Raw genomic sequence first — 56,630 nt, forward strand, 5'->3', positions numbered from 1 at the left:
CCTGGACCCTGACTCCGGCCACACCATGAAGCACGGAGGGCGGCCCCGCCACCAGCGGAACCACCCTCACAGCAAGATTTTCAGTGATCTTCTAGACGGTCGTCCTGATCACCCACCGGCTGGCGTCGGTGCGCCACGCCGATCTCGTGCACGTACTGGAACAAGGGCGGCTCGTGGAGTCCGGCACGCCGGACGAACTCCTCGCCGCGGGTGGCGTCTACGCCGACCTGTACGCCCTGCAGGCGTCGCAGTTCACGGCGAAGGTCACCAGCCGGGAAGCCGGCTGAGACCCGAGGACCGGCTACTCGGTGGCGTCGGCTCCGGCCACGATCACCAGGAACGCATCCGTCGCGAGGTCCATGACCACCTCCGCGGGCAGCCCCTCCAGGCGGCGCGCCTGCGCGAACTCCTCCGCGGGCCACGATCCGCGCGGCCCGCCGGCGGGAAACCGCTCCAGCACCGTTCGCCCGTTCACCCTGCACCTCCTTGCCACGCCGTCTTCCGGCGAGCCGACCCCGGTCGGCTCACAAAGTTAAACGCCCCTTCCCACATGAACGGATCGTGAAGTGACGGTACTGAGACGTATTCGACACTCGCTCAGCACGGAATGGCCGTGGATGAACGCATAGTTTCGCTTTGCTGGAACGCGATGACCCATCAGGACGGCTCAGCCGTCGTACTCCTGGATGCGCCGGCCATGGCCGCGGTCCACGAGGGCGGGCAGCCGCTCCTCCAGCTCGCGCAGGGTCGACGGCAGGTCGATGGTGAGCAGTTCGCGGTCACGCATGAGGACGCGCCCGTCCACGATCGTGGTGCGGACGTCCGACGCCCGGGCGCTGTGCACAAGGGTGGCCGCGAGGTCGTGGACGGGCTGGGTGTGCGGTCCGCCGATGTCCACCAGCACGATGTCGGCGCGGCGTCCCTGGGCGATGCTGCCGATACGGTCGCCGAGTCCGACGGCCCGGGCGCTCTGGAGCGTGGCGTGGTGCAGCGCCTGCCGGGACGTCAGCCAGCCGGGGTCGCCCTCGGCCGACTTCTGTGCCAGGGAGGTGAGAGCCATGGACTCCCATACGTCCAGGGAGTTGTTGGAGGCGGCGCCGTCCGTGGCGAGTCCGACCGGGATCCCGAGCGCGCGCAGTGCCCGTACCGGTGTGGTGGTGGGCCAGGCGAACTTGAGGTAGCCGCGAGGTGCGGTCGCCACGGCCACGCTTCCGGTCGCCCGCTCCAGCACGGGCAGGTCGCGCTCCACGATGCCGGTGCCGTGCGCGATGAGCAGGTCGCTGCCGAGGAGTCCGGCCGCTTCCAGGACCTCGATGGGGGTACGTCCGTGCCGCGCCAGGCTGGTGTCGGTCTGCTCGCGGTTCTCGGCGGCGTGGATGTGGACGGGAAGGCCGTAGTCGCGGGCGAGTCCGGCGGTGGCCACGAGGTCCGCGTCGCTCACGGTGTACGGGGCGTGCGGGGCGAGGGCGGTGGTGATGCGCCCGTCGGCGAAACCCCGGTGCCGCAGCGCGAAGTCCAGTGATCGCTCGCGTCCTGCGGCGCCCTGCGAAGAGAAGAACGCCTCCCCCAGATGGGCTCGGAGTCCGCAGTCGGCCACGACGGAGGCGACGGCGTCCATCGAGAAGTAGTGGTCGGCGAAGCAGGTGACACCGCCGCGGATCATCTCCGCGCAGGCGAGCCGCGCCGCCGACGCCGCATCCTCCTCGGTGAGGTTGGACTCGATGGGCCAGATGAATTCGTTGAACCACTCCTGCACGGGCAGGTCCTCGGCGATGCCCCGCAGGGCGACCATCGGGGAGTGCGTCTGGCAGTTGATCAGGCCGGGCACAGCCACCTGGCCGCGCGCGTCGATGCGCTCGACGGCAGGCAGGTCCCTGACGTCCGCCGCGGGCGTCACCGACTCCACGATCCCGTCCCGTACGACGACCGCGGCGTCCTCCGCGAAGCCGATCCGCTCCTGGTCGTCGTGCACGAGGACCGTGCAGCCGGTGATGACGAGGTCGGCGGGAGCCGTCTGCCGGCCGGCCTGAGTGGACGTCATCCCGTCACCGTACGACGTGGTCGTACTCCTGGGCGACATGCACCGCGCATCCCGTCGCCGCCCTGTTCCACCGGCGGTTGCGCGCGCAGGCTGGGCGTCACCACAGCCCGCCACTCGGCTTCTGGAAGGAGCCCGGCATGCTCGTCGGCACCTGGAACCTGGAGAACCTGTACCGGCCCGGGGGCCCGTTCGGCCCCAAGGACAAGGCCGGGTACGAGACGAAGCTCGCCGCCCTGGCCGCCGTGATCACGAAGCTCGATCCGGCGCTGCTCGGCGTCCAGGAGGTCGGAGAACCCGAGGCACTGGAGGACCTGGCCGGAATGCTGGACGGCCAGTGGCACGTCACGGTCTCCCAGAACCCGGACGAACGCGGCATACGAGTGGGCTTCCTCAGCCGAGCCCAGCCGCGCGTGCTCGCCGACACCAGTGGTTTCCCCCAACTGCTGCGGCCAGTGCAGGGGGACGACGACGGGACGCCCGTGTCGCACGCGGGCCGGGGTTTCCTCGCGGTGGAGGTCACCGTCGGCGAGCTGACACTGAAGGTCGCGGTGGCCCATCTGAAGTCGAAGCTGCTGTCGTACCCGGGCGGTCGCTTCCAGCCGCGCGACGAGGGCGAACGGGCCCGCTTCGGCGCATACGCCCTCTACCGGCGGGCCGCCGAGGCGACGGCCCTGCGGGCGCTCGCCGACGACCTGCTGGCCGGCGAGGGGCGCACCCGCGATGTGGCGGTGCTGGGCGACATGAACGACGAGGTGCAGGCCGCGACGACCCAGATCCTGCTGGGCCCGCCCGGATCCGAGATCGGCACACCCGGGTACGAGCACCCGGACCGGGGCGACGCGGTGCGTCTGTGGGACGTGGCGCCGCTCATCCCGGAGCAGAAGCGGTACTCGCGCGTCACCTCCGGGCGCCACGAACTCATCGACCACATATTGGTCAGCCATTCCCTGGTCCACCACCTCACGGCGGCGGGCACGGGCCTGCCCGACGACGGACCGGTCCTGCCGTCGGTCGGCGCCGATCCGGAAGAGCGACGCGGGGCACCCGGGTCGGACCACGCCCCCGTGTGGGTCCGCGTCGGGTCCTGATGGCAGGGCAGAAGGCCGTAACCGTGCCGGGACGGGAGCGGGCCCGGGGGCGTAGCCGGCCCCCGGGCCCTGGAATGCCGCCCATGTGGGCACGCCGGCACGCTTGAGGACCCAGGTCAGTCGTGATGTCGCCGCGTCCTGCCTTTGGACCACCGCGTATCGAGCTACGCGGACTGGACTTGAACCAGTATTTCGGCGTCCGGGGCCCGGGCCCGGTCGATCCGGCGATCGGCGGCGAATGCTGAGTCTGGAGCGATAGTCTGAGATTGATCGCGGTCTGCCTCTGCCGAATTGGGCTACCGCGGCCGGAGATTGTGCCGCGGGGAGGACTCGAACCTCCACTGGGACCGCGTCGTCACGACAAGCTTCAGCTTCAGCTTGCGCTCCTCGCGCGCCCCGGCCGTCGTTCGTGGTGGCCGGGGAGTTCTTGAGGCTACCCGAACAGGTAGCCGAAGACGGCGTCACCGACGCGCTGCTCGACGACATCCGTTCCGTTCGCCTCCTCCCGGGCGAACTTGACGGCCTGCTGGAGCTTCTCGACCCGGTCGAGCAGCTCGTTCACACGCCTGGCGGGCAGTGCGCCGGAGAACTTCACGGTCGTCCAGTATCCGACCGGCACGTCCTCGTAGTACACCTCGACCTGCGCCGGGTGCTTCTCGGTGGCCTCCGCCTTCACATGGTTGCGGGGCACCTTCTTCGTGCGCAGGGTGCGTACCGGCTCCGTCTTCCATGCGTCGGTGGACGGGTCCTGGATCCAGGACTCGGCGGCGTCGAGGACCGGCAGCTTGCGGACGAAGGTGTTGAGATCGACGAGCTGCTTCTCTAGGAAGAGCAGATACGCCACGGGGACATCGGCGATGAGCACCCGCCCGTCCACCTTCACGTCCGCCCTGGCGGCGCAGTTGGCCCAGTCCTTCGTGGCGGTCACGTCGAACAGCCGCGTGAGCGTCGCCGCGGTCTGCCGCAGCACGTCCTCCGCCTTCACCTGGACCCGCGTCGACTCGGGCGGCAATTGCTCGCCCTCTTCGTCCTTCGGCTGGTACGTACGCGAGATGCCGGCCAGCAACGCGGGCTTCAGGAGCCCGTGGTGAGCTGCCGTCAGGTCCTGATGGGACTTGGACTTGATGCCCTTCTCGACTGCGATGATCTGATTGAGTTTCGCCACGCCGGAGACGGTAGCAGCGAGGTACTCGACGTTTCGAAGGATTATCGGGCCGCGAATTCCCTTGCGGCGACAAGGGCTTCACCGAAGACTTCCTCGGCCGACCCGATGGCCTCCGCGAGCCGGTCCGGGGCGGCTCTCAGCCCCAATACGATCTCGTCGACCCCCCGCAGCCCCGCCCGCTCCAGCAACCGCTTCTCGTTGGTCACCCACTCCCCCCGTGCGGCCAGCACGGCGTGTGCGGACTGGGCGGCGGCCGTGGCCAGGGCGCCGGCGACCTCGGTGAGGCAGGACTTCGGTGCGTGGTTGGCCTTCGCGTACGAGAGGGTGGCGCGGGCCGTGCCGTACCAGCGCTCGGCTGCGGAGGCGCGCAGCGGCTCCGGGTATGCCTGCGGGCGCGCAACGGTGCCTCGCAGCACGCGGTTCACGGCCAGTTCGGCGACGACCAGATAGCTGGGGATGCCGGCGAGGTGGAACAGCAGCGGCTCGACATGGAAGCGGCCCCCCTCGGCCTCGGCCAACTCGTGCTCCACGACGTCGAGATCGCGATAGTGCACGTCGACGCGGCGGCCGTCGACGGTCAGCCAGGCGCCGCCGTTGAAGACTCCCCCGCCCCAGCCGCCGATATCCGACACCTCGCCGGGCCAGCCGATGGCCCGCAGGTGTGCGGGGTCGAAGTCCGGGCCCCGGTAGTACACGGCCAGGTCCCAGTCGCTGTCCGGGCCGTGGGTGCCTTGCGCGCGGGAGCCGCCGAGGGCCACGGCCCCGACCGCGGGCAGGGCCGCGAGCCGGTCCGCCACGTGGTCGAGGAACGCCTTGTCGTCCACGGTCACCCCCGGCCGTCCCCGTTACCGCGAGTCTCGTCGCCGGCCGTGCGCGCCTCGATCCCTCCGGCCGCCGTCGGCTCCGTCAACTGGTCCACCGGGCCCCTTCGTCGCAGATACGGCCACCTACCGTAGCGGTCGCCGGACCGTCCGTCCGCTGGGTTTGCGGGGGATATCGCGAGGGTGCGGGTCCGGGTCGAGGCGATTGTCAGTGCCGCGCATTATCAATGATGGAGTCGTCACAGAGCGTGACGATCCGCGGGTTATCGGGTACGGGGAGGCAATCATGGCCGGTTGCGAGGCCTCGGACAGCCGACGGCACGTCGCGCGGGCGGAACCGGAGGGGGCGGCGACGTCGCAAAGGCAGGCGGTGCTGGAGCGGATCAGGGCCGAGGCGATCGAGATCCCTCGCCTGGAGCCGGGGACGCTCGCGCTGCGAGCCGTGGAGCACCGCGCACGTACGGAGAGGGAGCGACGGCTGTCCGGTGGTGTCGCTGGGGGCACCCACGACACCTCTCCTGCTCCGCCCGACATCTCACCCATGCCTGCACGCGGTGGCTCACCGCCTGTCCCGGCCGACCGTTCCGCGCTCGACCCCTGGAAGGTCGGCTATCTCCTCCACCGGCTCAGCCATGACGACCGGCTCCTGAACGGCCTCTCCGGTGCCGGGCGAGCGGAGGCCATGGCAGTCCGGCGGCAGCGGATCTGCGCGGCCATCGCCGAGGCGTATCCCGCCCTTGCGGAGGAGTGCGTGCGGCAAGCGAGTGGCCCAGCGATGGTCGACCGTCCTGACGGGGACGGCCGACCGCCTTGATGAGGCCGGGAACCGGCTCGCTGGGCGAGGGCGGTCTCGGCGTGTGCGTCGCGGCCCGGACGTGCCCCGGATCGGGCAGGCGAAGCGGCCGCGCGCGGTGGGGCTTCGCCGGTGGACGCACCCCAAGGCAGGGCCGGTTCGGTGGGCCGTGCAATGCGCTCGGCTCCGCCGCGAACCGGGACGAATTCGGATGCGGTCGATGGGCGGCACCGCGCATGATCGGCGGGTTGCGGTGCGTCGGCGCGGCCGGTCGCACCGGTAGTCGCTCCCCGGGAGGCACCATGCTCAAGCGCGTCACCGTTCCCACGCTCTTCCCACCGCCCCGCTACGCGCACGCGTCCGTCGTGGAGGCGGGGACCCGGCTCGCGTTCCTGGCCGGGTCCGTGCCGCTCGACGCGGACGGGAAGCTCGTCGGCGAAGGCGATCCGGTACGGCAGGCCCAGCAGGTGCTCGCCAACCTCGATGAGCAACTGCGCGCAGTCGGAAGCGACATGACGCACGTGGTGTCGACGGACGTATATGTAGTGAGCGGCAAACCCGCGCTGCTCTCCGCGGTCTGGGACGTGGTCGAGGCCTCGGGGCTCAGCACCGGGCCGCATTCGTCGACGCTCATCGGCGTGGCCTGCCTCGGGTACACCGGACAGTTGGTCGAGATCACCGCGACCGCCGTGATCCCGACCTCGTCGGCCGTCGCTCCCACCGCGGCAGACGTGGTTCCCACTGCGACGGCCATTGTTCCCAACGCGAGAACCGTTGCTCCCGCCGCCCCGCGGGAGGCGTAGCAGCCCATTCCCCGGGAGTTGCGGCCCGTCATCGCCTGCACGACGCCATCTCCCAGCGGCCCATCGCGGCGGCTCGCGTCATCCGAGCGCCCCGACACCGTCCGAGTCGCGGCCCAGGCGCGGCGCGGCTCGGCCTCGGGCGCCCGTGTCCGTCACCGCGACCAGCGCCTCCGCCACGCCCGTGCGCAAGGCCGCCCCGTCATGGCCAACCGGCCCGGGAGCCGGGCTCGTCGGAGTCACGGGCGTCGTGACCGCTCGGCCCCGGTCTACCGCTCGGCGGGCAGACCCGCCGCCTCGGCCGCCGTGCGCAGCACGTCCCGCAGCATCTCGGGGGTGAGACGGCCCGTGAAGGTGTTGCGCTGGCTGACGTGGAAGCAGCCGAAGAGCTCGAGGCCCTCCAGCGTCACCCGGGCTCCGTGCCCGAATGCGGGTCGTGGTCGCGGCACCGCCCAGCCCGCCTCGGCGAGTGCGGCCAGCGCGGCCTGCCAGCCGAAGGCGCCGAGCGCCACCACGGAGCGCAGGGACGGCCGCAGCAGCCGCAGTTCCTGGACGAGCCACGGCCGGCAGGTGTCCCGTTCCCCGGGCGTCGGCTTGTTGGCCGGCGGGGCGCAGTGCACCGGGGCTGTGACACGCACCCCGTACAGTTCCAGGCCGTCGTCGGCGGCCACCGACGTGGGCTGCGACGCCAGGCCCACAGCGTGCAGCGCCGCGTACAGGACGTCGCCGGACCGGTCGCCGGTGAACATCCGCCCGGTGCGGTTCCCACCGTGGGCCGCGGGGGCGAGTCCGATCACCAGCATCCTGGCGTCCGGCGGTCCGAAGCCGGGCACCGGCCGTCCCCAGTAGTCCCAGTCGGCGAACGCGGCGCGCTTGGTACGGGCCACTTCCTCCCGCCACTCGACCAGACGCGGGCAGGCGCGGCATCCCGTGATCCGCTCGTCCAGCGCGGCGAGGCTGCTGCTGTCCATGCCTCCACGGTAGAGCCGGACGGAACCGGCCCCGGACGAGGGCCGGGAGGGGCCCCGAGAAAATGACGTCCGGTTGACCCAGCTCAGGGGACTAAGGTCGAGGACATGGCTGCTGCAGATGCGGACGACGACAGGACGGGCGAGGCGGGCGCGGCCCAGGCAGGCGGCATGGGCCGGGATGCCGAGCCGGGTCCGGCCCCCGAGGCGGATCGGCGCGACGCCGACGGCCCTGAAGAGGACCGCGCGGCCGATGCCTCGGCCTCGGTGGAACCCACGGCCGCCGACCCGAAGAAGGCTGCCGCTGCGGCCGCCGCCGACGCCGCCGGGCCGTCGAACGGCGAGAGCGTGCGCATCGACAGCTGGATCTGGTCGGTGCGGCTCGTCAAGACCCGCTCGGTCGGTGCGACCGCCTGCCGGGGCGGCCATGTCCGGGTGAACGGCGAGCGTGTGAAGCCCGCGTACGCCGTGCGCGTCGGTGACGAGGTGCGTCTGCGGCACGAGGGCCGGGAGCGGGTCGTCGTCGTGACGCGTCTGATCCGCAAGCGGGTCGGGGCCCCGGTGGCCGTCCAGTGCTACATCGACAACAGTCCGCCCCCGCCGCCCCGCGAGGCCGTGGCCCCGGCCGGCGTCCGCGATCGCGGCACCGGCCGCCCCACCAAGCGCGACCGCCGCGAGATGGAACGCCTCCGCGGCCTGGCAGCGGCCCCCGGCGGCGGCTTCGCGGACGCCTATGCGGCGGGGCGCCATCCGGGCGGTCAGCGACGGGCCAAGGGCGGGAGTCGGCCGGACGGCCGGGGCGGCTCCGGAGCGGGCTGAGGACGGGACGGAGCAGGGGCGGTCCCCCGCCCCGCCCTGTTCCGCGCCGCACGCCCTCGCTCTCATGGGCGGAGCCGGTCATGCCCGCAGCGCCGGTCATGCGCGGCGCAGTACCAGGCGCGCCAGGTCCGCCACACGGTGGCGCCGGGCCCAGGCGATCAGCGCCAGCGGGACCAGCAGGATCAGCGGGGTGGCCGCGTTCTGACCGTCGAAGACGGTGAGCTGGACGATGAACGCGCCCACCATCAGCCCGGACAGCGCCATCGCCGCGACCGGCGCGAGGAACGGGATCACCAGGGCGACAGCCCCGGCCAGTTCGAGTGCGCCGATGGTGTACATCCCCGGGTGCCCCCAGCCGATCCTGTCGAAGGAATCGGCCGCCGACGGGTGCGCGATCAGCTTGGGCAGCGCGCTCGCGAGCCCGTAGAACAGCGCGAGCGTGATCTGCAGAGCGCGCAAGGAGATCTCGGCACGTCGGCTCCGGCTGCGCCCACGGCCCGGCTCGCGGGCGGCGGAGACGGCCTGGGCGGCTGAGGCGGTGGTCTCGGACATGAGGTTCTCCTCGGGGTAGCGGGTCAGCGGTGCTGTCACAGAGGTAGACCCGTCCACGTCCCGCGACTCATCGCTGCCCGGCCGCCTTTCCCCACCCGGTTCTCATGCCCGTCCGACGGGCGGTCTTCCGCTCCTCGTTCCCGATCCCGCATCACCCGATGCGGTGACACGTTCGAGGATGGAGCCCGTGGAGCCCCCGCACGGGGGCGCGGTCAGAGCGCGAACCAGCCGTGCCCGCCGTACCAGTGCCCGCCGGACCGCAGATGGTCCACCACCGCCCGCTCCACACTGCTCCGCCGAGGCAGCCGCTCCACCGGAAGGTCGGGATCGCCGAAGACGAAGCCGACCGGCATGCCGTCGTCCGGCGTCGTCTCCTGGTGCGCGAGCTCGAAGCGGTCCTGGAAGCGGATGATGTTGGAGTCGGCCGGGAGGTAGTTCTTGAGCTGCGGATCGAGCAGCCAGGAGTCGCACACGGCGATCTCGTAGCGCTCCTCCGGATAGTGCTCGGCGAAGAAGGCCCGGGCCAGTGCCAGGGACCGCTCGCACGCGGACGCCGACAGGGGGCCGCTGAAGTCCGGTATGTGCAGGCTGAGACAGGGGTCGCCGGGTCCGAGCCCACGGCCCGCCGCGGCGACGGCCCGTCCGGTGCGCTGCCCGAGCCGTGCGCGCTGGTACTGCAGCCGCCCCAGCTGGAACAGCTCCCCGTGGAAGTGCAGCGCCGTCCACCACGGGAACAGCAGCCCGCCCGTGCCACACCGCCGGCGGTGCACGGCCATCTGCCGCCCGAGGTCCGCGAGGGTGCGGCGTGACACCTCCTCGGGGATGCCGTGCTCCCGGTGGTGGGCGCGCACATAGGGAAGGGCGGCGACGAAGACGTACACGTGGAAGAACCGTCCGAGCGCCCCCGCCGACTCCGGGAAGGACGGCGGTTCCCAGGCCCTGCCGATCTCCCCCATGTCCCGCACGAACCGGGTGACGCACCGCCCCAGCAGCGTCATGGCCTCCGCGTCCCGCGCCAGCCGGGCGCGCAGGGCGACGAGGTCGTTGATGTCCTCGTGGGGTACGGACAGGTCGAGCAGGATGCCGGGGAGTTCGTCCGCGTCGGGCAGGACGAGCCCCGTGGGGGCACCACCCTCGCTCTCCAGGTCCCGCATCCATTCGGCGAGCCGCGTGTCCTCCCGCAGCGCCTCCAGCACCGTCGCCTCCCCTCGAGGACCCGCCCCGCGCTCGCCGCGACCCGTCGGATCCGGTCACCGTTTCATGGTGAACGTGCATCACGAAGGGTACTTGTCCCGGTAGGAACGGTGATGTGATGCGTACCGGCAGCGAACCGACGACGGCGCGCAGTGCCCTGCGGGCGCGGTTCTGGCTGAGCGTCTGGGGTCTCGTCTGGGCGACCTTCGGAACGGTCGTGTTCGCCCTCCTGGGGCGGCCCGGCTGGGCAGCCGCCTGCGGCGTGCTGTGGCTGATCGTCACCGTGGACTTGGCCGTGATCCTGCGCCACATCCATCAGGGCCCGCACTGGCAGCCGGGCCGCGATGTCCCGCCGTATCCGCCGCCCGAACACCGTCGGTAGGGAACCTCGGTGACGGAACTCCGCCGGTCCCCTCGGAGCGGTAGTGCGCCCCTACTGGGAGTCGAAGCGCGCCGCTCTCAGGTACTCCGGGTTCGGGTCCAGCGCGGCGGCGAGCCGGAAGTGCCGCTTGGCCTCCTCCGGACGTGACTGGCGCTCGTAGGTGCGGGCCAGCGCGAAGTGCGCGAACGCGTTGTCGGGTTCACGCTCCAGCACGATGCTGAACTCCAACTCCGCGGGCCGCAATTGCGCTGCGGCGAAGAAGGCACGCGCGCGCAGCAGCCGCGCAGCGGTGTTCTCGGGGTGCGCGGCGATCACGCCGTCCAGTAGTTTCACCGCGCCCCGGGGGTCCCGCGCGGCGAGCAACTGCTCGGCGGCGCGGAAGTCGATCACATGGGTCTCCGGAGTACGTCCGGTCGGATCGCTGGTGTCGGGCACGGCAGAGTCCTTCCCTAACTTCCGGGGTTCAACGCCCCCGGGGTCGACCGCTATTCCTGCGGGAGCCGCGCCCGGCGCACCAGATCAGCCCATATGACCCTTACGCTCCGTTCCAGCTGCTCCAGTGGCCCGTCGTTGTCGATGACGATGTCCGCCGTTTCCAGCCGCTTCTCCCGCGTGGCCTGGGCGGCCATGCGTGCGCGTGCGTCCTGCTCGGTCATGCCGCGCAGACGGACCAGCCGGTCGAGCTGGGTGGCGGGGTCGGCGTCGACGACGATCACGACGTCGTACAGCGGGGCCAGCCCGTTCTCGGCGAGGAGCGGGACGTCGTGCACGACCACGGCGTCCCGGGGCGCGGCGCTCTCCAGTTCGCGCGAACGGGCGCCCACCAAGGGGTGCACGATCGAGTTCAGCACGGCCAGCTTCTCCGGGTCGGCGAAGACGATCGAGCCGAGCTTGGGGCGGTCGAGGCCCCCGTCCGGCGCGAGGACGTCCTCGCCGAAGGCCTCGACGACTGCGGCCAGCCCGGCCGTTCCGGGCGCGACGACCTCGCGCGCGATGCGGTCCGCGTCGATCAGCACGGCCCCGCACTCCACGAGCAGCCGCGACACCTCGCTCTTGCCGGCCCCGATACCGCCGGTCAGGCCCACCTTCAGCATGACGCGAAGCCTACGGCCTGGCACCGGCGGCACCGGCGACGGGCCCCGCGTTCAGCCGTCGCCCTCGCGCTCCGCCAGGAAGCGCTCGAATTCCTGCCCGATCTCGTCCGCGGACGGGATCTCGAGGGGCTCGGCAAGCATGTTGCCGCGTGTCTCGGCACCTGCCGCGGCGTCGTACTGGTGCTCGAGGCCCTGGACAAGAGCGACCAGTTCCTCGTCGCCCTCCTGGATCTGCCGGTCGATCTCCGTCTGTGTGCGGTGCGCGTCCGAGCGCAGGGAGTGGGCGATCGTGGGGAGAACCAGCCCCGTCGCGGCCGTGATGGCCTCCAGAGCGGTCAGTGCCGCGTCCGGATAGGCCGAGCGGGCGATGTAGTGCGGGACGTGGGTCGCGACGCCCAGTACGTCGTGTCCGGCCTGCATGAGCCGGTACTCGACCAGGGCCTCGGCGCTGCCGGGGACCTGCGCCTCGTCGAAGGGGCTGCGGTGGCCCGGCACGAGGTCGGTGCGGTTGCCGTGAGGGGTGAGGCCCACCGGGCGGGTGTGCGGCACGCCCATCGGGATCCCGTGGAAGCTCACCGACAGGCGGACGCCGAGCCGCTCCACGATCTGTCGGACGGCCACGGCGAAGCGCTCCCACTCCACGTCCGGCTCCGGACCGGTCAGCAGTAGGAAGGGCGCCCCGGTGGTGTCCTGGACGAGGCGTACCTCGATCGTGGGCTCCTCGTAGTCCGTCCAGCGGTCACGCTCGAAGGTGAGCAGCGGGCGGCGGGCGCGGTAGTCGACCAGCCGGTCGTGATCGAACCTGGCCACCACCTGGTGGGGCAGCGAGTCCAGGAGCCGGTCGACGATCTGCTCGCCGGCCTCACCTGCGTCGATGTAGCCGTCGAAGTGGTAGAGCATGACCAGTCCTGCCGACTCCTGGGCGAGCGCCATGTCGACGACGGCCAGGCCCTTCGGCTCCCATGCGTACAAACCCTGCGGATCAAGCACTAGACCGCTCCTCCTCGTGTTCGTACTGCACAACGTGGGCTGGGACACGTCCATTCCCGATTTGTGCACCGACGCACAACACTCAGTCAGTCCCCGGGCCCCGGGCCCGGGAAGCCGCCGGGAGGGTCCGGGAGACCCGACGCGCGCGCAGGCGCAGCCCCTGGGCCGAGGTCACGACACGCCGGACAGCATGCCCGGACGCCGCCTCGGCGATGCGACGGACCGCCGGCCGGCGACGCTGCCGATCTCGCCTCCCTATGGGAGGGTGCGGCGCCCGGTAGGCACGGCTGAGGGCCCGCCCCCAGGGGGACGGGCCCTCAGTCATCGGCTAACGCCTAGCGGCGAGCGTTCAGCTCTGACCGCCGGCCAGCTTCTCGCGCAGCGCAGCCAGCGCCTCGTCCGAGGCCAGGGCGCCGGAGCTGTCGCCACCCTCGGAGGAGTACGAACCGCCGGTCGCGGCCGGAGCGGCGGGCTCGCCACCCTCGGCAGCGGCGGCAGCGTCGGCCTCGCGGGACTTGATGACCTGCTGCTGGTGCTGCTCGAAGCGCTGCTGCGCCTCGGCGTACTGGCGCTCCCACTCCTCGCGCTGCTTCTCGTAGCCCTCGAGCCAGTCGTTGGTCTCGGGGTCGAAGCCCTCGGGGTAGATGTAGTTGCCCTGGTCGTCGTAGGACGCGGCCATGCCGTACAGCGTCGGGTCGAACTCGACCGAGGCCGGGTCGGCGCCGAAGGACTCGTTGGCCTGCTTCAGCGAGAGGCTGATGCGACGGCGCTCGAGGTCGATGTCGATGACCTTGACGAAGATCTCGTCGTTGACCTGGACGACCTGCTCCGGGATCTCCACGTGGCGCTCGGCCAGCTCGGAGATGTGGACCAGACCCTCGATGCCCTCGTCCACGCGGACGAACGCACCGAACGGAACCAGCTTCGTGACCTTGCCGGGCACGACCTGGCCGATCTGGTGGGTGCGGGCGAACTGCTGCCACGGGTCTTCCTGGGTCGCCTTCAGCGACAGGGAGACGCGCTCGCGGTCCATGTCGACGTCGAGGACCTCGACGGTGACCTCCTGGCCGACCTCGACAACCTCGGACGGGTGGTCGATGTGCTTCCAGGACAGCTCGGAGACGTGGACCAGACCGTCGACGCCACCCAGGTCCACGAAGGCACCGAAGTTGACGATCGAGGAGACCACACCGGAACGGACCTGACCCTTCTGCAGGGTCGTGAGGAACGTCTGGCGGACCTCGGACTGGGTCTGCTCGAGCCAGGCGCGGCGGGACAGGACCACGTTGTTGCGGTTCTTGTCCAGCTCGATGATCTTCGCCTCGAGCTCCTTGCCGACGTACGGCTGGAGGTCGCGGACCCGGCGCATCTCGACCAGGGAGGCCGGGAGGAAGCCGCGGAGGCCGATGTCGAGGATGAGACCACCCTTGACGACCTCGATGACGGTACCAGTGACGATGCCGTCCTCTTCCTTGATCTTCTCGATCGTGCCCCAGGCACGCTCGTACTGGGCGCGCTTCTTCGAGAGGATCAGGCGGCCTTCCTTGTCCTCCTTCTGGAGGACAAGGGCCTCGATCTCGTCGCCGACGGCAACGACCTCGTTCGGGTCGACGTCGTGCTTGATCGAGAGCTCGCGGCTCGGGATGACACCTTCGGTCTTGTAACCGATGTCGAGCAGGACCTCGTCCCGGTCGACCTTCACGATGACGCCGTCGACGATGTCGCCGTCGTTGAAGTACTTGATCGTCTCGTCGATCGCTGCGAGGAAGGCTTCCTCGTTACCGATGTCGTTGACCGCTACCTGCGGAGTGGTGGCGGTGGTCTCGGTGCTGCTCGTCATGTGGGAAAGGGCTCCGGTACGGACATTGAGTCGTAGGTACTGCTTACGCCGGGAGCCCGTTTCGCTCTGTAGAAGCCGGACAGCCAAGGAAGCGCCACCCTGCAGGACACTGAGTGCCCAGTGGCGCCTCGAGAACCGAGGGGACATACAACAGATGCGAGCGCAGCCTGCTACGTCTGAGGTGCGCAGGCCCGCAGCGCAACTTGTAGCATACGGGGGCAGCCGGACAGGGTCAATGCGCGAAGCCGCCCACCCGGGGCGAATCGCCACATTTCCGGCACAAAGCCCACCCGGCTGACCGCATACCGGGTGACGTCACAGGCCACGCAGACCCAGGACACCTCTTTCCTGACACGCCGAAGCGGGTTGGTCGGAAGAGTACGACGAGGGAGCCGATCATCCAAGAGCCCGAACAGTTCGAGCCAGAAGCCACCCGGCGTGCCGCCGGTGTCACGGAGAGTTCCCGGGCCAACCGGGGCTGGTGGGACCGCAACGCGGACGAGTACCAGATCGAGCACGGCACCTTCCTCGGCGACGACCGCTTCGTCTGGTGCCCGGAGGGCCTCGACGAGGTCGAGGCCGAGCTGCTCGGCCCGGCGGAGGACCTCAAGGGCAAGGACGTCCTGGAGATCGGGGCCGGCGCGGCCCAGTGTTCGCGCTGGCTGGCCGGCCAGGGTGCGCGGCCAGTGGCTCTCGACCTCTCCCACCGTCAGCTCCAGCACGCCCTCCGCATCGGCGGGGACCTCTGCCTCGTCCAGGCCGACGCGGCCGCTCTGCCCTTCCGCGACGCCTCCTTCGACCTGGCGTGTTCCGCGTACGGAGCAATGCCGTTCGTCGCGGACCCGATGCTCGTCCTGCGCGAGGTGCACCGTGTGCTGCGCCCCGGCAGCCGTTTCGTGTTCTCGGTGACGCACCCGATCCGCTGGGCGTTCCCGGACGAGCCGGGGCCCGAGGGCCTGTCGGTGTCGGGTTCGTACTTCGACCGCACCCCGTACGTCGAGCAGGACGAGGAGGGCCGGGCGGTGTACGTCGAGCACCACCGGACGCTCGGCGACCGGGTGAGGGACATCGCGGCCGGCGGGTTCCGGCTCGTCGACCTGGTGGAACCGGAGTGGCCTGCCTGGAACACGTCGGAGTGGGGCGGGTGGTCGCCGTTGCGCGGCGCCGTGCTCCCGGGGACGGCGATATTCGTCTGCGAGCGCGGCTGACACGAAGGGTTCCGGCCAAACTCGGCGTGACGACGGGCGAGCGCGTATGCCCGGACTCCGGGCAGGGCACAAACGAATGACCGGCAAGTCGTCCCCCGGGCTGCGCGCGCAGTGCCGGGTGTTCGGGGGTGGGCGCATGCACATCTGCCCGGTCTGCGAGCGGAGCGACAGGACCACGAAGCTCAGCGCCCACTGGAGGACGCTGTCACCCGAGGGGCGGGCTTTGGCACCGCACCTCGCCCGTCCGGCGCTGCACGACGAGCGCTGGTCGGCGCCACTCGGGCTGCTGGCCTTGGGGTGTGCGCTGCTTCTGTCCGAAGCGTGGCTGGGGTTCGTCGGCGTGGCCGGCGGAGGTCTGTGGCTCGTATCGCTGCGCGACAAGGTGGCCCAGGCCGCGCGCCGGCGGGCCGACTGGCGCAGGAAGGCGTTCTGCCGCCGGTGCCACCAGGCCTTTCTGCCCTGACGGTGCCGCCTGGAACACTGGTGCGGTGATCCGCCACGACGCCCTCGACCGCCTCGCCGTCCGTTCCGCGGTGCCCGCTCTGCGCGGTGCGCTGGACGTGCACGGTGTCGCGGTGCTGTGCGCGCCGCCCGGGACCGGCAAGACGACGCTCGTGCCGCTGGTCCTGTCCGGACTGGTCGGCGATGGCCCGGCGCGTCGTGTGGTGGTCGCCGAGCCCCGGCGGATCGCGGCACGGGCCGCGGCCCGGCGGATGGCCTGGCTGCTCGGGGAGAAACCCGGGGCGAGTGTCGGCTACACCGTGCGCGGCGAGCGCGTGACGGGGCCGCACGCGCGCGTGGAGGTCGTCACGACCGGTGTGCTGCTCCAGCGGCTGCAGCGGGACCAGGAGCTGGCCGGTGTCGACGTGGTCGTGCTGGACGAGTGCCACGAGCGGCATCTGGACGCGGACACGGTCGCCGCCTTCCTGCTGGATGTACGGGGCGCCCTGCGGCCCGAGCTGCGGCTGGTGGCGGCGTCCGCGACGACGGACGCGCAGGGCTGGGCCCGGCTGCTGGGCGGGGCCCCGGTGGTCGAGGCGGAAGGCGCCTCGTACCCCGTGGAGGTCGTGTGGGCGCCGCCCGCGCGTCCCGTCCGGCCCCCGCACGGGTCGCGCGTGGACCCGGTTCTGCTGGCGCATGTGGCCTCCGTGGTGCGGCGCGCGCTCGCCGAGTGCGACGGGGACGTGCTGTGCTTCCTGCCCGGCGTCGGGGAGATCGCGCGGGTGGCGGGACAGCTGGGCGACCTGGGCGGTGTCGAGGTGCTGCAGGTGCACGGGCGTGCGCCCGCGGCCGTCCAGGACGCGGTGCTGTCCCCCGGCACCCGACGCCGGGTGGTTCTGGCGACGGCCGTCGCGGAGTCGTCGCTGAGCGTGCCGGGGGTCCGGGTGGTGGTCGACTCGGGACTCGCGCGGGAGCCCCGGGTGGACCATGCGCGGGGGCTGAGCGCGCTGACGACGGTACGGGCTTCGCAGGCGGCGGGCCGGCAGCGCGCGGGCCGTGCCGGACGCGAGGCGCCGGGCCGGGTGTACCGCTGCTGGCCGGAGGCCGAGGACGTGCGGCTGCCCCGCTTCCCCGCGCCCGAGATCAAGCTGGCCGACCTCACGGCGTTCGCGTTGCAGACGGCCTACTGGGGCGACCCGGACGCATCCGGGCTTGCGCTCCTGGACGCCCCCCCGGCCGGGGCCATGGCGGCGGCCCGGGCGGTGCTGACGGCGATCGGAGCCGTGGACGCGGCGGGGCGGCCCACCGAACGGGGTGTGCGGATGTCCCGGTTCGGTCTGCACCCGCGACTGGCCCGTGCGTTGCTGGACGCGGCGCCCGAGATCGGCGTGGACCGGGCCGCCGAGGTGGTCGCGCTGCTGAGCGAGGAGCCGCCGCGGGAGTACGGGGACGACCTGGCGGCGGCATGGCGGGCGGCCCGGCGCGGAGGCGACGCGTACGCGGCCCGCTGGCGGGACGAGGCCCGCCGGCTGCGGGGCGCCCTCGGCGATGAGCCGGGCGCCCCTTCCCGGGGCGGGCGCGCCGCCAGCCCCCGGGACTCTTCCTCCGGCACGGGCGGGGCGAGGCAGGCGCAGGACGATCACATGGTCGGTCTTGTCGCCGCTCTCGCCTCTCCCGAACGGCTCGCACGGGCCGACGGCGGTTCGCATCTCATGGTGAACGGCACCCGCGCCGAGCCGGCGGACGGGTCACGGCTGCGCGGCGCCCCGTGGCTCGCCGTCGCCGTCGCCGACCGGCCCGTGGGGTCGGGGCACGCGCGCGTACGGCTCGCCGCCGTGGTGGACGAGGGCGTGGCGCGGCACGCCGCCGCGGCGCTGCACTCGGAGGGCGACGAGGTCCACTGGGCGGACGGGGACGTCGTGGCCAGGGCTGTCGAGCGGCTGGGGGCGGTCGAGCTGACGACGCGGCCGTTGCGGGAGCCCGCTCCTTCCCTCGTCCGTGCGGCCCTGCTGGAAGGGCTGCGCGAGGAGGGATGGGGGCTGCTGCGCTGGACGGAACAGAGCCGTCTCCTGCGGCAGCGTCTCGCTTTTCTGCGCCTGCATCTGGGCGAGCCGTGGCCTGCCGTCGGCGACGGCGCGCTCCACGCACGCGTGGACGAATGGCTAGAGCCGGAGCTGAGCCGTGCCCGTCGGCGTGCCGACCTCGCGCGCATCGACGCCGGGCAGGCGCTCGGCCGGCTGCTGCCCTGGGCCGGCGGGGACGCCGCCCGGCTCGACGAGCTCGCCCCCGAGCGGGTCACCGTCCCCAGTGGGTCCAGGATCCGGGTCGACTATGCGGACCCCGAGCGGCCCGTGCTCGCCGTCAAGCTGCAGGAGATGTTCGGGCTGCAGGAGTCACCCGAGATCGCCGGTGTGCCCCTCCTCGTGCATCTGCTGTCCCCGGCCGGGCGGCCCGCCGCCGTCACCACCGACCTCGCGTCCTTCTGGCGGGACGGCTACCGGGCCGTGCGGGCGGAGCTGCGGGGCCGCTATCCCAAGCACCCCTGGCCCGAGGACCCGGCGACCGCGGAGCCGACCCGGCACACGAACGCGCGGCTCAGGCGGTGACCGGCTCCGGCTCCACGGTCCCGATGGGAGCCGCCTCGCCCTGGGGCCGGTCGCCTGCCTCCAGCCACAGGGACAGTGACAGCAGACAGACACCGAGGACGAGGAAGCCCCACGGCAGGTAGGACGTCAGCATGAGGACCAGTTGGCGGTTGTGCTTGACGAGGGCGACCGTCGAGCGGATGTAGTCCTCGCGCATCTTCACATGGCCGGCGAACACCGTGATCTTGTCCCGGCCGCCGAGCAGGGTGCCGCCGCGCAGCTCCTCTTTGTGGATCTCCTCGCCGTAGACGGGCGCGCCGGTGACGGGCTCGACCCAGAACTTGCGGACCGTGGTGTACCACCGGGTCGTACCGGTCTTGGCGACAGATGCCGCGGTGATGCCCTGGACGGGCATCACCTTGGGGAAGGGGACCTTGGTCCAGGGGATGGTCTGTTCGAAGTAGTAGACCTCGACGCCCCGGAAGGTCTGCGTGCCCTTGTAGTGGATGGGTGCCGTGAGGCGGGCCTGCGCGTCGAAGTACTCGTAGTCCCTCTTCTGCGTCAGGAAGGGCCACTTGAACTCGATGCCGTCGCGCCGGACGGGGTCGTTGTCGACCATCTCGCCGGTCGCATGGACCGGTTCCTGGCTGTGCGCGTCGAAGATGTAGCGCTCGGGGATGCGGGAGACCATCTTGCCGTCGGGGCCCTGCACATAGGACAGGCCGTCCCAGACCACCACGTCCCGGCCGGCCGTCTTCTCGATCTTCTTCGCGGCTTCCACGTCGCCCTTGAGGGTCTGCACGATGGTGACGTTCGAGACCCTGCGGGACTTCATGGTGCCGTAGTCGAGGAGGGTGGCACCCTTCGCCTCCAGGACCATGTCCTGGTACTGGTTCGCGGGGACCTTGGCGAGGCGCGGGAAGACGTACCAGCGCATCAGCGGGGACAGCGCCGTGAAGAACACGGCGAACGCGAGCAGGATCAGGCCGGCTCTACGGCGCATCTCGGCGTCCTCCCTGTGTGTGCGGTGCGCATGTCCGGGTGCCGTGCCGTCGCGGCGCCCGTACGTCACGGCTGGCTGGGGACGGTCGTCAGCAGAGGCTTCGGCGAGGTCTTGCCGGTGGGCGCCCCCATGGCCGTCATGGTGAACACCAGGGCGAGCGCCGCGCAGAGACCGATCGCGGCTGCGATGAGGGCGCGCATGGGGGGGCCTCCCGGCCTTTGCTGATGCCTCGTCAGATCCGGCACGGTAGCAACGTCCGCGTGAGATGAGAACACGTCGCACGCACAACGGCGGCGCCCCTCCGTGCTGGAGGGGCGCCGCCGTCATACACGCTGTGCGGCGCCTGTGCGCCAGGGCCGGTCAGGCGGTGGAACTGGCCGACGGGCTGGGGTCGCCCGACGGTGCCGCCGCCGCGACGTCCAGCTCGACCGTCAAGGTGGCCCCGCCCGCGGTGGTGATGCGGAGCAGGAACGTTCCGGTCGTGTCGTCGGCGTAGAGCTGCGGAAGCTGCAGCTGGCCGTCGGCGTCGGTCTTCAGGCCCGTGAGGGTGCGCACGGTGTTGCCGTTCGCGTCCTTGAAGTAGGGGCCCTTGTCGTTCTCGGTCGGGTCGTCGGCCGACTTGACGAGCGTCGCGGTGGCCGCGACGCCGTCGGCGACGGCGCCCTGGTAGGTGGCCTTCACCGTGACCTGGTCCGCGAACTGGCCGCCAGGGGTGCAGGTCAGCGGGGTGTCGCTGGCGCGGACGAGGGCGTCGGCCTGACGTTCGGTCACCGTGACCGGGTAGTCGAGGCCGGCGACGGTCCGGCCCACGACGAGGGCGCGGACCTGGAAGTTGCCGGTCTTCTGGCCGGCGACCAGCGCGGGTGCGGTGGCCCTGCCCCAGCTGTCGGTGACGACGGTCGCCACGGTCTCGCCGCCCGTGAAGGTGGTGTCGGTGTCGCCGCTGATGGTGAACCGCACACGGACCTTCGACACGACCTTGCCCACCTTGGTCACGGCCTTCACCACGACCTTCTGGTCGAACGTGTCGCCGGCCATGGCGGAGAGGCTTCCGGTGCCGCCGTCCACCAGGTGGTCCACCGTGTCGGTGGCGGTGGGCGGCGGCGTGGAGGGCGTCGGCCTCCCCGGCGTCGGCCCGCCCGGGCGGGGGCCGGTGGAGCCGGGCTTCGTCTTCCCCGGCTTCGGCGAGTGGCTGGCGCCGGGCTTCTCGTCGCTGCGGTGCCTGGGCAGCCTGCCCGCGCCGTCCGGGATCGAGTGGACGCCCTTGCGGTAGTACTCGTACCAGGACAGAACGGTCTTCAGGTAGTCCTGCGAGTTGTTGTAGCCGAGGATCGCCGCGTTCATCTCGGACTGGACCGACAGGTCACGGTCGAAGCGGCACAGGTAGTGGGCGGCGGCGAGGGCGGCGTCGTAGACGTTGTTGGGGTCCTTGACCCCGTCGCCGTTGCCGTCCTGCCCGGCCCACGCCCACGTCGAGGGTATGAACTGCATCGGGCCGACCGCGCGGTCGTAGACGATGTCGCCGTCGTAGACGCCGTTGTCGGTGTCAGTGATGCTCGCGAAGCCGTTGCCGTCGAGGACCGGGCCGAGGATCTTCGTGAACGTCGTGCCGTTGGCGTCGACCCGGCCGCCGCTCGCCTGGCCGGATTCCACCTTGCCGATCGCGGCGAGGAGTTGCCACGGCAGGTTGCAGCCCGGCTTGGCCCGCCGGAGTTCGGCCTCGGCCTTCTTGTAGGCGTCGAGGACGGTGGCGGGTATGCCGGACTCCGCGGCGCCGACCACCCCCGTGGTGGGGCCTACGGTCGGGGTGGGCGAGTCGGTGGGGCTGTTGAGCGGCGGGAGGTCGGTGTAGTAACCGCCGTTGCCGGTGGCCGTGTCCCCGCCGCCACTGCCGGTGCCGTCGCTGGCGGCATCGGGCGCGGACTGCGCTCCAGTGGTCTGTTTGGCCTGGTCGTCGCCGGTCGCTCCCGGAGCCTGGGACGCCGCCAGAGCCGCGACCGCCGCCGCAGCCACAGCGGTGGTTGCCGCCCCTTTGCGCAGCCGCCTGCCCATATGCGCCGCCATTGAGTGAACCCCTCCCGTCGACGACCCAATATCTGTTCGTTTTCGGTACTGCGCGTGTTCGATCACGCACCCGTGCGCCGACCAAGTGACCCTACGACAACTCCTGGCACCCCGACACCGGTTGGCGCCCGGTTTTCACCAGTTGGTCATGTGTGGTTGGGTGTGACGCAGGAGACGGACGGGCCGTCTTGTCCGCTTCTTCCCTCCCGCATACTGGACGTCTGTGATCGCCGGGACGTTCCACCCGGACGACGACTGCCGCGGGGGGCCCACTTGCCGTTCACTCTCAGCCACGCCGCGGCCGTGCTGCCCGCCGTGCGCGGGGACGGGTCCGGCCGCGGGCGACTGGTGCCATCGGTCCTCGTCGCGGGGTCGTTCGCGCCGGACCTGACCTATTACGCGGCGAGTGCGGTGTCAGGGGCGATGCGGTTCGGTGAGGTCACGCACTCGTTCGCCGGGGTGTTCACGGTCGACGTGCTCATCGCCTGGGCACTCGCGGGTGCCTGGCTGGCCCTGCGGGAGCCGCTGGTCGCGCTGCTGCCCCGAGCGCGGCAGGGACGAGTGGCGGCGCTGGTGCGCTGCGGCATCCCGCGGCAGGAAGTGTCGTTCCGTACGGTCTTGTGGTGGTACGTCTCGGCGGCGCTGGGTGCGCTGACGCATGTCGTGTGGGACGCGTTCACGCATCACGACCGGTGGGGAATGAGGTTGTTCCCGGTGCTGGGACGGCAGGTCGCGGGGGCGCCCCTGTACTGGTATTTGCAGTACGGGAGTTCGGCCGTCGCGGCGGTCGTGATCGCGGTGTTCGTGGTGGTCGCGCTGCGGCGGGCGCCGGACAGCGCGTCGGCGGTTGCCCGGCTACCGCTCTTGTCCTGGGCCGACCGGTGGCTGGCGGGTGCGGTGATCGGTGCGTGCGCGGCGGCGGGGGCGGTGCAGCGGGCCTCGCGGTGGTGGGCGTACTGGGGCGCCACGGCGAGGCCGTGGGAACTGATCCCGACGGTGTGCTTCGGAGCCGGGGCGGGTCTTGTCGTGGGGCTGGCCTTCTACGCGGCAGGGGTCAGGGTGTGGCGTCCGGCCGCCGGCGACGCGGCGGATGTTGCGGAACCGCGCCGGCCTGTATCCCGTTGACCGCCCTTGCGATGCGGGCAGGGAAACGGGCGCGGTGGGCGGCGACGAGTCCGCGCACCAGTTCCCGAGCGGTGGTGAGCGCGGTGCGCAGCCGTGCGGCGGCCGTGCCGTCGGCCGCGCTCTCCCGCCGCTGCCCGACGCGGAAGCAAGCCGGCTCGGAGCCGCGCGAGAGGGCCAGGGGAAGGGCTTTGAGCCGGGAGACGAACATGGGCCGGAGGTCTTGGATGTCCCGCCACACCTTGGTGCCGAGCGCGGTGGCGCGGGCGGCAAGGGTGGGGACGGGCCGGCGGAGGGCGCCGGCGTCGAGCGCGTAGGCCGGGACCGGACGCTGCAAGGCGGCCATGACGGTCCCCCGGATCGCCGGGCGGCGTGCAAGACGACGAAGCGGACGTATGCCCATGGGGCATCTCTACGCCGTCTTCGCCGCCGAGGCGCTTTCACGGGGGCCGCCCGAGTGATGGTCTCGGGCGGCCGTGCGACCGGGTGCGGGGTGGCCGGGGCTGCCCTGCGGCGCAGCGTCCCGGCGCGGAACCACCGGCCCGGGACGCACAGTGCTGCGTGTGTCCAGCCCGGCCGACGGCCCCTCCCCCGTCACTCGCCGCAGGCGGTCAGGGTCAGTGGGCCGCCGACTCCCAGTCCCCTCCGGCTCCCACCGAGACATCCAGTGGGGCCCTCAGCTGAACCGCGCCCGCCATCTCGCGGCGGACCAGTTCCTCCGTCTTCCCGCGCTCGCCGGGGGCGATCTCCAGGACGATTTCGTCGTGGACCTGGAGGAGGATGCGGGACTTCAGGCCCGCCTCGCGCAGGGCCCCGTCCACCTTCAGCATGGCGATCTTGACGATGTCCGCCGCCGTGCCCTGGATCGGGGCGTTCAGCGCCATGCGCTCCGCCGCCTCACGGCGCTGACGGTTGTCGCTGTTCAGGTCGGGCAGATAGCGGCGGCGGCCCAGCACGGTCTGTGTGTAGCCGGTGGCCCGGGCCTCGTCCACCACGCGCCGCAGATAGTCCCGCACGCCGCCGAACCGCTCGAAGTACGTGTCCATCAGGCCACGGGCCTCCGCCGCTTCGATGTTCAGCTGCTGGGACAGACCGAACGCCGACAGACCGTAGGCCAGGCCGTAGGACATCGCCTTGATCTTGCGGCGCATCTCGGCGTCCACCGCGTCGCGGCCGACCCCGAACACCTGGGAGGCGACCGTGGTGTGCAGGTCCTCCCCGGACGTGAAGGCCTGGAGCAGGCCCTCGTCCTCCGAGAGGTGAGCCATCACGCGCAGTTCGATCTGGCTGTAGTCCGCCGTCATCAGGGACTCGAAGCCGTCGCCCACGACGAACCCGCGGCGGATCGCCCGGCCCTCGTCGGTACGCACCGGGATGTTCTGCAGGTTCGGGTCGGTGGAGGACAGCCGACCGGTCGCCGCGACCGTCTGGTTGAAGGTGGTGTGGATACGGCCGTCCGCCGCGATCGTCTTGATCAGGCCCTCGACCGTCACGCGAAGCTTCGCCTGCTCACGGTGGCGCAGCATGACCACCGGGAGTTCGTTGTCGGTCTGGGCGGCGAGCCACGCCAGAGCGTCCGCGTCCGTCGTGTAACCCGTTTTCGTCTTCTTCGTCTTGGGCAGCCCCAGTTCGCCGAAGAGGACCTCCTGAAGCTGCTTGGGCGAACCCAGGTTGAACTCGTGCCCCGCCGCCGCGTACGCCTCCTTCACCGCCTGCTGGACGGCGCCCGCGAACAGCTGCTCCATGGCCTCCAGGTGGGTGCGGTCCGCGGCGATGCCGTGCCGTTCCATACGGGCCAGCAGCGCGGAGACGGGCAGCTCCATGTCGCGCAGGAGCTCCGCCGCGCCCACCTCCCCCAGCTTCTCCTCGAACGCCTGCCCAAGGTCGAGGATCGCGCGGGCCTGGATCATCAGCGCCTCGGCCTCGGCGCCCTCGTCCGTACCGAAGGCGAGCTGCCCGTCGGCCGTCGCCGCGGGCGCCAGCTCGCGGTTCAGGTACTCCAGCGACAGCGCGTCCAGCGCGAAGGAACGACGGCCCGGCTTGACCAGGTACGCGGCGAGCGCCGTGTCCATGGCCACTCCCTCCACGGACCAGCCGTGCTCGGGGAAGACCCGCATCGCGCCCTTGGCGTTGTGCAGCACCTTGGGCTTGGCCGGGTCGGCGAGCCATGCCGCGAACGCCCTCTCGTCCGCCTCGTCCAGCTGCGCCGGGTCGAACCACGCCGCCGCGCCGTCTGCCGCGGCCAGCGCGATCTCGGCCACCGCGCCCGTGCCCAGCGCCCAGGAGTCGACCGTGGCCACGCCGAGGAGCTCACCGCCGTGCTCGGCGAGCCAGGGCTGCAGCTCGCCCGCGCCCAGCACCGCGCCGTCCAGTTCGACGCCGTCCGCGGCGACGGGGGTGGTCTCGGCCTCCTCGGCCCCGGGGTCGACGGCGAAGAGCCGCTCACGCAGCGAGGGGTTCCTGATCTCCAGGGTGTCCAGGACCATCGCGACGGACTTGCGGTCGTACGCGGCCCGCTCCAGGTCGGCGACCGCCTTCGGCAGCTCCACCTGCCGCTCCAGCTCAGTGAGCCGGCGGTTGAGCTTCACCGACTCCAGGTGGTCGCGCAGGTTCTGCCCGGCCTTGCCCTTGACCTCCTCGACGCGCTCGACCAGCTCCGCGAACGAACCGAACTGGTTGATCCACTTCGCGGCCGTCTTCTCGCCGACGCCCGGGATGCCCGGCAGGTTGTCCGACGGGTCGCCGCGCAGCGCCGCGAAGTCGGGGTACTGCGCCGGCGTCAGCCCGTACTTCTCGAAGACCTTCTCCGGAGTGAACCGGGTCAGCTCCGAGACACCCTTCGTCGGGTACAGCACCGTCGTGTGCTCGGAGATCAGCTGGAAGGAGTCGCGGTCGCCGGTGACGATCAGCACCTCGAAGCCCGCGGCCTCGGCCTGGGTGGCGAGGGTGGCGATCACGTCGTCCGCCTCGTACCCCTCGACCGCGAAGCGCTCGGCGTGCATCGCGTCCAGGAGCTCGCCGATCAGCTCGACCTGGCCCTTGAACTCGTCCGGGGTCTTGGAGCGGTTCGCCTTGTACTCCGTGAACTCCTCGGAGCGCCATGTCTTGCGGGAGACGTCGAACGCCACCGCGAAGTGCGTGGGCGCCTCGTCGCGCAGCGTGTTCGCCAGCATCGACGCGAAGCCGTAGATCGCGTTCGTCGGCTGGCCCGTCGCGGTCGTGAAGTTCTCCGCGGGCAGCGCGAAGAACGCGCGGTAGGCCAGTGAGTGCCCGTCCATGAGCATCAGCCGGGGTCGGCCGCCGCCGGAGGTCTTCTCGGTCTTCTTCGATGCTGTCTCTGCCACGCCCCCGATCCTGCCACGACCCACTGACACTCGGCCTCGCCCGTGCTTCCGGCGGGCGGGCGGCGGAGCCGGGCGTGCGGCCCGAGCGGCCGCCCTGGAACGCCCTGTCGGGGCGGCCGCCGTCACGGTGGGAATCCCTTCGGTGGCGCAGAGTTTCCGGTCTGCGCTTCCGCACGCTGTCCGCACGGCAGCCGGTTGCCGGCCCGAGCGCCCCGCGCGGTCGCGGAACGTCACGAGGCCGTTTGCTCGCGACGTCACGAGGTCATGTGCTCACCGCGTCGCGAGCCCGTCCGGTCGCGACGGCGCCCGCAAGCGCACGGCGGCCGACGCACGACCGGGCACGAACGCCGTCACCGTCACATGCGAGGATCTGAGACACCGTTCACACGCGCCGGCGAAGGAGAGCGCAGCGATGGCAACGAAGCCGCCCAAGGGTGACCCGGTCCAGGACGCGCCGCAGGTCTCCGAGCCGCAGCACGCGGCGGCGGGACTCCCCGCCATCGGACACACCCTGCGCATCGCCCAGCAGCAGATGGGCGTGCGCCGCACCGCGCTCACCCTGCTGCGTGTCAACCAGAAGAACGGCTTCGACTGCCCGGGCTGCGCCTGGCCCGAGCCCGAGCACCGGCACACGGCGGAGTTCTGCGAGAACGGCGCGAAGGCGGTCGCCGAGGAAGCCACCCTGCGCCGCGTCACTCCGGAGTTCTTCGCCGCGCACCCCGTGGCCGACCTCGCGACCCGCAGCGGCTACTGGCTGGGCCAGCAGGGGCGCCTGACGCATCCCATGTACCTCCCCGAGGGGGCGGACCGCTACGAACCGGTCACCTGGGAGCGCGCCTTCGACATCATCGCCGAGGAGATCGCCGCGCTCGACTCCCCTGATGAGGCCGTCTTCTACACCTCGGGCCGCACGAGCAACGAGGCAGCGTTCCTCTACCAACTCTTCGCCCGCGAGCTGGGCACCAACAACCTGCCCGACTGCTCGAACATGTGTCACGAGTCGTCAGGTTCCGCGCTCTCGGAGACGATCGGCGTCGGCAAGGGCAGCGTCCTGCTCGAGGACCTCCACAAGGCGGACCTGATCATCGTCGCCGGACAGAACCCCGGCACCAACCACCCGCGCATGCTGTCGGCCCTGGAGAAGGCCAAGGCGGGCGGCGCGAGGATCATCAGCGTCAACCCGCTGCCCGAGGCGGGACTTGAGCGCTTCAAGAACCCCCAGACCGCCCAGGGCATGCTCAAGGGAGCCGCCCTGACCGATCTGTTCCTGCAGATCCGCATCGGCGGCGACCAGGCCCTCTTCCGCCTGCTCAACAAACTGATCCTGGAGGCCGACGGCGCGGTCGACGACGAGTTCGTCCGCGAACACACCCACGGCTTCGAGGAGTTCGCCTCTGCCGCGCGCGCCGCGGACTGGGCTCAGACGCTTGAGGCGACCGGTCTCGGCCGCGAGGAGATAGAGCAGGCCCTGGCCATGGTCCTCGCCTCCGAGCGGACCATCGTCTGCTGGGCCATGGGGCTCACCCAGCACAAGCACGCCGTCGCCACGATCCGCGAGGTCGTCAACTTCCTTCTGCTGCGCGGCAACATCGGGCGTGCCGGCGCGGGGGTGTGCCCGGTGCGCGGTCACTCGAACGTGCAGGGCGACCGCACGATGGGCATCTTCGAACGGCCCGCGCCCGCCTTCCTGGACGCGCTGGAGAGGGAGTTCGGGTTCGCGCCGCCGCGCGCACACGGCTACGACGTCGTACGGGCCATCCGCGCCCTGCGCGAGGGCGAGGCGAAGGTCTTCTTCGCGATGGGCGGCAACTTCGTGTCCGCCTCCCCCGACACCGATGTGACCGAGGCGGCCATGCGGCGCGCCCGGCTCACCGTGCACGTGTCGACCAAGCTGAACCGCTCGCACACCGTCACCGGCGCGCGCGCCCTCGTCCTGCCCACGCTCGGCCGCACCGAGCGCGATCTGCAGGGCAGCGGCGAGCAGTTCGTGACCGTGGAGGACTCCATGGGCATGGTGCACGCCTCCCGCGGCGGCCTGGACCCCGCGAGCCCCCATCTGCTGTCCGAACCGGCCATCGTGTGCCGGCTGGCCCGCCGGGTGCTCGGCGCGGACAGCACCGTCCCGTGGGAGGAGTTCGAGAAGGACTACGCGACCGTCCGCGACCGCATCGCGCGCGTGATCCCCGGTTTCGAGGACTTCAACGCGCGCGTGGCACACCTGGGCGGCTTCGCGCTCCCCCACGCGCCCCGCGACGAGCGTCGCTTCCCCACCGCCACGGGCAAGGCCAACTTCACCGCGGCGCTCGTGGAGTTCCCGGCGCTGCCCAAGGGCCGGCTGCTGCTGCAGACCCTGCGCTCGCACGACCAGTACAACACCACGATCTACGGGCTGGACGACCGCTACCGCGGCATCAGGAACGGCCGCCGCGTCGTCCTCGTCCACCCCGAGGACGCCCGGGCGCTCGGCGTGGCGGACGGCTCGTACGTCGACCTGGTCAGTGAGTGGCAGGACGGCGTCGAGCGGCGCGCGCCCGGCTTCCGGGTCGTGCACTACCCCACCGCCCGCGGCTGCGCGGCCGCCTACTATCCGGAGACGAACGTGCTGGTCCCGCTGGATGCCACCGCCGACACCAGCAACACCCCCGCCAGCAAGTCCGTCGTGGTCCGCCTGGAACAATCGGCGACCGACTGAGCGTTTGCTCAGCCATAGGCGAGTGACCGATCCCCGACGAATGGAGCCGTACCCCATGGGCGAGCAGCACACCGTGAAGTTCCCGCAAGAGATCGTCGACGAGTACGCCGCGCTCGGCGTCGACCTGCCCGCCCTCTTCTCCGCCGGACACCTCGGCACCCGTATGGGCGTCCAGATCGTCGAGGCCTCCGCGGAGCGGGTCGTCGGCACCATGCCCGTGGAGGGCAACACCCAGCCGTACGGGCTGCTGCACGGCGGCGCATCCGCCGTGCTCGCCGAGACCCTCGGCTCCGTGGGCGCCATGCTCCACGGCGGCAGTTCGAAGATCGCCGTCGGCGTCGACCTGAACTGCACCCACCACCGCGGGGTGCGCTCCGGCCTCGTCACCGGCGTCGCCACCCCGGTCCACCGGGGGCGCTCGACAGCGACGTACGAGATCGTGATCAGCGACGAGAGCGGCAAGCGCGTGTGCACCGCCCGGCTGACCTGTCTGCTGCGCGACGTACGGCCGGGCGACGGCGACCACCTCCCCACCGGAGGCTGATCACCGGGGGCCGGTGCCCACGCGTCCCCCTCGGCCCCCACCCGTGCACGGTTGCCCCGCCGTTCCGCGCGATCCCCGGCGCGCTCGGCGCGGCACCCTCAACTCCCTAGCCCGGCAGGCACGTCACCGCACCTTCCCGGCCGGGCCCGGGGCTCCTACCGTGGCCCCATGAGGCGCCGGCCATGAGCGGCACAGGACCCGTCGAGCCTGTGGAGCCGTCCGGCCCCGAGCCGGGGCGCGACGTCGTCGGCAGCGATGCGCCCCGCCTGTCCGACCGATGGACGCGGCTGCCGGCACACACTCGCAGAGTCACCCTGGGCGCCGTCGCCGCCCTCACCGTCACCGGCGCCCTGCTGCTCCTGCCCGCCCGGTCCGCCACCGCGCCCCCGGAACCGGCCCTTCCGCCCTGGCCCGTGAACGTAACGGAGTTCTCCTACGCGGGAGTTGCCCACCGGGCCACGACCGCCGCCCCGGTCGCCACCTTCCGGTTCGACGTCTCGGTCCGCGACGGGCCGCCTGTGACCGTCTTTGACATCACGGCCGGGTTCACCGGACTGCGGGCCCGGACCCTGCCCAACGCGTCCATTACCGTGCACGCCAGGACAACACGCCGCATCGCACTCGAGGTATCCGTATCCGACTGTTCCGGACTGCCACTCAATCCGGACCTTCCATTTCTTGATGTGACGCTGCGTAACATGCGCGCAATACAAGACCACAGCTTCATCTTCGACGGCGCCTTCTCCCGCGATCTTTCGCAGCTGATCGGCACTGTCTGCGGCACCCACCGCCCAGGGGCCCGGCCAAGACCAAGCGGAAGTGCGCATTCTCAAAATGCGGACTACACGGAAATTCCGCCAAACCGGCCAAGACTCGACTTTCTCGATACGCCCCAACCTGCACGGCATAACAAGAAAGTCACAAGCCAGTCCGCGACGATGCTCATCTCCTCAGACCAGGCTTAGAGTCACGGCCAGTCACCGCTCCATCGGGAGTTCGGTACCAGCGCGGCATGCGCGTCGTCCGTCCAGGGCGGCCAGGCCGCGGAAAGGACTGATTGTGCGACAGCGTTCTCTGGTGATCCTCACCTCCGTGCTCACCACCGGAGCACTGACTCTGACCGCGTGTGGCTCCCGCGACGACAACAGCAAGAGCGGCGACAGCGGCTCCTCCACGACCCTCACCATCGGCGTGGACGCCCCGCTCTCCGGCGAGAACTCGACCACGGGCCTCGGCATCCAGTACGGCGTCCAGATCGCCGTCGACGACGCCAACAAGAAGAACACCGTTCCCGGCGTGAAGTTCCAGGTCAAGGCCCTGGACGACAAGGCGCAGCCCGCCACCGGCCAGCAGAACGCCACGGCTCTCGTCGGCGACAAGAGCGTCGTCGGCGCCGTCGGCCCGCTCAACTCCGGTGTGGCCCAGTCCATGCAGCAGGTCTTCGCCTCCGCCAACATGGTCGAGATCTCCCCCTCGAACACCAACCCGACCCTGACCCAGGGCAAGGACTGGCAGACCTCGAAGACGCGTCCGTACAAGACGTACTTCCGCACCGCCACCACCGACGCCCTCCAGGGTGGCTTCGCCGCCGACTACGCCTACAACGGCCTCAAGAAGAAGAAGGCCTTCGTCGTCGACGACAAGCAGACCTACGGCGCCGGCCTCGCCAAGATCTTCAACGACTCGTTCAAGAAGCTGGGCGGCGCGGTCGTCGGTACCGACCACGTCAACACCGGTGACAAGGACTTCGGTTCGCTCGTCACCAAGATCAAGAACGCCAAGGCCGACATCCTCTACTACGGCGGCCAGTACGACGAGTCCGAGCTGATCACCAAGCAGCTCAAGGACGCCGGCGTCAACATCCCGCTGTTCGGCGGCGACGGCATGTACGCCACCACCTACATCGACACCGCCGGCAAGGACGCCGAGGGCGACCTCGCCACCGCGGTCGGCGTGCCGGTCGACACCCTGCCCGCCGCCAAGACGTTCGTCGAGACGTACAAGGCCAAGGGCTACAAGGGCGACTACGGCGCCTACGGTGCCTACGCCTACGACGCCGCCAACGCCATCATCAACGCGGTCAAGGCCGCCGCGGACGCCAACGGCGGCAAGGTGCCGACCGGTGACGACCTGCGCTCCAAGGTCGTCGACGGCGTCCAGAAGAGCGACTTCGAAGGCATCTCCGGCCACGTCTCCTTCGACGAGTTCGGCGACACGACGAACAAGCAGCTCACCGTTTACCAGGTCGAGAAGGGTGCCTGGAAGGCGGTCAAGACCGGTACGTACAACCCCAGCTGAACCCGTACGTAACAGGCCGACCCCTAGCACCGACGGGCCGCGCGGAAGGAGGACCCCGACCGCGCGGCCCGTTCTCACACCCCGCCCTGCACACCACCGTGCACAACACGACCACCAGCGACATGGAGGCCATGCGGTGAACACCCTGCCGCAGCAGCTGGCCAACGGGCTGCTCCTCGGCTCGATGTACGGGCTGATCGCCATCGGCTACACGATGGTGTACGGCATCGTCCAGCTCATCAACTTCGCACACGGCGAGATCTTCATGACCGGAGCCTTCGGCGCTCTCACGGTCTCGCTGATCCTCCCCTCCGGCACCCCGATGTGGGCCCTCGTGCCCCTCATGCTGATAGGCGGCGCCATCGTCGCCATCCTCATCGCCGTCGGGGCGGAACGGTTCGCCTACCGACCACTTCGCGGAGCACCGAGGCTGGCACCGCTCATCACCGCCATCGGCCTCTCCCTGGCGCTCCAGGAAGTCGTGCGCAACTTCTACCCCCAGGCCGACCGCGCCCGCCGGTTCCCCGGCCTCGACACCACCCATGACCTCGGCTCCGTCACCATCAAGGACGCCGACATCTTCCTCGTCCTCGCCGCCGCCGTGTGCATGGCCGCACTCGCCGTCTTCGTCCGCCGCAGCCGCACCGGACGCGCCATGCAGGCCACCGCGCAGGACCCCGACACCGCGCAGCTGATGGGCATCGACACGAACCGCATCATCGTGGTCGCCTTCGCCATCGGTGGCTTCTTCGCCGCGGTCGCAGCCGTCGCCTACGGCCTCAAGTACGGCAACATCGACTACCGCATGGGCTTCCTCATGGGCCTCAAGGCCTTCACCGCGGCCGTCCTCGGCGGCATCGGCAACATCTACGGGGCCATGCTCGGCGGCGTCGTCCTCGGTATCGCCGAGACCCTCGCCTCCGCCTACATCGACAACGTCCCGGGCATGCAGCAGCTCGGCGGGGCCAGCTGGGCCAACGTCTGGGCCTTCTGTCTCCTCATCCTCGTCCTGCTGTTCAGACCCCAAGGCCTCCTCGGCGAACGCGTCGCGGACAGGGCGTGATCACGATGACCGACACGACGACCACTCCCGAGGTCCCCGGGACGCCGACGTTCACCGAACACGGCCTCATCCCGCTGCCGGCCTCCGCCGCCCGCGCGCTCACCCTTCTCGGCGGCGTCGCCACCGCCGCGTCCGCCTTCCTCGCCTGGACCTGGACCGCCGACTTCCCCGGCGACCTCACCGTCTACGGCTACCCGGGCGGCCTGCAGTGGCTGACCTTCACCGGCGGCATCCTCGTCACCCTCTTCGCCCTCGCCGGATACGGCGTCAAGGGCCTCGGCTGGCTCACCCCCGCCCGCAACAACGCACCCGCGGTCCTCACCGCCCTCGGCGCCTTCGGCACCACCTGGTTCACCGTCATCGCGATCGCCGCCAAGCTCGGCGGCCTCGTCAACCTCGAAGCGGGCGGCTACATCGCGGCCGTCGCCTCCCTGCTCCCCGTCATCGGCGCCCTCGCCCTCCCCCATCCCGTGGCCGGCGAACCCACCGTCAAGGCAATCCTGCGCGCCTCCATCGCCAAGCCGGACCGCATCGCGCCGGCCGGCCACACGGCCCCCTGGGTCCAGCGCGCCGTCATCACCGCCGTCGCCGTCGTCGGCCTCTTCGCCTTCGCCTACGGCATCGACACCGAATACGGCGAACTCTTCATCGGCTACCTCATCGTCGTCGTCTTCGCCGTCTGGGCGGCGCACACCGCGGGCCTGGCCGACCGGTTCTCCCGCATCCTCGCGGCCAACCGCAGCTTCGCCCTCGCGATGGGCTTCGTCGCCGCCATCGCCTTCCCCCTCACCCAGACCGACGACCACTACGCCAACATCGGCGTCAACATCCTCATCTTCGGAACCGTCGCTCTCGGCCTGAACATCGTCGTCGGCCTCGCGGGCCTCCTCGACCTCGGATACGTCGCCTTCCTCGGCGTCGGCGCCTACACCGCCGCCCTCGTCTCCGGCTCCGAGTTCTCCCGCTTCTCCGGCGTCCAGTTCCCCTTCTGGGCCGCCGCCCTCAGCGGCGCCGCCGCCTCCCTCGTGTTCGGCGTCCTCATCGGCGCCCCCACCCTGCGGCTGCGCGGCGACTACCTCGCCATCGTCACCCTCGGCTTCGGAGAGATCTTCCGTATCGCCGTGAACAACATGGACGGCGACTCGGGACCGAACATCACCAACGGCCCCAACGGCATCCCGTCCATCCCCGACCTGAACTTCTTCGGATTCAACTTCGGGGAATCGCATGACCTCGGCGGCTTCACCATCGGCCGCTTCGCCAACTACTACCTGCTGATGGTCCTCATCATGGCCATCGTCGTCCTCGTCTACACCCGCGCCGCCGACTCCCGCATCGGCCGCTCCTGGATCGCCATCCGCGAGGACGAGACCGCCGCCACCGCCATGGGCATCAACGGCTTCCGCGTCAAGCTCATCGCCTTCGCCCTCGGCGCCTCCCTCGCCGGCCTCGCCGGAACCGTCAGCGCCCACGTGACCTACAGCGTGGTCCCCAACCCCTACCAGTTCGCGGGCTCCACGCCCCCCAACTCGGCCTTCCTTCTCGCCGCGGTCGTCCTCGGCGGCATGGGCACCGTCGCAGGCCCCCTGCTCGGCGCGGCACTGCTCTACCTGCTCCCGGAGAAACTCGTCTTCCTCCAGGACAAGTCGCTCCTCGCCTTCGGCATCGCCCTCATCCTGCTGATGCGCTTCCGGCCGGAAGGCATCATCGCCAACCGCCGCCGCCAGCTCGAATTCCACGAGACCGGCCAACTCGACGTACCCCAACAAGCGACGCTGACCGACGAACCGGCCGTCACCAAGGCAGGGGCGTAAGAACCATGACGACACCTGTACTCGAAGCCCGCGACGTGACGATGCGCTTCGGCGGCCTCACCGCCGTACGCTCCGTCGACTTCACCGTCAACAGCGGCGAGATCGTCGGCCTCATCGGCCCCAACGGCGCCGGAAAGACCACCTTCTTCAACTGCCTCACCGGCCTGTACATCCCCACGGAGGGCACGGTCTCCTACAAGGGCACCGTCCTGCCCCCCAAGCCCCACCTGGTCACCAAGGCCGGCATCGCCCGCACCTTCCAGAACATCCGGCTCTTCGCCAACATGACCGTTCTGGAAAATGTGCTCGTCGGCCGCCACACCCGGACCAAAGAAGGCCTGTGGTCCGCCCTCCTGCGCGGCCCCGGCTTCAAGAGAGCCGAAAGGGAATCCGAGGCGCGGGCCATGGAACTCCTCGAGTTCGTCGGCCTCGCCGCCAAGCGCGACCACCTCGCGCGCAACCTCCCCTACGGCGAACAGCGCAAGCTCGAAATCGCCCGCGCACTGGCGAGCGAGCCGGGGCTGCTGCTCCTCGACGAACCGACGGCCGGCATGAACCCGCAGGAAACGCGAGCCACCGAGGAACTGGTTTTCGCGATCCGCGACAAGGGCATCGCCGTCCTCGTCATCGAGCACGACATGCGTTTTATCTTCAACCTCTGCGATCGCGTCGCCGTCCTCGTCCAGGGCGAGAAACTCGTCGAAGGTACCTCCGAGGTCGTCCAGGCCGACGAGCGCGTCATCGCCGCCTACCTTGGAACCCCCTTCGAAGGCGAACCCGGAGAAGCAGAGGCCGCCGAGATCGCAGCCGCCGAAGCCGGGGGCGACGTGACCGCGGACAGCACCACCGGCAGCACCAAGGGAGAAGCCCAGTGACCGCACTGCTCGAGGTCGAGGACCTCAGGGTGGCCTACGGCAAGATCGAAGCCGTCAAGGGCATCTCCTTCAGCGTCGAAGCCGGCCAGGTCGTCACTCTCATCGGCACCAACGGCGCCGGCAAGACGACGACCCTGCGCACCCTCTCCGGCCTGCTCAAACCGACCAGCGGACGGATCACCTTCGACGGCAGACCGCTGGCCAACGTCCCCGCCCACAAGATCGTCTCGCTCGGACTCGCCCACTCCCCCGAGGGCCGGCACATCTTCCCGCGTCTGACGATCGCCGAGAACCTCCAGCTCGGCGCCTTCCTCCGCAAGGACAAAGAAGGCATCGAAAAGGACATCCTGCGGGCCTACGACCTCTTCCCGATCCTCGGAGAGCGCAGGAAGCAGGCCGCGGGCACCCTCTCCGGCGGCGAACAGCAGATGCTCGCCATGGGCCGCGCCCTCATGTCCCAGCCGAAACTGCTCATGCTCGACGAGCCCTCCATGGGCCTCTCACCGATCATGATGCAGAAGATCATGGCCACCATCGCCGAGCTGAAGACGCAGGGCACCACCATCCTGCTCGTCGAGCAGAACGCCCAGGCCGCCCTCTCCCTCGCCGACCAGGGCCATGTGATGGAGGTCGGCAACATCGTCCTCTCCGGCACCGGACAGGACCTGCTGCACGACGAATCCGTGCGGAAGGCCTACCTCGGCGAAGACTGAGCACGTCTTCACGGCAAACGGCGAGGCCCGCACCCCCGACTCCCGGGGGTGCGGGCCTCGCCGTAGACGTCGTGGCCGTCAGTCCTTGGCGGCCTTCTTCTCCTGCGAATCCTGGATGACCGCCTCCGCGACCTGCTGCATCGACATGCGCCGGTCCATGGAGGTCTTCTGGATCCACCGGAACGCGGCCGGCTCGCTCAGCCCGTACTCCGTCTGAAGAATCGACTTCGCCCGGTCCACCAGCTTGCGCGTCTCAAGACGCTGCGTGAGATCCGCGACCTCCTGCTCCAGCGTCTTCAGCTCGTTGAACCGGGACACGGCCATCTCGATCGCCGGCACGACATCGCTCTTGCTGAACGGCTTCACGAGATACGCCATGGCGCCCGCGTCCCGCGCCCGCTCGACCAGGTCCCGCTGCGAGAAGGCGGTGAGCATGAGGACCGGGGCGATGCGCTCCTCGGCGATCCGCTCGGCCGCCGAGATGCCGTCGAGCTTCGGCATCTTCACATCGAGGATCACCAGATCGGGCCGGTGCTCACGGGCCAGCTCGACGGCCCGCTCGCCGTCACCGGCCTCACCGACGACCTGGTAGCCCTCTTCCTCGAGCATCTCTTTGAGGTCGAGCCGGATGAGCGCCTCGTCCTCGGCGATGACGACACGGGTCGTCAGCGGAGGCACATGCGACTTGTCGTCGTCGGCAACGGGCTGGGGCGACTCGGCGGCGGTCACGGAGGCTCCTTGATCCAGGGCAGTCAGGTACTGCTCCCAAGAGCCTACCCAGCTGCGGTAAGGTGGTCAGGCAGCGGGTCGAGGGAAACCTTTGATTCGTTGGGCCCCGGTAGCCCAATTGGCAGCAGGCAATGGATTCAAAACCCATACAGTGTCGGTTCGAGTCCGACCCGGGGCACTTTTCCTTAGATTCCAAGGTCGGAATCGAAAAGCGGATGTTCGTATCTCGTGAACCTCCGCCTTTTTTGCTGCGTACGGTCCTGCGCTGTCGCCCAGAGTGGCCTGATGTACGACATGGGCACACGTAAGCGAGCCCTGTGCAAGCCCGTTCCGAATAGGCATGCGCGGACGACGACGACCGCACCCAACACGAAGAGCCCCCTCGCAAGGGGCCCTTCGCGAGCCCGTCTGTCCTACTTGGGGCTGTCGTCCTCGCCGATGTGATGCACCCGCACCATGTTCGTCGAGCCCGACACCCCGGGCGGCGAGCCCGCGGTGATCACCACGACGTCGCCCTTCTTGCAGCGGCCGTACTCCAGGAGCAGCTCGTCGACCTGGTCGACCATCGCGTCCGTGGAGTCGACGTGTGGGCCCAGGAAGGTCTCCACGCCCCAGGTGAGGTTGAGCTGGGAACGCGTGGCCGCCTCGGGGGTGAAGGCGAGGAGCGGGATCGGGGAGCGATAGCGGGAGAGGCGGCGGGCGGTGTCGCCGGACTGGGTGAAGGCGACCAGGAACTTGGCGCCGAGGAAGTCGCCGATCTCTGCTGCCGCGCGGGCGACCGCGCCGCCCTGGGTGCGAGGCTTGTTGCTCTCGGTCAGCGGCGGGAGGCCCTTGGCGAGGATGTCCTCCTCGGCCGCCGCGACGATGCGCGCCATGGTCCTGACCGTCTCGACCGGGTAGTTTCCGACGCTCGTCTCGCCGGAGAGCATGACGGCGTCGGTGCCGTCGATCACGGCGTTCGCGACGTCGGAGGCCTCGGCCCGGGTGGGGCGGGAGTTCTCGATCATCGAGTCGAGCATCTGGGTGGCGACGATGACCGGTTTGGCGTTGCGCTTGGCGAGTTTGATGGCGCGCTTTTGGACGATGGGGACCTGTTCCAGGGGCATTTCCACGCCGAGGTCACCGCGGGCGACCATGATGCCGTCGAAGGCGGCGACGATCTCGCCGATGTTTTCGACGGCCTGGGGCTTTTCGACTTTGGCGATGACGGGGAGGCGGCGGCCCTCTTCGTCCATGATGCGGTGGACGTCCTTGATGTCCCTGCCGCTGCGGACGAAGGAGAGGGCGATGACGTCGCATCCGGTGCGCAGGGCCCAGCGGAGGTCGTCCTCGTCCTTCTTGGAGAGTGCGGGGACGGAGACGGCGACGCCCGGGAGGTTGAGTCCCTTGTGGTCGGAGACCATGCCGCCTTCGACGACGGTGGTGTGGACCCGGGGGCCGTCGACGGAGGTGACCTCCAGGCAGACCTTGCCGTCGTCGACGAGGATGCGTTCGCCGGCGGTGACGTCGGCGGCGAGTCCGGAGTAGGTGGTTCCGCAGGTCTGGCGGTCTCCTTCGACACCTTCTTCGACGGTGATCGTGAAGGTGTCGCCGCGTTCAAGGAGTACGGGTCCTTCGATGAATCGGCCGAGTCTGATCTTCGGGCCCTGAAGGTCGGCGAGGATTCCGACGCTGCGGCCGGTCTCGTCGGACGCCTTTCGCACGCGCTGGTAGCGCTCCTCGTGTTCGGCGTAGGTGCCGTGGCTGAGGTTGAGGCGGGCGACGTCCATTCCGGCTTCGACCAGGGCCTTGATCTGGTCGTACGAGTCGGTGGCGGGCCCCAATGTACAGACGATCTTTGCTCGGCGCATGCTTCGAGCGTAGGCCTTACCGGTCGGTAGAGAATTCGTTGGGCGTGACTACTCAACAACCTTTACGTGAAGCCTTATCAACAAGTGTTGAATTGTGCGGTGGTCCGCTCCGATGAGCATCCCGAGGGAATTGCGGGCCTTTTCCGACACGGACTGCTTCTCGCCCCCACGAGTGGCTCAGGGCGACTGAAGCTGTGGCGGTGCCATGGTGAAGCGTGCGGTGATCTGGGCGTGGACATGTTGCCGTTGGGGTTCGAGTGCGAGAGGGACGGGCCAATCCCCTGCTTCTGCTGCCATGGAGGCGGCCTGGCGCATGGAGCGTGGTCCGGGGGCATACCGCTCGCTGCTCTCGGCACCGATATCGGCGAGTTCGACGAGGGCCATGAGAGTGGTGCCGAGCGCGTCGGCGTATTCACGTGCGCGCTGCACGGCCTCCCGTACGGCTTGCTGACGGGCTGCGCGATGGGCGGGTGAGTCGGGGCGGAGGTCCCACCAGGGGCCGTCCACTCGGGTGAGTTCGAGGTCGGCGAGCCGGGTGGTGAGTTCGCCCAGGGCGGTGAAGTCGACGATGTCGGCGCTGATGTGGACGTGGCCGTGGTAGGCGCGGACGCGTTCGCCGTGGCCGTGTTCCGTCAGTTCGGGGCTGATGGAGAAGGTTCCGGTCTCCAGCTGTTCGACGGCGTCCGGGTAGGACTTGATGAGCTCAAGGACGGTGGCGTTGCGGCGGGTGAGGTCGTCGAGGGTGGTGCGCCGGTCGGCGCCGCGCGCGGTGACGATGATGTGGATGCGGGCGATCTCGGGATCGACTTCGAGGTGGGCTTCTCCGCGGACGGCGATGCGTGGGGCGTCAGGGGTGCCGTAGGAGACGGCGGGCGGCTCGGGTTGAGGGGGTCCGGCGGTCATGGGTGTCACTCTGTCACCGGCGCGTCCGCGCGGGGGCGTTTGCCGGTCACCGGATCGAAACCTGCGGGGTCTGTTGCGGCTCGTGGTGCCCGGGCAGAATCTACGCGCGTCGTTGACCATTTCCCGAGGAGATTCTGAGATGCCCTTGAACCGCCGGAAGTTCCTGAAGAGATCCGCTGTGACGGGGGCGGGGGTGGCGCTGGCGGGCGCCGCGGTGGCTCCGTCCGCCGAGGCCGCTCCGGCGCACGCCGGCCCGGCGAAGAAGCGGTACTCCCTGACCGTGATGGGCACGACCGATCTGCACGGGCACGTCTTCAACTGGGACTACTTCAAGGACGCCGAGTACGCGGACAAGGCGGGCAACGCGCTGGGCCTGGCCCGCATTTCGACCCTGGTGGACCAGGTCCGCCAGGAGAAGGGCCACTGCAACACGCTGCTGCTGGACGCCGGCGACACGATCCAGGGCACCCCGCTGACGTACTACTACGCCAAGGTGGACCCGATCACGGCCAAGGGCGGTCCGGTGCACCCGATGGCGCAGGCCATGAACGCGATCGGGTACGACGCGGCGGCGCTCGGCAACCACGAGTTCAACTACGGCATCGAGACGCTGCGGAAGTTCGAGTCGCAGTGCGACTTCCCGCTGCTCGGCGCGAACGCGGTGGACGCGAAGACCCTGAAGCCGGCGTTCCCTCCGTACTTCGTCAAGAAGTTCCACGTTCCGGGTGCGCCGCCGGTGACGGTCGCGGTGCTCGGCCTGACCAACCCGGGGATCGCCATCTGGGACAAGGCCTATGTCCAGGGCAAGCTGGCGTTCCCGGGTCTGGAGGAGCAGGCCGCGAAGTGGGTGCCGAAGCTGAGGGCGATGGGCGCGGACGTGGTCGTCGTGTCGGCACACTCGGGTACCTCCGGCAATTCGTCCTACGGTGACCAGCTGCCCTATGCGGAGGACGCGGCCGCCAACGTGGCCCGGCAGGTGCCGGGGATCGACGCGATCCTGGTCGGTCACGCGCATCTGGAGATCCCGGAGCTGAAGGTCGTCAACGAGCAGACGGGGAAGACGGTCGTCCTGTCCGAACCGCTGTGCTACGCCGAGCGGCTGACGCTCTTCGACATCGAGCTGGTCTTCGTCAAGGGGAAATGGGAGGTCGAGTCGGTCGCCGCGTCGCTGCGGAACTCCAACACGGTCGCCGACGACCCGAAGATCACCGAGCTGCTCACGGACGAACACGCGAAGGTCGTCCAGTACGTCAACCAGGTCGTCGGCAAGGCGACCGAGACGCTGACGACGGTGGATGCCCGCTACAAGGACGCCCCGATCATCGACCTGATCACCAAGGTCCAGGAGGACGTGGTCAAGGCGGCGCTGGCGGGCACCGAGTACGCCGCGCTGCCGGTGATCGCGCAGGCGTCGCCGTTCTCGCGTACCTCGGAGATCCCGGCGGGCAATGTGACGATCCGGGACCTGTCGAGCCTGTACGTGTACGACAACACGCTGGTCGCGAAGCTGATGACGGGTGCGCAGGTCCGGGCGTACCTGGAGTACTCGGCGGAGTACTTCGTGCAGACCGCCGCCGGCGCGCCGGTGGACGTGGAGAAGCTGACCAACGCGAACGGCCGTCCGGACTACAACTACGACTATGTCTCGGGCCTGCAGTACGAGATCGACATCGCCCAGGCCGCGGGCTCGCGCATCAAGAACCTGACCTACAACGGTGCCCCGCTGGACGACGCCCAGCAGTTCGTGCTCGCGGTCAACAACTACCGTGCCAACGGCGGCGGTGCCTTCCCGTTCGTGGCTTCGGGCAAGGAGCTGTGGTCGGAGTCGACGGAGATCCGGACCCGGATCGCGGAGTGGGTGACCGCGAAGGGGGTTCTGGACCCGAAGGACTTCGCGTCCGCCGACTGGAAGCTCACGCGGAACGGCGTGCCGCTCTTCTAGGAAGAACGGGGTTGCCGTTGCTCCGGATGTGACGCGGCGCTTGCGGTGCGCGTGTGGAGCCGGCCGGCGTAGAGCAGGCCGGTCGGCTCCATCGCCGGCGGCGGTGCCGCCGCTCCCGTCGGAGCGGACGCCCTCGGGGCGGGGGTCGTGCGTGGGTGCCTTGGTGGGCCGCCACTCCCTCGGCTGCCGTCCGGGGCGCCTCTCCGGACGGCCTTTTCTCACCGTCTTTCGGCGAGTGGGGTCAGATCCATGGGTCTGCGTACGGCCGGGATCCCGTCGTGATGCTGGAGCCCGAACGTGGTGAAGGCGGTTCGGCGCGGCAGTGGGTAGGGCTCCTTGCCGGTGAGGGAGTTGAGGATGGTGGCGCTGCGCCAGGCGGCGAGGCCGAGGTCGGGGGTGCCGACTCCGTGGGTGTGGAGTTCGGCGTTCTGGACGTAGACGGAGCCGCTGACGGAGGGGTCCAGGACCATGCGGAACTGGTCGTCGATGCGGGGGCGCCCGCTGCTGTCGCGGCGCAGGTAGGGGCCCAGCCCGGCGAGGATGCGGCCTAGGGGGCGCTCACGGTAGCCGGTGGCGAGGACGACGGCGTCGGTGGTGAGGCGTGAGCGGACGTTCTGCTGGACGTGCTCCAGATGGAGTTCGATCTTGTTGGTGGCAAGGCGCCCGGCGGTGCGGACCCGGACGCCGGGGGTGAGGACGGCGTCGGGCCAGCCGCCTTTGAGCGTGCGGCGGTAGAGCTCGTCGTGGATGGCGGCGATGGTGCCGGCGTCGATGCCCTTGTGGAGCTGCCACTGGGCCGAGACGAGTCGGTCGCGGACGGGTTCGGCGAGGGCGTGGAAGAACCGCGTGTAGTCGGGGGTGAAGTGCTCCAGACCGAGTTTTGAGTACTCCATGGGGGCGAAGGCCTCGGTCCGTGCGAGCCAGTGGATCCTTTCGAGGCCGAGGGGCCGGTTGCGCAGGAGGTCGAGGAAGACCTCGGCACCGGACTGGCCCGCGCCGACGACGGTGATGTGCTCGGCGGTGAGGAAGTCCATGCGGTGCCGGAGGTAGTCGCCGGCGTGGATGACGGGCACTCCAGCGGATTCGACCAGCGGTTCCAGGGTTTCGGGCACGTAGGGTTCGGTGCCGACGCCGAGGACGATGTTGCATGCCTGGGCACGGCCGAGGGCTTCGGCCGTGCCGTCCGTGCCGAGCCGGGTGAAGTCGACTTCGAAGACGTCGGTCGCGGGGTTCCAGCGGACGGTGTCGACCTGGTGGCCGAAGTTCAGCCCGGGAAGGTTGCCGGCGACCCACCGGCAGTAGGCGTCGTACTCGGCGCGCTGGATGTGGAAGCGTTCGGCGAAGTAGAAGGGGAACAGTCGTTCGCAGGTCTTGAGGTAGTTCAGGAACGACCAGGGGCTGGCGGGGTCGGCGAGGGTCACCAGGTCGGCGAGGAACGGCACTTGGAGGGTGGCTCCGTCGATGAGGAGGCCGGGGTGCCAGTCGAAGCCGGGGCGCCGTTCGTAGAAGACCGCGTCGAGTTCCGTGAGCGGGTGGGCGAGGGCGGCGAGAGACAGGTTGAACGGGCCGATGCCGATGCCGACCAGATCGCGGGGTGCTCGGGGTTCATGGCGTGCGGGGGTGGTCATCGGGGCGTGCTTCCTTCCACCAGGTTCAGGAGGGCGGCCAGGTCGCCGGGCCGGGTGTGGGGGTTGAGGAGGGTGGCCTTGAGCCAGAGGCGGCCGTCCAGCCGGGCGCGGCCGAGGACGGCGCGGCCGGCGTGGAGGAGGGTGCGGCGCACGGCGGCGACGGTGTCGTCGGAGGCCGCCGTGGGCCGGAACAGGACAGTGCTGATGGTGGGCGGGGCGTAGAGCTCGAAGGCGGGGTGGTCGCGGACCAGTTCGGCGAACTGGTGTGCGTGGCCACAGACTTGATCGACGAGCGTGGCCAACCCGGTGCGGCCCAGGGTCTTGAGGGTGACGGCGATCTTGAGGATGTCGGGGCGCCGGGTGGTGCGCAGGGAGCGCCCGAGGAGGTCGGGCAGGCCCGCGTCGGTGTCGTCGTCGGCGTTGAGGTAGTCGGCGCGATGCCGCAGGGCGCTCAGGTCGTGGGGGTCGCGGACGGCGAGCAGGCCGGCGGCGACAGGCTGCCAGCCGAGTTTGTGCAGGTCGAGGGTGACGGTGTGAGCGCGCTCGAGACCGGTGAGCTTGGCGCGGTGGCGGTCGCTGAACAGGAGTGCGCCTCCGTAGGAGGCGTCGATGTGCAGTCGGGCGCCGTGGGCGGCGCAGATGTCGGCGATCCGGGGCAGGGGGTCGATGAGGCCGGCGTCGGTGCTGCCCGCGCCGGCGGCGACGAGCAGCGGGCCGGGCAGACTGCCGAGCGCGGTGTCCAGGGCGGCCGGTTCGAGGGCGCCGCCGAGGGCGGGGACGACGACGGGTTCGGGCAGGCCGAGCAGCCAGGCGGCGCGCGTCAGGGAGTGGTGGGCGCCCGCGCCGCAGACGAGCCGGACGCTTCCATGGGCTTCACGGGCGAGGAGCAGGGCGAGCTGGTTGGACTCGGTGCCGCCGGTGGTGACCAGACAGTCGCCGTTTCCCCGCGAGCCTGCGTGGATCTGGTCGGCGCGCTGTGCCTGCGGGCGGCCGCAGCCCCCGCCGGTGCCCTGTTCCTGCGGCCCGCCGCAGACCTCGTCCGCGCCTCTTTTTGGCGCGCCATCGTGATCCCCACCGGCACCCCTTTCCCGCGGACCGCCGTAGATCTCGTCGGCGAGGGCCCGTGTCACCAGCGTTTCCAGTTCGGAGGCGGACGGGGCCTGGTCCCAGGAGTCGAGGGAGGGGTTGAGCGCGCTCGCCGCCAGGTCGGCGGCGGCGGCGACCGCGAGGGGCGGGCAGTGCAGGTGGGCGGCGCACAGGGCGTGGGCGGGGTCGGCGGCCCCTTCCGCGAGGGCGTGCACGAGCGCCCGTACGGCGTCCGGGTCGCCCTCGTACGGCAGGACGTCGCCGACGGCCGCACGGACCCGGGCGGCGACCGCTGCGGGCCCCCCGCCGGGCAGGGGGCCGCCGCGGGCCCGTGCGCCCTCCTCGAGGGCGTCGAGGACGGTGGCGAGCAGCGGTCGCAGGGCGCGCGGGCCTTCGGGTCCTGAGGCGAGAGGCGGCAAGCTCATGGGACGTCCTCCAGGCGCGCGGCGGGGAACCAAGCCTGCACGCAGGGAGGTTGGGCTCGCCCGGAGAGGACAACGATCCGACCCGAATGGGGGTACCGCCGTGGGGAGGAAGTGCCCACGGATGGCATATGCGGTGCCGGCCGCCGTCCCGCGACGGCGCGGGCGGCGGCCGGCACCGCGGATCGGCTACGCCTCCCGGATACGCAACGCTCGTGCCAGGTCGTCGAGTTCGTCCACGAGCTTGCGGCGCAGCGCCGGGGTGAGGTCGGCCTCGCTCAGGCACTGCTCACCCCGGTGCAGGGTGTCCGCGCTCACGGCGTGGCGGGGGAACGCCCAGCGGCCGGCGGCGGTGGCGATGGCGGGGCCGCGGCGGGCCGCGACGGCGGGTACGTCGGTCCAGTACCGCTCGACGTACTCCGCCAGCAGGTCGGCCTGTTCGGGCTGCCAGAAGCCCTGTGCGGTGGCGGTGAACAAGTAGTTGGACAGGTCGTCGGTGGTGAACATCGCCTCCCAGGCGCGCCGCTTGGCGTCGGCGTCGGGCAGGGCGGCGCGGCAGCGGGCGGCGCCTTCCTGGCCGGTGGCGCTGGGGTCCCGGTGGAGTTCCTCCGCGATGGCCGCCTCGTCCACGGCGCCGAGGACGGCGAGACGGCCGAGGATGCGCCAGCGCAGTTCGGGGTCGAGTTCCGGTCCGCCGGGCACGGTGCCCTCGGCGAGCCAGGCGGCGATGGTCTCGGGGTGGGCGGCGGCGTCGATGTAGTGGCGTACGGCGATCAAGCGCAGTCCGGGGTGGGAGCCGTCCTCGGTGCGGCGGATCAGGTCGCGGCACAGCGCGCTGAGGGTGGCGAGCGCGGCGGGCCGGTCGGTGGGGTCGCCTCCCTGCTCGAGCGGGGTCGAGGGCGGGGGGGAGGGCAGGTAGCGGTCGGCGACGTGACCGGCGGCGAAGGCGAGGACGCCCTCGAGCAGGGCCAGGTCGGTCTCGTGCGGGAGATGGGCGCGCGCGGCCTCCAGGTAGGCGGCGGCGGGCAGGTCGCCGTCGCGCACGGCGTCGCGCAGGGCGTTCCAGACGACCGCCCGGGTCAACGGTTCCGGCAGGCCCGACAGGGCGCCGCGCACGGTCTCGAAGGACTCGGGGTCGAAGCGGACCTTGGCGTAGGTGAGGTCGCCGTCGTTGAGCAGGAGCAGGGCCGGGCGCTTGCCGAGGGGCCGCGGCGCGCTCTGCGGGACGTCGAGGTCGACGCGTTCGCGCAGGGTGAGGTCGCCGTCGTCGGCGGGGGTCTGGTCGTAGACGCCGACGGCGATGCGGTGCGGGCGGCTGCCGTCGTGGTCGACGGTGAGGGAGTACGTGCCGTCGTCGGCCTGGGTCAGACGCGGAGTGAGGGTGTCGACGCCGGTGGTGCGCAGCCAGGCGTCGGCCCAGGCGTGGACGTCGCGGTCGGTGGCGCTCGCCAGGGAGTCGATGAAGTCGGCGAGGGTGGCGTTGCCGAACCGGTGGCGGGCGAAGTGGGTGTTGATACCGGTGAGGAAGTCCTTCTCGCCGAGCCATGCGACCAGTTGGCGCAGCGCGGAGGCGCCCTTGGCATAGGAGATGCCGTCGAAGTTGAGGAGCGCGGAGGCGGTGTCGTCGACCGCTTCCGGGGCCACCGGGTGGGTGGAGGGCCGCTGGTCGGCGTCATACCCCCAGGCCTTGCGGGCGACGCCGAAGTCGGTCCAGGTGTCCGTGAAGCGGGTGGCTTCGGTGAGGGTCTGGTAGCCCATGTACTCGGCGAAGGACTCGTTCAGCCAGATGTCGTCCCACCACTTGAGGGTGACGAGGTCGCCGAACCACATGTGGGCCATCTCGTGGGCGATGACCATGGCGCGGGTCTGGCGCTGGGTGTCGGTGACGGCGGAGCGGTAGACGAACTCGTCGCGGAAGGTGACCAGCCCGGGGTTCTCCATGGCGCCCGCGTTGAACTCGGGGACGAAGGCCTGGTCGTAGGAGTCGAAGGGGTAGGGCTCCTCGAACTTCTCGTGGTACCGGTCGTAGCACTGGCGGGTGATCTCGAAGAGTTCGTCCGCGTCCGCGTCGAGGTGGGGGGCCAGGGAGCGGCGGCAGTGGATGCCGAAGGGCAGTCCGCGGTGTTCCGTGCGCACGGAGTGCCAGGGGCCGGCGGCGACGGCCACCAGATAGGTGGAGATGAGGGGGGTGGTGGCGGCACGCCAGATGCCGTCGTCCTGGTGGGTGGTGATGCCGTTGGCGAGGACGCTCCAGCCCTCGGGGGCCGTGACGGTCAGGTCGAAGACGGCCTTGAGGTCGGGCTGGTCGAAGGCGGCGAAGACGCGCTGGACATCGTCCATGAACAGCTGGGTGTAGACGTAGGTCTCGCCGTCGGTGGGGTCGGTGAAGCGGTGCATGCCCTCGCCGGTGCGCGAGTAGCGCATGGCGGCATCGATGCGCAGTTCGTGCTCACCGGCGGTGAGGCCCTTGAGCGGGAGCCGGTCCTCGGCGAGCGTCTCGGGATCGAGGGGGTGTCCGTCCAGGGTGGCGGAGCGCAGCTCGGCAGGCTTGAGCTCGACGAAGGTGTCCGAGGCGTCTTGGTCCGCGCGCACCGTGAAGCGGATGACGGTACGGGAGTCGAAGGTCTCGTCGCCGCGGGTCAGGTCGAGTTCGATCTCGTAGCGGTGGACGTCGAGGAGCCGGGCACGGGTCTGCGCTTCGTCGCGCGTCAGTACGGACATGAAGGACATGCTGCCTGATGGCACTGACGACGCACAGTGGTGTTCCGCTACACCCGCTTTGTCCGTTCCTCGCGCTGCTTCCGGGGAGGGTCGGGGGTCGTTCGGGCGGCGGGGTCCTCTCGCTGGCTCGGAAGGTTCGCTTCCGGACGCGGAAGGTTCGCGTCCGGGTGCGCGAGGGCGCGCGCCGGAGGCGGGATGCTGCCTGCCGGAGGCGGGACAGGCTGATCGAGCCGGGCGCGCAGGGCGCGTACTTCCCGCTCCAGGGCCTGCGAGCGCTGATGAGCGTCGTAGAGGTAGCGGACCTTGGTGCGCAGGGCCCAGGGGTCGACGGGTTTCATCAGGAGGTCGGCGACGCCGAGCCCGTAGGCGGCCGAGGTGAGTTCGGCGTCGGGGCCGAAGCCGGTGATCAGGATGACCGGGATGTGCTGGGTCTGCTCCAGGCGCCGCAGGTAGCGCACGACGTCGAGGCCGCTGACCTGGGGCATGCGCACATCGAGGAGAAGCAGGCCGACCTGGCCGCGCAGTACCTCCTTGAGCGCGGCGTCACCGTTCGTGGCGCGGGTCAGGCGGTAGCCCAGCGGGGCAAGAGCGCTCTCCAGCGCGTAGAGCGTGTCCACGTGGTCGTCGACGATGAGAATCCTGGCATCAGACGGCATGGCCCGAGGTCCCCTCGCTTGGATGACCAGCTTATGCCCGAACCGTCCTACCGTGCGTTCCTTTGACCTGACAAAGAGTCATCCGGCCGACTGGGTACGGCCGGAGCGTAGAGAGCGTTTGCGGAGTTCGGAGCGCTCGGAGCAGATGGCCGGGCGGCCGGGCCGGGTGTCACTCCCCCGGAGCGTCGGAGCCGGACGTGGCGTCATCGGCGATGCGCTCGTGGTGCCGGATGACCTCGGCGATGATGAAATTGAGCAGTTTCTCCGCGAACGCGGGGTCGAGTTTGGCGTTCTCGGCGAGCCGGCGCAGCCGGGCGATCTGGGCGGCCTCACGGGCCGGGTCGGCGGGCGGCAGTTGGTGGGCCGCCTTGAGGTGGCCGACCTGCTGGGTGCACTTGAAACGCTCGGCGAGCATATGGACGACGGCGGCGTCGATGTTGTCGATGCTGTCGCGCAACCGGGCGAGTTCGGCACGGACGGCGGGGTCGGCGTCCCCGGCGGCGGAGTGGCGGGAGGTCATGGCCGTCCACCCTACGGGGCTCCACCGAAGGGCGGTCCTTCCTGTCCGGAGTGCGGATCGCTCCGACGGCGTACGTCCCCACAACGCGCCCGGGCGGACCGGCGCGCCGATGCGGCGGAGGCGGTCGTCGGGCACAAGAAAGCGCCACCGGAGGCGGCGGTGGTCCGCACACGGCGTACGGGTCGTGCACGCCGTGTGCGGAGGAAACCGTCGTACCCACCCCTCTCCGCCCAGCGCCTGCACTCGGCCCACCCGCCTGCCCCGCGGCGCCTGGGTCGGTGCGGTGGGCGGCAGGCGGGGATGCCTACGGGGTGGGTGCCCGCGTCCGGGGCGGGCCGCGGACGCCCCCTGCCCTCCGGGGATACGGCCGTGCGCGTCGGGCTAGAGGCCGGACGCGGCGCGGGCTATGTCCGCCGCGAACGTCGAGACTTCGGTGTAGACACCGGGGTAGCCGGCCCGTGCGCAGCCCTCGCCCCAGCTGACGATGCCGACCTGGAGGTACGCACCGGTGTCGTCCTTGCGGAACATGGGGCCGCCGGAGTCGCCCTGGCAGGTGTCGACGCCGCCCTGCGGGAAGCCGGCGCAGATCTCCTCGCCGGGCACCAGATCGCTGCCGTACGCCCGCTGACAGGTGGCGTCGTCGACGAAGGGGACCGTGGCCTTGAGCAGATAACGCTGCTGACCGCCGCCCTCACTGGTCGCGCCCCAGCCCGCGACGGTGAAGTCGCCCTTGTTGTACGCGGTCGTGGTGGCGATCTTCAGGGTGGGCAGGTCGATGGGCTGGGCAAGCTTGATCAGCGCCCAGTCCCTGCCCTTTCCGTTGTAGCCGGGGGCCTGCAGGACCTTGGTGGACCTCACCTTGATCGCGCTGCCGCTGCGCAGGTCGACGACACCGGCGGTGGCGGTGATGGATGTGTTGCTGCCCGATCCGCTGACGCAGTGCGCGGCGGTCAGGACGATGTCGCCGGCGTACAGGGCGCCGCCGCAGCCCATGGACAGCCGCACCATGAACGGGAACTCGCCCTGGGCGGCCCGTGTTCCGCCGACCACCGGTTGGGGTGCGGCCTGCGCGGACAGGGGCTGGAGGGACAGGGCGGCGAGTGCGACCGTGACGGCCGCGACGGCTCTCTTGAGGCCGCTGATCTTCTTCAGGAGCTTCAACGTGCTTCCTTCCGTGGGGGGTTGACCGCATGGCGGCAGCACGCGAGATCACACGTGGCATGCTCTCGCCAAGTCTTTACGGATTATTTGGAGAACCGGTCGAGGCGGCAAGAACCGGTTTCCGGCCAGTGGGCGGCGCGGCGCGACGCCCACCCCGCCGCGCACGCTCGGCCGCCGGGAGGAAGCACGCATACAGTGGATGCCAGTGCCGGCGTCTGAAGGGGGTGCGGACGTGGCGAACGGCGGCCCGGTCGAGCACGGCTACCCGCATCTGGACACGGTGCGGGCGGCGATCACCGCCCTGTACAAGCGGCTCTCCTGCGACACCATCCGCACCTTCGCGGCCAGCGTGGCCCCCGCCGACGTGGCCTTCTCCGATCTGGACGACCTGCATCTGGGGGCGCAGCGTGTGGCGCGCGAGCTGGTGCGGCACTACCGGCTGCCGGACGCCCGGATGATCATCGGCTTCCGTGAGATGACCCATGCGGCCAACGTCGAACTCGCCGCGGGCCCGGAGTACTTCATCGAGCTCAACGACCGGTTCCGCACCCATCGCCGGGACATCGGCGCGGCCCTCGCGCACGAGGTGATGCACGTCTATCTGCACCGCCTCGACCTGTCCTTCCCCGGCACGAGGGACAACGAGATCCTCACCGACACCGCGGCGACCTACCTGGGCGCGGGCTGGCTGCTCCTGGACGCCTTCCGCGAGGACAAGGCGTCCTCGCAGAAGCTCGGCTACCTGACCCCGGAGGAGTTCGGCTACGTCCTCGCCAAGCGGGCGCTGCTGTTCGGCGAGGACCCTTCGATCTGGTTCACCAGCCCGCAGGCGTACACCGCGTACACGAAGGGCATGGCGCAGGCCCGCCGGGACGAGCAGCAGCCCCCGCTGACCGCCGCCGGCTGGGCGGGCCGCCGCCGCTACGCCCGGGACCGCCGCCACGCCGAGGACCACTCCGCCCCCGGCCCGCATCCGGGCGTCCCGTACGACTTCACCCCGGCCGGCCGCGGCCCGCTGCGCGTCTCCTTTCCCTGCCCCACCTGCCACCAGCGCATCAGAGTGCCCGTGCGAGGGCGGGTGCGGGCGCGCTGCGGGCTGTGCCGGACCGTTCTGGAGTGCGACACCTGAGGCGCGGCCGCCGGGCCATACGGCGTGAGAGGAAGCGCCGAAGTGGCACGGAACACCTCAAATGTCTTTGCGCGGTGGGCCTTCGGAGAGCGAGGGTCGAAGCATGGACACGCACGAGCCGCCGGGGCTGTTCACGGCGGTGTACGAAGGGGACGAGGACGCGGTCGTACGGCTGCTGCGCACGGGAACGAGTCCCGAGTCGGTCGACGCGGAGGGCCAGACGGCCCTGTACCTGGCGGCGGTCGGCGACGCACCGGGCGTCGTACGGCTGCTGCTGACGGCCGGAGCGGATCCCGACCGCCTGAGCGCGGGCGCCGACGCGCCGCTGTGCGGTGCCGCCTGCGGGGGGCACATCGAGGTGGTACGGGCACTGCTGGCGGCCGGGGCCACCGCGGACCTGGAGGAGGATTACGGGTTCCGCGCCTTGACCTGGGCGGTGCAGCGGGGGCACGTGGAGATCGTCCGGGCGCTGCTGGCCGCCGGCGCGGATCCGGACCTGCCCGGCCCTGCGGGCCAACCCCCGCTGGTGGCTGCCGCCCGGCGCGGCTCGCCCGGCTGCGTACGGGCCCTGCTGGACCACGGGGCGCGGGCCCGCGGGGAAGCGCTCGCCGAGGCCCGGCGCTGGATGCGCCTGGATGTCGCGGCCGAACTGCGCGCGGGACTCGAGTCGACGTACGGACCGGGGCACGAGTACGTCACGCGCCGCCGGGAGGAGGAGCCCGGGGCCGTGACGGTCGAGGTCACGCTGGTGCGCGAGGGCCGGCCGGCGGCGGGGAACGACCAGCAGACCGGACATGCCGCGATAGCGGGCCTCCTGGAAAACGGACCCGGAGCACGCGGCGGCTGACCACTCAGGGACGCGGACTACTGCGCCCCGTAGACCGCCCCGGGCGTCTCTGCCTGAGCCAGCAGTTTCAGTGCCGTCTCCCCCGCCTCGGCCGCAGTCCGGCGTGCTCCCCCGTCGGCGCTCGGACCCCGCTTCCACCCCTCCATGACGCTGATCCGCCCGCCCTCCGCCTCGAAGACGCGGCCGGTGACCCCCGCGCTCGCGGCGGAGCCGAGCCAGACGACCAGGGGTGAGACGTTCCCTGGCGCCATGGCGTCGAACCCGGAGGCGGGCGCGGCCATCGTCTCGGCGAACGTCCGCTCGGTCATCCGGGTGCGTGCGGCGGGTGCGATGGCGTTGACCTGCACTCCGTAGCGCTTCAGTTCCGCGGCCGCGACCAGCGTCAGAGCCAGGATCCCGGCCTTCGCCGCGCTGTAGTTCCCCTGTCCCACCGACCCGGACAACCCTGCTCCGCTGCTGGTGTTGACGACCCGCGCGCACGGGACGCGCCCGGCTTTGGCCTCGGCACGCCAGTACGCCGCAGCGTGCCTCAGCGCCAGGAAGTGGCCTTTGAGGTGCACGCGCAGCACTGCGTCCCAGTCGTCCTCGTCGAGGTTGACCAGCATCCGGTCGCGCAGAAAGCCGGCGTTGTTCACGAGAGTGTCGAGCCGGCCGAAGGTCTCGAGAGCGGTCGCCACCAGGGACGCGGCCCCCGCGCTTGTCGCGATGTCACCGCCGTGCCCCACCGCCTCACCGCCCGCGGCGCGAATCTCCGCCACGACCCGGTCGGCCGGGTCGCCGTTCCCGGGGCCGCCGTCGAGGCCGACCCCCAGATCGTTGACGACGACCCGCGCGCCCTCGGCGGCGAACGCGAGGGCGTGGGCGCGGCCGAGACCGCGCCCCGCCCCGGTGACGATCACTACTCGGCCGTCGGCGATACCCGTCATGTCGTGTCCCCTCGTCCGCTTGTGTCGCTGGATCGACTTGTCCATCTGTCGTCACGGGCATGCCTGTTGACGCCGGTACGCGCTCGCTGAACGGCCGTGGGGTGCTTCTCCGCCTTCGCGGCCTCCTCGACCGTCTCCTCGCAGTCGGCAGGTGCGTAGGCCCTCGGCCGTGAAGAGCGTCCGTGCGCAACCGTCGGATGCCTGAGCCCACAGCCGTGAAGACCGCCCGCCTGCACCCGTCCGGTGCCCCTTGCCCCGCTCGTCACAGTCGTTCGCCTGCGACCGCCTGCCCCGCCCGTCACGTTCGGTCGCCTGCGGCCGCCGCGTCCAGGAACGCCGGTCGTTCCCCTCCCCCGTGGACGAGCAGGCTGGCTCCGGTGATGTATGCGGCAGCGTCCGAGGCGAGGAAGACGGCGGCCGCGCCGACATCGGACGGCTCGGCGAGTCGCCCGAGCGGGACGGTGCGGGAGACGGCCGTGATGCCGTTCTCGTCGCCGTAGTGGAGGGACGACAGTTCGGTGCGGACCATTCCGGCCACGATCGTGTTGACGCGCACCTCCGGCGCCCACTCGACCGCCATGGAACGGGCCAGATTCTCCAGGCCCGCCTTGGCCGCTCCGTAGGCGGCGGTGCCCGGCGAGGGGCGGCTGCCGCTCACGCTGCCGATCATCACGACCGCTCCCCTGGCGCGCCGGAGATGGCCGTACGCGGCGAGGGAGACCGTCAGCGGCGCAATGAGGTTGAGTTCGACGACCCGGGCGTGCCGTTCGGGTCCGGCGTCGGCGAGGAGCCGGTAGGGGGCGCCGCCCGCGTTGTTGACCAGCACGTCGAGGCGGGGCAGCGCGTCGAAGAACTCCCGTACGGCAGCCGGGTCGCGCACGTCCAGCGGCGCGAACTCGGCACCCTTGGCCGGTGCTTCGGGCGGCCGCCGGGCGCACACCACCACCTCGGCGCCGGCCTGGACGAACGCGCGGGCGATCCCCGCGCCGACGCCGCGGGTGCCGCCGGTGACGACGACTGTCCTCCCCCGCAGACCGGCGGTGACCCCGTCCTTCGAGTTGTCCACAGGGGCCTCCCGCAGGGATGCGTGGGCTGCTAGCTTCGAATCGCACCTAACAAACGTTTGGTGGAAAGGTAGCTGATGTGCCCATGGGTGTCTCCACCTCGTGCCCGGAAAAAGGGATCGCCGTCGTCACGGTCGGCTTCCCGCCGGTGAACGCGTTACCGGTGGCCGGCTGGTTGGACCTGGCCGACGCGGTGCGGTCGGCCGGCCGCGCCCCCGAGACCCGCTGTGTCGTGCTGGCCGCGGAAGGACGCGGTTTCAACGCGGGTGTGGACATCAAGGAGATACAGGCCGAGGGCGGTAGCGCGCTGATCGGGGCCAACCGCGGTTGCCTCGAGGCGTTCTCGGCGGTCTACGAGTGCGAGGTACCGGTGGTGGCGGCGGTACAGGGCTTCTGTCTGGGCGGCGGGATAGGTCTCGTCGGCAACGCGGACGTGATCGTGGCGAGCGATGACGCGGTCTTCGGCCTGCCCGAACTGGACCGCGGCGCGCTGGGCGCGGCCACTCATCTGGCCCGGCTGGTCCCCCCGCACCTGATGCGCGCCCTGTACTACACCTCGCGCACGGCGACCGCGGCCGAACTGCACGCGCACGGTTCGGTGTGGCGTGTCGTACCACGGGACGGACTGCGCGCAGCAGCCCTTGAGCTCGCCCGGGAGATCGCCGCGAAGGACGGCGAGCTGCTGCGGCTCGCCAAGGCCGCCATCAACGGCATCGACCCGGTCGACGTGCGCCGCAGTTACCGCTTCGAGCAGGGCTTCACCTTCGAGGCCCATGTCAGCGGCGTGGCCGACCGCGTCCGGGACAGGTTCGGGAAGGAGGACGCGTGAGGGACAAGACGATGACGGCCGACGAGGTCGTCGCCCGGCTGGAGAGCGGTATGACCCTCGGCATCGGCGGCTGGGGCTCCCGCCGCAAACCGATGGCGCTGGTACGGGCGCTGCTGCGCTCCGGGATCAACGACCTCACGGTGGTCTCGTACGGCGGTCCGGACGTCGGCATGCTCGCGGCCGCAGGGCGGATCCGCAGACTGGTCGCCGCGTTCACGACCCTGGACACGATTCCGCTGGAACCGCACTACCGGGCGGCCCGTGAGGGCGGCGCGTTCGAACTCGTGGAGGTCGACGAGGCGATGTTCATGTGGGGCCTGCACGCGGCGGCGAACCGGCTGCCGTTCCTGCCGGTACGGGCGGGTGTCGGCTCGGACGTGATGCGGGTCAATCCCGGCCTGCGGACGGTCACTTCACCGTATGGGACCGAGTGGCCGTTCACCGGCGCGGACGAGTCTGAGGAAGGGACGGCGGCTCCCGGACCGCGCGAGGAGTTCGTCGCGATGCCCGCGCTGCGGATGGACGCCGCTCTGGTGCATGTCAACCGCGCCGACCGGCTGGGCAACGGTCAGTACCTGGGCCCGGACCCGTACTTCGACGACCTGTTCTGTGAGGCGGCCGACACGGCGTACGTGTCGTGCGAGCGGATCGTCGACACCGCGGAGCTGACGAAGGAGGCCGCACCGCAGACGCTGCTGATCGGACGGCACACCGTGACCGGCGTGGTGGAGGCGCCGAACGGAGCGCATTTCACGTCCTGCGCCCCCGACCACGACCGGGACGAGGCCTTCCAGAAGCACTACGCCACCACGGCGTGGCCGGCGTTCGCCGAGCAGTTCCTCTCCGGGGACGAGCAGGCGTATCAGTCGGCCGTCCGGTCCTGGCACCGGGAGCGGTCATGAGCCCGGTGACCCGCGCCGAGTACTGCGTGATCGCCTGCGCCGAGGCCTGGCGCGACGCGGGGGAGATCCTCGCCGGCCCGATGGGCCCGGTGCCGTCCGTCGGTGCGCGGCTCGCCAAGCGCACCTTCTCGCCGGACCTGCTGCTCACCGACGGCGAGGCCATGCTGGTGGACGCCGACGGCACGGTGGAGGGCTGGCTGGCCTACCGTCGGCATCTGACCCTGGTCACCGGAGGCAGACGGCACGTGATGATGGGCGCGAGCCAGATCGACCGCTTCGGAAATCAGAACATCTCCTGCGTGGGCGACTGGGCGAAGCCCCGGCGGCAGCTGCTCGGGGTGCGCGGGGCACCGGTCAACACGCTCAACAATGCGACCAGCTACTGGATACCGCGGCACTCACGGCGGGTGTTCGTCGAGCGGGTCGACATGGTGTGCGGGGTGGGGTACGACCGCGCGGCCCGGCATCCGGCCACCGCTCGCTTCCACCGCATTCCGCGTGTGGTGTCCGACCTCGGCGTCTTCGACTTCGACACCCCGGACCACTCGATGCGGCTGGCCACGCTGCATCCGGGGGTGACGGTCGAGGAGGTACGGGAGGCGACCGACTTCGAGCTGACGGTCCCGCAAGAGGTGCCGTACACCCGTGAACCGACGCCGAAGGAGCTGCGGTTGATCCGTGAGGTGATCGACCCGCTGGGCATACGGGAGCGCGAGGTTCCCGATCGCGGCCCCCGGGTGCCCGGTAGCGGCCCCGAGGCTGCCGATCGCGCCCCCGAGGTTCCGAGTCACACCCCTGGTGTCCGCCGTGACCCGGACGGCCGGAGCCCCGGTCCCGGCGGCGCCTTCCCCGACGGGCACCCGGCGGGCGGAGGCTGTTGATGGACACGGCGCTGACCCGGCTCATGGGAGTCAGGCATCCCGTCGTCCAGAGCGCCATGGGCTGGGTGGCCGGACCGCGCCTGGTCTCCGCCGCGGCGAAGGCGGGCGCGCTGGGCATCCT

The 56,630-nt window shown here is 70.8% G+C and carries 50 protein-coding genes, 2 tRNA genes and 2 pseudogenes (1 of these 54 running past the window's edge); 26 read left to right on the forward strand and 28 right to left on the reverse strand.

The annotated features are described in order from the left end of the window. Positions 1 to 95: 95 nt before the first annotated feature. Positions 96 to 287, forward strand: a pseudogene (locus ACWDA7_RS04970) (ABC transporter ATP-binding protein); the annotation flags it as partial. Between the two features lie 14 nt (positions 288 to 301). Here the strand turns inward: ACWDA7_RS04970 and ACWDA7_RS04975 are convergent. Both ACWDA7_RS04975 and ACWDA7_RS04980 read right to left on the reverse strand, forming a co-directional pair. Beyond that, positions 302 to 475, reverse strand: a complete 174-nt coding sequence (locus ACWDA7_RS04975; protein ID WP_359389498.1) for a hypothetical protein — start codon at positions 473 to 475, stop codon at positions 302 to 304. 192 nt (positions 476 to 667) lie between these two features. After that, entirely contained in the window at positions 668 to 2,041 is a 1,374-nt protein-coding gene (locus ACWDA7_RS04980) for an amidohydrolase (RefSeq protein ID WP_450602793.1), read from the reverse strand. Positions 2,042 to 2,178: 137 nt separating this feature from the next. On the opposite strand from ACWDA7_RS04980, the gene ACWDA7_RS04985 reads away from it, so the two are divergent. Continuing rightward, positions 2,179 to 3,129 (forward strand): endonuclease/exonuclease/phosphatase family protein, encoded by a 951-nt coding sequence (locus ACWDA7_RS04985; RefSeq protein ID WP_450602794.1) that lies wholly within the window; start codon positions 2,179 to 2,181, stop codon positions 3,127 to 3,129. 165 nt (positions 3,130 to 3,294) lie between these two features. On the opposite strand, the gene ACWDA7_RS04990 is transcribed toward ACWDA7_RS04985, so the two are convergent. The 3 genes from ACWDA7_RS04990 to ACWDA7_RS05000 form a co-directional block, all read right to left on the reverse strand. Continuing rightward, positions 3,295 to 3,435, reverse strand: a tRNA-Pro gene (locus tag ACWDA7_RS04990). Between the two features lie 127 nt (positions 3,436 to 3,562). Further along, a complete protein-coding gene (locus ACWDA7_RS04995; RefSeq protein ID WP_450602795.1) occupies positions 3,563 to 4,294 on the reverse strand; it encodes a DUF7873 family protein in 732 nt (243 codons plus the stop codon). A 41-nt stretch (positions 4,295 to 4,335) separates the two neighbouring features. After that, positions 4,336 to 5,124 carry a nucleotidyltransferase domain-containing protein gene (locus ACWDA7_RS05000; protein ID WP_450602796.1) on the reverse strand — a complete coding sequence of 263 codons (789 nt, stop codon included), beginning with the start codon at positions 5,122 to 5,124 and terminating at the stop codon, positions 4,336 to 4,338. A gap of 277 nt (positions 5,125 to 5,401) precedes the next feature. Between ACWDA7_RS05000 and ACWDA7_RS05005 the strand changes: the two genes are divergently transcribed. Together ACWDA7_RS05005 and ACWDA7_RS05010 are read left to right on the forward strand one after the other, a co-directional pair. Continuing rightward, positions 5,402 to 5,929, forward strand: a complete 528-nt coding sequence (locus ACWDA7_RS05005; RefSeq protein WP_450602797.1) for a hypothetical protein — start codon at positions 5,402 to 5,404, stop codon at positions 5,927 to 5,929. A gap of 281 nt (positions 5,930 to 6,210) precedes the next feature. Further along, positions 6,211 to 6,711 (forward strand): RidA family protein, encoded by a 501-nt coding sequence (locus tag ACWDA7_RS05010; protein WP_450602798.1) that lies wholly within the window; start codon positions 6,211 to 6,213, stop codon positions 6,709 to 6,711. A 266-nt stretch (positions 6,712 to 6,977) separates the two neighbouring features. Here ACWDA7_RS05010 and ACWDA7_RS05015 read toward each other — a convergent pair whose 3' ends face one another. Beyond that, on the reverse strand, positions 6,978 to 7,679 hold the full coding sequence (locus ACWDA7_RS05015) for a uracil-DNA glycosylase (RefSeq protein ID WP_450602799.1): 702 nt from the start codon (positions 7,677 to 7,679) through the stop codon (positions 6,978 to 6,980). A 168-nt stretch (positions 7,680 to 7,847) separates the two neighbouring features. On the opposite strand from ACWDA7_RS05015, the gene ACWDA7_RS05020 reads away from it, so the two are divergent. Continuing rightward, positions 7,848 to 8,495, forward strand: coding sequence for an RNA-binding S4 domain-containing protein (locus ACWDA7_RS05020; RefSeq protein ID WP_450602916.1), 648 nt, complete (start codon positions 7,848 to 7,850; stop codon positions 8,493 to 8,495). Between the two features lie 96 nt (positions 8,496 to 8,591). Here ACWDA7_RS05020 and ACWDA7_RS05025 read toward each other — a convergent pair whose 3' ends face one another. Together ACWDA7_RS05025 and ACWDA7_RS05030 are read right to left on the reverse strand one after the other, a co-directional pair. Further along, a complete protein-coding gene (locus ACWDA7_RS05025) occupies positions 8,592 to 9,047 on the reverse strand; it encodes a DoxX family protein (protein WP_450602800.1) in 456 nt (151 codons plus the stop codon). Positions 9,048 to 9,259: 212 nt separating this feature from the next. Next, positions 9,260 to 10,201: an acyltransferase domain-containing protein gene (locus ACWDA7_RS05030; protein ID WP_450602917.1), complete on the reverse strand. Its 942-nt coding sequence runs from the start codon at positions 10,199 to 10,201 to the stop codon at positions 9,260 to 9,262. A gap of 158 nt (positions 10,202 to 10,359) precedes the next feature. Here ACWDA7_RS05030 and ACWDA7_RS05035 point away from each other — a divergent pair, with 158 nt between their 5' ends. After that, a complete protein-coding gene (locus ACWDA7_RS05035; protein WP_450602801.1) occupies positions 10,360 to 10,623 on the forward strand; it encodes a DUF6343 family protein in 264 nt (87 codons plus the stop codon). Between the two features lie 51 nt (positions 10,624 to 10,674). On the opposite strand, the gene ACWDA7_RS05040 is transcribed toward ACWDA7_RS05035, so the two are convergent. From ACWDA7_RS05040 to rpsA, 4 genes are all read right to left on the reverse strand, one after another. Further along, positions 10,675 to 11,058: a tetratricopeptide repeat protein gene (locus ACWDA7_RS05040; protein WP_432926500.1), complete on the reverse strand. Its 384-nt coding sequence runs from the start codon at positions 11,056 to 11,058 to the stop codon at positions 10,675 to 10,677. Between the two features lie 50 nt (positions 11,059 to 11,108). Beyond that, positions 11,109 to 11,717, reverse strand: coding sequence for a dephospho-CoA kinase (coaE, locus tag ACWDA7_RS05045; protein WP_450602802.1), 609 nt, complete (start codon positions 11,715 to 11,717; stop codon positions 11,109 to 11,111). Between the two features lie 51 nt (positions 11,718 to 11,768). Next, a complete protein-coding gene (locus ACWDA7_RS05050; RefSeq protein WP_359389463.1) occupies positions 11,769 to 12,707 on the reverse strand; it encodes a PAC2 family protein in 939 nt (312 codons plus the stop codon). Positions 12,708 to 13,056: 349 nt separating this feature from the next. Continuing rightward, complete coding sequence (rpsA, locus tag ACWDA7_RS05055) at positions 13,057 to 14,547, reverse strand: 30S ribosomal protein S1 (RefSeq protein WP_450602803.1); 1,491 nt, start codon at positions 14,545 to 14,547, stop codon at positions 13,057 to 13,059. A 395-nt stretch (positions 14,548 to 14,942) separates the two neighbouring features. Here rpsA and ACWDA7_RS05060 point away from each other — a divergent pair, with 395 nt between their 5' ends. From ACWDA7_RS05060 to hrpB, 3 genes are all read left to right on the forward strand, one after another. Further along, on the forward strand, positions 14,943 to 15,755 hold the full coding sequence (locus ACWDA7_RS05060; RefSeq protein ID WP_450602918.1) for a class I SAM-dependent methyltransferase: 813 nt from the start codon (positions 14,943 to 14,945) through the stop codon (positions 15,753 to 15,755). A gap of 76 nt (positions 15,756 to 15,831) precedes the next feature. Beyond that, positions 15,832 to 16,218 (forward strand): hypothetical protein, encoded by a 387-nt coding sequence (locus tag ACWDA7_RS05065; protein WP_450602804.1) that lies wholly within the window; start codon positions 15,832 to 15,834, stop codon positions 16,216 to 16,218. A gap of 25 nt (positions 16,219 to 16,243) precedes the next feature. After that, positions 16,244 to 18,802, forward strand: a complete 2,559-nt coding sequence (gene hrpB, locus ACWDA7_RS05070; RefSeq protein ID WP_450602805.1) for an ATP-dependent helicase HrpB — start codon at positions 16,244 to 16,246, stop codon at positions 18,800 to 18,802. On the opposite strand, the gene ACWDA7_RS05075 is transcribed toward hrpB, so the two are convergent. The 3 genes from ACWDA7_RS05075 to ACWDA7_RS05085 form a co-directional block, all read right to left on the reverse strand. Further along, entirely contained in the window at positions 18,792 to 19,784 is a 993-nt protein-coding gene (locus ACWDA7_RS05075; protein ID WP_450602807.1) for a DUF3068 domain-containing protein, read from the reverse strand. The two genes, hrpB and ACWDA7_RS05075, sit on opposite strands and share 11 nt — an antisense overlap. 65 nt (positions 19,785 to 19,849) lie before the next feature. Beyond that, positions 19,850 to 19,984, reverse strand: a complete 135-nt coding sequence (locus ACWDA7_RS05080; RefSeq protein WP_450602808.1) for an SPW_0924 family protein — start codon at positions 19,982 to 19,984, stop codon at positions 19,850 to 19,852. Positions 19,985 to 20,144: 160 nt separating this feature from the next. Then, positions 20,145 to 21,848 carry a lytic transglycosylase domain-containing protein gene (locus ACWDA7_RS05085; RefSeq protein ID WP_450602809.1) on the reverse strand — a complete coding sequence of 568 codons (1,704 nt, stop codon included), beginning with the start codon at positions 21,846 to 21,848 and terminating at the stop codon, positions 20,145 to 20,147. A 273-nt stretch (positions 21,849 to 22,121) separates the two neighbouring features. Between ACWDA7_RS05085 and ACWDA7_RS05090 the strand changes: the two genes are divergently transcribed. After that, on the forward strand, positions 22,122 to 22,973 hold the full coding sequence (locus tag ACWDA7_RS05090) for a DUF4184 family protein (protein ID WP_450602810.1): 852 nt from the start codon (positions 22,122 to 22,124) through the stop codon (positions 22,971 to 22,973). Here the strand turns inward: ACWDA7_RS05090 and ACWDA7_RS05095 are convergent. Continuing rightward, complete coding sequence (locus tag ACWDA7_RS05095; protein WP_450602811.1) at positions 22,903 to 23,316, reverse strand: hypothetical protein; 414 nt, start codon at positions 23,314 to 23,316, stop codon at positions 22,903 to 22,905. The two genes, ACWDA7_RS05090 and ACWDA7_RS05095, sit on opposite strands and share 71 nt — an antisense overlap. A 271-nt stretch (positions 23,317 to 23,587) precedes the next feature. Further along, positions 23,588 to 26,314, reverse strand: a complete 2,727-nt coding sequence (polA, locus tag ACWDA7_RS05100; RefSeq protein WP_450602812.1) for a DNA polymerase I — start codon at positions 26,312 to 26,314, stop codon at positions 23,588 to 23,590. Between the two features lie 412 nt (positions 26,315 to 26,726). On the opposite strand from polA, the gene ACWDA7_RS05105 reads away from it, so the two are divergent. The 8 genes from ACWDA7_RS05105 (at position 26,727) to ACWDA7_RS05140 (ending at position 36,313) form a co-directional block, all read left to right on the forward strand. Beyond that, positions 26,727 to 29,006, forward strand: coding sequence for an FdhF/YdeP family oxidoreductase (locus tag ACWDA7_RS05105; protein ID WP_450602813.1), 2,280 nt, complete (start codon positions 26,727 to 26,729; stop codon positions 29,004 to 29,006). Positions 29,007 to 29,061: 55 nt separating this feature from the next. Further along, a complete protein-coding gene (locus ACWDA7_RS05110; RefSeq protein WP_450602814.1) occupies positions 29,062 to 29,550 on the forward strand; it encodes a PaaI family thioesterase in 489 nt (162 codons plus the stop codon). 182 nt (positions 29,551 to 29,732) lie between these two features. Continuing rightward, positions 29,733 to 30,515 (forward strand): hypothetical protein, encoded by a 783-nt coding sequence (locus tag ACWDA7_RS05115; protein ID WP_450602815.1) that lies wholly within the window; start codon positions 29,733 to 29,735, stop codon positions 30,513 to 30,515. Positions 30,516 to 30,624: 109 nt separating this feature from the next. Beyond that, positions 30,625 to 31,848, forward strand: a complete 1,224-nt coding sequence (locus ACWDA7_RS05120) for a branched-chain amino acid ABC transporter substrate-binding protein (protein WP_450602919.1) — start codon at positions 30,625 to 30,627, stop codon at positions 31,846 to 31,848. A 136-nt stretch (positions 31,849 to 31,984) separates the two neighbouring features. Continuing rightward, positions 31,985 to 32,911, forward strand: coding sequence for a branched-chain amino acid ABC transporter permease (locus ACWDA7_RS05125; RefSeq protein WP_450602816.1), 927 nt, complete (start codon positions 31,985 to 31,987; stop codon positions 32,909 to 32,911). Between the two features lie 5 nt (positions 32,912 to 32,916). Then, positions 32,917 to 34,725, forward strand: coding sequence for a branched-chain amino acid ABC transporter permease (locus tag ACWDA7_RS05130; protein WP_450602817.1), 1,809 nt, complete (start codon positions 32,917 to 32,919; stop codon positions 34,723 to 34,725). A 5-nt stretch (positions 34,726 to 34,730) separates the two neighbouring features. Further along, on the forward strand, positions 34,731 to 35,600 hold the full coding sequence (locus ACWDA7_RS05135; RefSeq protein WP_450602818.1) for an ABC transporter ATP-binding protein: 870 nt from the start codon (positions 34,731 to 34,733) through the stop codon (positions 35,598 to 35,600). Then, positions 35,597 to 36,313 (forward strand): ABC transporter ATP-binding protein, encoded by a 717-nt coding sequence (locus tag ACWDA7_RS05140; protein WP_450602819.1) that lies wholly within the window; start codon positions 35,597 to 35,599, stop codon positions 36,311 to 36,313. Before ACWDA7_RS05135 ends, ACWDA7_RS05140 begins: the two co-directional genes overlap by 4 nt. 78 nt (positions 36,314 to 36,391) lie before the next feature. Here the strand turns inward: ACWDA7_RS05140 and ACWDA7_RS05145 are convergent, their stop codons facing one another. Then, a complete protein-coding gene (locus ACWDA7_RS05145; RefSeq protein ID WP_450602820.1) occupies positions 36,392 to 37,042 on the reverse strand; it encodes an ANTAR domain-containing response regulator in 651 nt (216 codons plus the stop codon). 103 nt (positions 37,043 to 37,145) lie between these two features. Here ACWDA7_RS05145 and ACWDA7_RS05150 point away from each other — a divergent pair. Continuing rightward, positions 37,146 to 37,220: transfer RNA gene (locus tag ACWDA7_RS05150), tRNA-Leu, on the forward strand. A 235-nt stretch (positions 37,221 to 37,455) separates the two neighbouring features. Here ACWDA7_RS05150 and pyk read toward each other — a convergent pair. After that, positions 37,456 to 38,892: a pyruvate kinase gene (gene pyk, locus ACWDA7_RS05155; protein ID WP_450602821.1), complete on the reverse strand. Its 1,437-nt coding sequence runs from the start codon at positions 38,890 to 38,892 to the stop codon at positions 37,456 to 37,458. A 177-nt stretch (positions 38,893 to 39,069) separates the two neighbouring features. After that, positions 39,070 to 39,795: an SIMPL domain-containing protein gene (locus ACWDA7_RS05160; RefSeq protein ID WP_450602822.1), complete on the reverse strand. Its 726-nt coding sequence runs from the start codon at positions 39,793 to 39,795 to the stop codon at positions 39,070 to 39,072. 139 nt (positions 39,796 to 39,934) lie between these two features. Here ACWDA7_RS05160 and ACWDA7_RS05165 point away from each other — a divergent pair, with 139 nt between their 5' ends. Then, the gene (locus ACWDA7_RS05165) at positions 39,935 to 41,737 is read left to right on the forward strand and encodes a bifunctional metallophosphatase/5'-nucleotidase (RefSeq protein WP_450602823.1); all 1,803 of its coding nucleotides are present in this window, start codon (positions 39,935 to 39,937) and stop codon (positions 41,735 to 41,737) included. A 218-nt stretch (positions 41,738 to 41,955) separates the two neighbouring features. Here ACWDA7_RS05165 and ACWDA7_RS05170 read toward each other — a convergent pair whose 3' ends face one another. From ACWDA7_RS05170 to ACWDA7_RS05195, 6 genes are all read right to left on the reverse strand, one after another. Then, a complete protein-coding gene (locus ACWDA7_RS05170; protein WP_450602824.1) occupies positions 41,956 to 43,365 on the reverse strand; it encodes a lysine N(6)-hydroxylase/L-ornithine N(5)-oxygenase family protein in 1,410 nt (469 codons plus the stop codon). Continuing rightward, a complete protein-coding gene (locus tag ACWDA7_RS05175; protein ID WP_450602825.1) occupies positions 43,362 to 44,876 on the reverse strand; it encodes a pyridoxal phosphate-dependent decarboxylase family protein in 1,515 nt (504 codons plus the stop codon). The genes ACWDA7_RS05170 and ACWDA7_RS05175 overlap by 4 nt, the downstream gene beginning before the upstream one ends. Before the next feature lie 186 nt (positions 44,877 to 45,062). Then, positions 45,063 to 47,603: an aminopeptidase N gene (gene pepN / locus ACWDA7_RS05180; RefSeq protein WP_450602826.1), complete on the reverse strand. Its 2,541-nt coding sequence runs from the start codon at positions 47,601 to 47,603 to the stop codon at positions 45,063 to 45,065. Positions 47,604 to 47,641: 38 nt separating this feature from the next. Continuing rightward, positions 47,642 to 48,250 (reverse strand): response regulator, encoded by a 609-nt coding sequence (locus tag ACWDA7_RS05185; protein WP_450602827.1) that lies wholly within the window; start codon positions 48,248 to 48,250, stop codon positions 47,642 to 47,644. 169 nt (positions 48,251 to 48,419) lie between these two features. Next, on the reverse strand, positions 48,420 to 48,770 hold the full coding sequence (locus ACWDA7_RS05190) for a chorismate mutase (RefSeq protein ID WP_450602828.1): 351 nt from the start codon (positions 48,768 to 48,770) through the stop codon (positions 48,420 to 48,422). A gap of 381 nt (positions 48,771 to 49,151) precedes the next feature. Next, positions 49,152 to 49,931, reverse strand: a complete 780-nt coding sequence (locus ACWDA7_RS05195; protein WP_450602829.1) for a S1 family peptidase — start codon at positions 49,929 to 49,931, stop codon at positions 49,152 to 49,154. A gap of 232 nt (positions 49,932 to 50,163) precedes the next feature. Here ACWDA7_RS05195 and ACWDA7_RS05200 point away from each other — a divergent pair, with 232 nt between their 5' ends. Then, positions 50,164 to 51,060 carry a hypothetical protein gene (locus tag ACWDA7_RS05200; protein WP_450602920.1) on the forward strand — a complete coding sequence of 299 codons (897 nt, stop codon included), beginning with the start codon at positions 50,164 to 50,166 and terminating at the stop codon, positions 51,058 to 51,060. 103 nt (positions 51,061 to 51,163) lie between these two features. Beyond that, positions 51,164 to 51,907, forward strand: coding sequence for an ankyrin repeat domain-containing protein (locus ACWDA7_RS05205; RefSeq protein ID WP_450602830.1), 744 nt, complete (start codon positions 51,164 to 51,166; stop codon positions 51,905 to 51,907). Between the two features lie 17 nt (positions 51,908 to 51,924). Here the strand turns inward: ACWDA7_RS05205 and ACWDA7_RS05210 are convergent, their stop codons facing one another. Both ACWDA7_RS05210 and ACWDA7_RS05215 read right to left on the reverse strand, forming a co-directional pair. After that, positions 51,925 to 52,833, reverse strand: a complete 909-nt coding sequence (locus ACWDA7_RS05210; protein WP_450602831.1) for an SDR family oxidoreductase — start codon at positions 52,831 to 52,833, stop codon at positions 51,925 to 51,927. A gap of 298 nt (positions 52,834 to 53,131) precedes the next feature. Further along, positions 53,132 to 53,899 (reverse strand): SDR family oxidoreductase, encoded by a 768-nt coding sequence (locus ACWDA7_RS05215; protein ID WP_450602832.1) that lies wholly within the window; start codon positions 53,897 to 53,899, stop codon positions 53,132 to 53,134. An 83-nt stretch (positions 53,900 to 53,982) separates the two neighbouring features. Here ACWDA7_RS05215 and ACWDA7_RS05220 point away from each other — a divergent pair, with 83 nt between their 5' ends. The 4 genes and pseudogenes from ACWDA7_RS05220 to ACWDA7_RS05235 all read left to right on the forward strand — a co-directional run. After that, positions 53,983 to 54,726, forward strand: a complete 744-nt coding sequence (locus tag ACWDA7_RS05220; protein WP_450602833.1) for an enoyl-CoA hydratase family protein — start codon at positions 53,983 to 53,985, stop codon at positions 54,724 to 54,726. Further along, on the forward strand, positions 54,723 to 55,628 hold the full coding sequence (locus ACWDA7_RS05225; protein ID WP_450602834.1) for a CoA transferase subunit A: 906 nt from the start codon (positions 54,723 to 54,725) through the stop codon (positions 55,626 to 55,628). Before ACWDA7_RS05220 ends, ACWDA7_RS05225 begins: the two co-directional genes overlap by 4 nt. Next, positions 55,625 to 56,347: pseudogene (locus ACWDA7_RS05230) on the forward strand (CoA-transferase subunit beta); the annotation flags it as partial. The gene ACWDA7_RS05225 and the pseudogene ACWDA7_RS05230, both read left to right, overlap by 4 nt. Before the next feature lie 161 nt (positions 56,348 to 56,508). After that, positions 56,509 to 56,630, forward strand: partial view of an NAD(P)H-dependent flavin oxidoreductase gene (locus tag ACWDA7_RS05235; RefSeq protein WP_450602835.1) — the beginning only. It continues 937 nt past the right edge of the window; the window shows 122 of its 1,059 coding nt (coding positions 1-122); the start codon lies at positions 56,509 to 56,511; its stop codon lies off the right edge, out of view.

Source organism: Streptomyces sp. NPDC001156, from assembly GCF_053598275.1.

Coding starts and splice junctions, on each gene's coding strand:
- ACWDA7_RS04980 (WP_450602793.1), bottom strand. CDS start 2,041: ATGACGTCCACTCAGGCCGGCCGGCAGACGGCTCCCGCCGACCTCGTC.
- ACWDA7_RS04985 (WP_450602794.1), top strand. CDS start 2,179: ATGCTCGTCGGCACCTGGAACCTGGAGAACCTGTACCGGCCCGGGGGC.
- ACWDA7_RS05005 (WP_450602797.1), top strand. CDS start 5,402: ATGGCCGGTTGCGAGGCCTCGGACAGCCGACGGCACGTCGCGCGGGCG.
- ACWDA7_RS05010 (WP_450602798.1), top strand. CDS start 6,211: ATGCTCAAGCGCGTCACCGTTCCCACGCTCTTCCCACCGCCCCGCTAC.
- ACWDA7_RS05015 (WP_450602799.1), bottom strand. CDS start 7,679: ATGGACAGCAGCAGCCTCGCCGCGCTGGACGAGCGGATCACGGGATGC.
- ACWDA7_RS05020 (WP_450602916.1), top strand. CDS start 7,848: ATGGGCCGGGATGCCGAGCCGGGTCCGGCCCCCGAGGCGGATCGGCGC.
- ACWDA7_RS05025 (WP_450602800.1), bottom strand. CDS start 9,047: ATGTCCGAGACCACCGCCTCAGCCGCCCAGGCCGTCTCCGCCGCCCGC.
- ACWDA7_RS05030 (WP_450602917.1), bottom strand. CDS start 10,201: ATGCGGGACCTGGAGAGCGAGGGTGGTGCCCCCACGGGGCTCGTCCTG.
- ACWDA7_RS05035 (WP_450602801.1), top strand. CDS start 10,360: ATGCGTACCGGCAGCGAACCGACGACGGCGCGCAGTGCCCTGCGGGCG.
- coaE (WP_450602802.1), bottom strand. CDS start 11,717: ATGCTGAAGGTGGGCCTGACCGGCGGTATCGGGGCCGGCAAGAGCGAG.
- rpsA (WP_450602803.1), bottom strand. CDS start 14,547: ATGACGAGCAGCACCGAGACCACCGCCACCACTCCGCAGGTAGCGGTC.
- ACWDA7_RS05065 (WP_450602804.1), top strand. CDS start 15,832: ATGACCGGCAAGTCGTCCCCCGGGCTGCGCGCGCAGTGCCGGGTGTTC.
- ACWDA7_RS05075 (WP_450602807.1), bottom strand. CDS start 19,784: ATGCGCCGTAGAGCCGGCCTGATCCTGCTCGCGTTCGCCGTGTTCTTC.
- ACWDA7_RS05080 (WP_450602808.1), bottom strand. CDS start 19,984: ATGCGCGCCCTCATCGCAGCCGCGATCGGTCTCTGCGCGGCGCTCGCC.
- ACWDA7_RS05085 (WP_450602809.1), bottom strand. CDS start 21,848: ATGGCGGCGCATATGGGCAGGCGGCTGCGCAAAGGGGCGGCAACCACC.
- ACWDA7_RS05095 (WP_450602811.1), bottom strand. CDS start 23,316: ATGGCCGCCTTGCAGCGTCCGGTCCCGGCCTACGCGCTCGACGCCGGC.
- ACWDA7_RS05105 (WP_450602813.1), top strand. CDS start 26,727: ATGGCAACGAAGCCGCCCAAGGGTGACCCGGTCCAGGACGCGCCGCAG.
- ACWDA7_RS05110 (WP_450602814.1), top strand. CDS start 29,062: ATGGGCGAGCAGCACACCGTGAAGTTCCCGCAAGAGATCGTCGACGAG.
- ACWDA7_RS05115 (WP_450602815.1), top strand. CDS start 29,733: ATGAGCGGCACAGGACCCGTCGAGCCTGTGGAGCCGTCCGGCCCCGAG.
- ACWDA7_RS05130 (WP_450602817.1), top strand. CDS start 32,917: ATGACCGACACGACGACCACTCCCGAGGTCCCCGGGACGCCGACGTTC.
- ACWDA7_RS05135 (WP_450602818.1), top strand. CDS start 34,731: ATGACGACACCTGTACTCGAAGCCCGCGACGTGACGATGCGCTTCGGC.
- pyk (WP_450602821.1), bottom strand. CDS start 38,892: ATGCGCCGAGCAAAGATCGTCTGTACATTGGGGCCCGCCACCGACTCG.
- ACWDA7_RS05160 (WP_450602822.1), bottom strand. CDS start 39,795: ATGACCGCCGGACCCCCTCAACCCGAGCCGCCCGCCGTCTCCTACGGC.
- ACWDA7_RS05165 (WP_450602823.1), top strand. CDS start 39,935: ATGCCCTTGAACCGCCGGAAGTTCCTGAAGAGATCCGCTGTGACGGGG.
- ACWDA7_RS05170 (WP_450602824.1), bottom strand. CDS start 43,365: ATGACCACCCCCGCACGCCATGAACCCCGAGCACCCCGCGATCTGGTC.
- ACWDA7_RS05175 (WP_450602825.1), bottom strand. CDS start 44,876: ATGAGCTTGCCGCCTCTCGCCTCAGGACCCGAAGGCCCGCGCGCCCTG.
- pepN (WP_450602826.1), bottom strand. CDS start 47,603: ATGTCCTTCATGTCCGTACTGACGCGCGACGAAGCGCAGACCCGTGCC.
- ACWDA7_RS05185 (WP_450602827.1), bottom strand. CDS start 48,250: ATGCCGTCTGATGCCAGGATTCTCATCGTCGACGACCACGTGGACACG.
- ACWDA7_RS05190 (WP_450602828.1), bottom strand. CDS start 48,770: ATGACCTCCCGCCACTCCGCCGCCGGGGACGCCGACCCCGCCGTCCGT.
- ACWDA7_RS05205 (WP_450602830.1), top strand. CDS start 51,164: ATGGACACGCACGAGCCGCCGGGGCTGTTCACGGCGGTGTACGAAGGG.
- ACWDA7_RS05210 (WP_450602831.1), bottom strand. CDS start 52,833: ATGACGGGTATCGCCGACGGCCGAGTAGTGATCGTCACCGGGGCGGGG.
- ACWDA7_RS05220 (WP_450602833.1), top strand. CDS start 53,983: ATGGGTGTCTCCACCTCGTGCCCGGAAAAAGGGATCGCCGTCGTCACG.